The following is a 57,110-nucleotide window of genomic DNA, read 5'->3' on the forward strand; positions in this document are numbered from 1 at the left end:
GCCGGCGGGACCACCGGGTCGCCGCCACTGTCGGTGGTGCCGTCCACATCGATCCCGGCGTCGATCCGCGGGTCCGTCATCAGCGCCGCCAGCGCCGCCGCGCCGCCCGCCGAGTGACCGGCCACGCCGATCCGGCTCGCGTCGATCAGCCGGCCGCCCCGCCACGCCGGGTGGCGTCCGGTCAGCTCGTCGAGGACGAACGACACGTCGGCCGCCCGGCTCCGGTAGAGCCTGCCGAAGAACGTCCGGTCGTTGTCGAGCGCGCACGCCGCGCAACCGGTGATCCGGCCGTCCGGGAAGGTGATCGCGTACGTCTCGTAGGTGTGGTTGATCCCGGCCACCACGTAACCGTGACTGGCCAGGTCCTCGGCCAGCCCGGTGAGCGTGGCGATCGGCTGGGTCCAGCCCGGCGACAGGACGATCAGCGGCAGGCTGCGCGCGCGGCCGGCCGGTTTCGCGTCCACGACGGCGTGCGTGCCGACGGTGCTGAAGATGTCCGGCGGCACACCCTCCAGGTGCTTCCCCTCGATCAGCAGGCGGGACTCCTCGGCCGACAGGTATTCGGTGCGGGTGCCCCGCCGGGTGTCGGTCGGATACCAGAGGGTGACCATCAGTTCCCGGGCGGTCTGCCCGGGCACCCACGGGTCGGGGCGGGAGGTGTCCTTGAGGTACAGCTCGGTGGCGCCGACCGGGTGCCGACCGGTCGGTGCCGACAGTTGCAGCGGCTCGGCCGCCTGCGCCGCGGTCCCGGTGACGACCGGCGTGAGCATGCCGGCGGCGAGGGCGCACACCGTCAGAAAGGCTTTCATGGACGTTCCCCTTCGATCGGAGTCGACCGATGCTAGGAACGGCGGGAGCCTCGAATCGTCTGCCCGTGGACGGACATCCGGCGGCGTCCGTCAGACCGCGGTGCTACATCCCACTGTGGACCCGTACCGTCGCCAGCCCTTCGAGCGCGGGCCGCGGGACGGTTCCGGATTTGATTTCAGGCATCTTTCCGCTCGCTGGCCCGCTCATTGCTGGAAGATCTGCAGAATCGGTTGCCGGACCGCGACCGTGGCCAGGTACTCACCGATGCCGTGGTGATTCCAGCTGTCATTGACGACGGCGAGATCAATGCACCGGCCGGCCGGCGTGAATTCGGGGCGGATGGTGTGGTCGAGTGCGACCAGATCACGGAAATCGGAGGCGTTGCGCCATTGTGCGACCGGCGCCGGAACGTGCAGCGGGCGCACCACGAGATCCTGCACCTCGGTGACGCCGAGCGGCGAGCCGACGGTGACGAACAGCGGCACGTTCAGCCCGGCGAAGGCCGGCTCGCGCAGCACGTCGTAGGCGATGATCGAGCCGAGGCTGTGCCCGAGCACGACGACCGGGCCGTCCAGGCCGGCCAGCGTGGCCCGCATGACCTGGCGCATGGCGTCGCCCCGGCCGCCGAAGAAGTAGGCGTACACATCCTTGAAGGTCCGTCTCACCAGCTCCCGGAAGGCCGCCTGGCGCAGCGGCCGGGGCAGTGGCAGCGCCTCGAACGGTGAGCTCACCGGTGGTGCGAGGTTCTCCCCGTCGACGATGGCGTCACCGGTGTAGACCATGTCGCGCAGCCAGGACTCCAGCTGCCCGTCCTTCTCGCCGGCCTCCAGCAGCACCTCGGCGGTGAAGTCGCCGGGCGGCGCCGACTCGGGCACGGACGACTCCAGCGGCGACACCGGCAGCTGCTGTGCCTGGTCCGCCTCGCCGGTGTGCAGCGGGCTCGGGTGCAGCACCGGCGCCCAGTAGGCCATCCGTGACCGGGTGCCCATGTCCCGTCCGAAGAGCGCCCGGTCCCACTCGCTCCGCAGCGCGTCCGACGCAATCTTGTTGCCGTTACCGTGTACATAGACGATCGTTGGCATACGTATCTCCTGCCCGATTTCCGAATATGATCTCGTGCGCGTTCTCCGCGCTCGGGGCGAGATGAGTATCCACGACCTGTGGCACGGTGGTGCCATCGCTTTTGGCTCGTTCTGCACGTTGTCGGTTTCCCGACAAGAGGAAAGGCCGGGCGATTCGCCCGGCCTCTCGTCGTTTCATTTCTTCTTCTTGCGATCCCGGTCGGACCCGATGTCCTCGGCGTAGGTGGCGCCGCCGTCGGACTCCTTGGTCAACGGCCGTGCGCCGCCCTCCGGCGGGCCCGCCAGCGACTGCTCGCCGGCCGCCAGATGCGGGAACTTCTGGTCGAAGGCCGGGCGCTCGGACCGGATCCGCGGCATGTGGTCGAAGTTGCGCAGCGGCGGCGGGCTGGTGGTCGCCCATTCGAGTGAGTTGCCGTGCCCCCACGGGTCGTCGACGGTGACGACCTTGCCCATCTTGTACGACTTCCACACGTTGTAGACGAACGGCAGGGTGGCGATGCCGAGGATGAACGAGCCGATCGTGGAGAACGTGTTGAGGAAGGTGAAACCGTCGCTCTCCAGATAGTCGGCGTACCGGCGGGGCATGCCCTTGGTGCCGAGCCAGTGCTGCACCAGGAACGTGCCGTGGAAGCCGATCATGGTGAGCCAGAAGTGGATCTTCGCGAGACGTTCGTCGAGCATCCGCCCGTACATCTTGGGGAACCAGAAGTAGACGCCGGCGAAGACGGCGAACACGATCGTGCCGAAGAGCACGTAGTGGAAGTGGGCGATCACGAAGTACGAGTCGGAGACGTGGAAGTCGATCGGCGGGGCGGCCAGCAGCACGCCGGACAGGCCACCGAACAGGAACGTGACCATGAAGCCGACGGCCCACAGCATCGGCGACTCGAAGCTGATCTGGCCACGCCACATGGTGCCGATCCAGACGAAGAACTTCATGCCGGTGGGTACGGCGATCAGGAAGCTGAGGAAGCTGAAGAACGGCAGCAGCACCTGACCGGTGGCGAACATGTGGTGTGCCCACACGCTCATCGACAGCGCGCCGATCAGCAGGGTCGCGGCGACCAGTCCCTTGTAGCCGAAGACCGGCTTGCGGCTGAACACCGGGACGACCTCGGTGATGATGCCGAAGAACGGGAGCGCGATGACGTAGACCTCGGGGTGTCCGAAGAACCAGAAGAGGTGCTGCCACAGCATCGGGCCGCCGGTCTCGACGTCGAAGACCTGCGCGCCGAGCACCCGGTCGGCGGCGAGCGCGAACAGAGCGGCCGCCAGGAACGGGAAGATCAGGATCACCAGGAGGCTGGTGACCAGCATGTTCCAGGTGAGGATCGGCATCCGGAACATGGTCATACCGGGTGCCCGCAGGCACAGGATCGTGGTGATCAGGTTGACCGCGCCGAGGATCGACCCGAGACCACCGATGGCCAGGCCGACCACCCAGCAGTTCCCGCCGATGCCCGGTGAGTGCAGGCTGTCGCTGAGCGGCGTGTAGGCGAACCAGCCGAAGTCCGCCGCCCCGCCCGGCATGATGAAGCCGCTCATCGCCGTCAGCGTGCCGAACAGGTACAGCCAGTAGGCGAATGCGTTGAGCCGCGGGAACGCCACGTCGGGCGCGCCGATCTGGATCGGGATCACGAAGTTGGCGAACGCGAACACGATCGGTGTCGCGAAGAACAGCAGCATCGCCGTGCCGTGCATGGTGAAGAGCTGGTTGAACTGCTCCGGCGACAGGATCTGCATGCCCGGTTTGGCCAGCTCGGCCCGCATCAGCAGGGCCATCAGCCCGCCGACCATGTAGAACACGATCGACGTGATCATGTACATGATCCCGATCTGTTTCGCGTCCGTGGTGCGCAGGATACGGGCCAGCGCCGACCCCTTCACCTGTCGGCGAACCGGATGAGGCCGGACGGGCACCGGCCTCGGCGCGACGGTTGTCATGCAAGAGCTCCTCGGCTGCGGATGCGGATACTTCTGGCCTATACCCGTTATAGGCGCCTACCGCAGCAATCCGCTCTGAATCGGCGTAAGAGCCGCATTCAGTGCATGACTTCGTGTATAGGGGTCAGGCCGCGATGCCGATCCCCGGATCGAGGAGCTCGTCGATGGCCGCGGCGCTCATCGGCCGGGCGAACAGGAAGCCCTGCGCCCGCCGGTAACCCAGCTCGAACAGCCGCCGGGCCTGCTCCGGGGTCTCCACCCCCTCGGCCACCGTGCCCAGATCCATCTTCTCGGCGATGTCGGCGATCGCGCCCGCGATGGCCTCCTGATGCGGTGTCCCGTTGAGGCCGTCGACGAACGACTTGTCGACCTTGATCACGTCGACCGGGCAGGTCCGCAACAGACCGAGCGACGAATGGCCGGTGCCGAAGTCGTCCAGGGCGATGTGCACGCCCAACTCGGAAAGCGCTTGCACCGACGCCAGCGCTCGCCCGCCGCCGAACACGGCGGTCTCGGTGATCTCGACGGTGAGCTGCTCGGCCGGCAGACCGTGCCGGGCCAGCGCCGCCGCGACCATCTCGGGCAGGCCCGGGTCGAGCAGCTGCCGGGCCGACACGTTGACGCCGATCGAGTCGAGGACGTCCGCGCCGTGCCGCCGGCGCCACTGCGCCGCCTGCGCGCACACCGTGTCGACGATCCACTCGCCGAGCTCGACGATCAGGCCGGTCTCCTCGGCCACCGGCACGAACTCGGCCGGCGAGATGGTCCGGCCGTCCGCCCGGGTCCACCGGATCAACGACTCGACCCCGGTGATCAGGCCGTGCGGGAGCGCCACCACCGGCTGGTAGACCATGTGGAACTCGCCGGCGGTCAGCGCCCGGCGCAGGTCGGCGGCGACCGTCGCCCGCTGGTTGAGGTGCCGCTGCAGCGAGACGTCCCAGCGGACCACCCGGGCGTCGGTGTGCGTACCGGCTTCGCGCAGCGCGATCTCGGCCCGCCGGTACATGTCGATGCCGTCGGCGATCCCGATCGACACCTCGACCACCACCTCGTGACCGGCGGCCGACAGCGGCTCGTCGCCGGCCGCGGCCAGCCGGTCGACGGTCGCCGCGGTCTCCTCGGCGGTGCCGGGCAGCAGCAGGCCGAACTCGTCCCCGCCGAGGCGCGCGACCACGGCGTCCCCGCCGGCGATCCGGGTGAGGCGGGCGGCGTACTCGGTGAGCAGGGCGTCCCCGGCGACCGGACCGAGGCTGTCGTTGATCGACCGGAAGTCCTTGAGGTCGATGAGGACCACGGTGTGCGGGCTCTCGGCACCGGCCGCCGCGGTGACGAACGGCCGGCGGCTGTACAGGCCGGTCAGCTCGTCGTGCATCGCCTGACGGGCGACCGTCTCCAGCAGCGTGGCGTTCTCGCCCAGCGCGAACGCCTGCCGGGTCACCACGAGCAGCAGGAGCAGGGTCGTGCCGGCCACCTGGATCGTGGTGAGGTGCCCGGTACGCAGGTAGACCGTCCCCACGAGCAGGCTGGTCAGCCCGGTCGCGACCAGGGGGATCGCCGCACCCCGGCGGTAGACGACCGGGTGCGCGACCCGGGACGACGGAGCTCCGCGACCGGTGTAGGCCCGCTGCTGGGCGTGCCCGGCCAGCACGCCGAACAACCCGACGAAGGCCAGCACCGCGGCGCTGCCGTTGAGGTGCGGCCAGGGGAGGAACGCGGTCATCAGGATCACCGACAGCGGCCCGGCGATCCCGATCGGGGCCAGCCACCACAGGGCGGTGCGGGCGGCCGGGCTCCGGCGCGCCGACATGATCTTGACGACGACGGTCACGCCGGCCACGCCGATCGCCACCATCGCCAGGTTCAGCCACCAGGTCGAGGCGCGGCCGCCGAACTTGCCGACGGCCCAGCCCAGGTATTCCGAGGCGGCCACACCCGCGGTCACGCCGACCACGGCCAGGTCCAGCACGGCGGTGGTGAGCTGGCGCCAGCTGCGCCCGCCGCCGGGCAGCCGCAGCAGCGCGATGATCGCGAGCAGGGTGCCGATCACGTAGCAGAGCAGGGCACGCGAGCCGAGCGGTGGCATCCCGTCGAACGGGACGAACGCGATGTCGGCGGTCTGGCTCACCGCGCCGATGAGGACGGCGCTCATGGCGACCGCCACCCGCTGCCAGAACAGCCTGAGCGGACCGGTGGCGCCCCGGGCGGTGGCGGCGAACGCGGTGACCGCCGTCGCCACGCCGCAGACCGCCGGGATCCACACCAGCAGGCGGTGGAAGCCGATGTGCGTACCGGCCACGATCATGACGACCTCGGCCACCGCCATCAGCGCGGCGAACGGCACGAACCAGGAGCGCCAGCGAGGCAGGGACGCTGTCCGGGTCACGTCCACCTCCCCATCTCCGCTCGGGTTCCGCCGCAGATCGTGAATCGGCACGGCCGATTTTGATCTGAGAATTCCGGTACGGCGTGGGCCCGGGACGTACGACACAGTCCGTCTCCGATATAGCTAACGACGTGGACAACATCGATCGGCCGGGCCGGCGGCGCGAGCCCGGGCCCCAGATCCGCGACGTGGCGGCCGCGGCCGGGGTCTCCTACCAGACCGTGTCGCGGGTGCTGAACAACTCGCCCCGGGTCCGGCCGGAGACCCGCCAGCTGGTGCTCGACGCCATGGAGCGGCTCCGGTACCGGCCCAACCGGGCCGCGCAGACCCTCGGGTCCGGGCGCGCCAACGCGGTCACCGTGGTCACCGCCAACACCACCCTGTACGGCTACGCCGGCGTCCTCCAGGGCGTCGAGGAGGCGGGCCGGCTGCTCGGCCTCGCCGTCGGTGTCCGGGTGGTCGAGTCGGAGTCGGCCGCCGACGTGCGCCAGGCGACCGACTACGTGAGCGACCCGAGCGCCGGCAGTGTGGTGGTGGTCGCCTTCGACCCGGCGGGCGCGGCCGTGGTGCGGGCGCTGCCCGGGGAGGTGCCGGTGGTGGCGGCGACCGAGGCCGGTGGGTTGCCCGGCGCGACCCGGCCGATGCTGTTCCTGGACGAGCGCCGGGCCGCGGCCGAGGCGACCCGGCACCTGCTGGACCTGGGCCATCGCACCGTGCACCACGTGGCGATCCCGTCCGAGGCGCGGGCCAGCGCGCGTCGCAGCGGCTGGCGGGACGCGCTGGCGGAGGCCGGCCGGGAGGTGCCGGAGGTGGTGGCGGCGGGCTGGGACGTGGCGTCGGCGCACCTGGCCGGCCGGGAGCTGGCGGCCGATCCGGCGGTGACCGCGATCCTGTGCGGCAACGACGACACGGCGCTCGCGGTGCGCCGGGCGCTCTACGAGGCGGGTCGGGACGTGCCGGGTGACGTGAGCATCATCGGTTTCGACGACGTGCCGGGCGCGGCCTTCTGGACACCGGCGCTGACCACGGTGCGGATGGATTTCCAGGGGCTGGGCCGGGCGTGTGTGGCGCAACTGGCCGGTGCGCCGATCGTGACGCCGCAGGTGCCGCATCTGGTCGTACGGGAGTCCACCGCCACACCAAGGTAACGAAACTGTAACACGCTCTTCCGGTCGCACCGTGTGACCGGTCACACTAGCCACGTCCTCCACGCGTGTGACCGGTCACATGGATAGCTGTCAACCCCGGACAGAGGAGCCCCATGAGACGAAAGATCGCAGCGGCGGTCGTCGCCACCACGACCGCGAGCCTGCTCACCGCCCTGCCCGCGCAGGCCGTTCCCTCCCAGATCACCTTCGACCTCGCTACCAGTACCGGCCCGCTGCGCTACGGCGCGACCGGGTTCCTCTACGGCCTCGGTGACGAGGGCATCCCCAACGAGACCATGCTCGCCGCGCTCAAGCCCCAGGTCACCGCGCAGAAGGCGCCGGACGGGCTGCAGCACCCCAACGGCGACGCGCTGCGGATCGCGCCGATGTTCAAGCGCGCCGGCGGCCGGGAGATCCAGATCTACATGCAGGACGTCTACGCCCAGTGGCCGTACGAGAACCTCGGCATCAACGACTACCTGGCCAAGGTCGAGACCCAGGTCCGCAAGGTGATCGCCGACCCGTACCGCAGCTCGTACGTCTACGTGCCGTTCAACGAGCCGGACCAGATCTGGTACGGCGGCAACCTGAACGGGCTGCTCGCCGACTGGAAGACCGTCTACCAGCGGATCCGCTCGATCGACCCGTCGGCCCGGATCGCCGGCCCCGGCTTCGCCGCCTACCGGTCGGCTGATCTGCGGACCTTCCTCACCTACGCCCGCGACAACAACGTGCTGCCCGACGTGATGGCCTGGCACGAGCTCGGCGACGACTTCTACTCCAGCTGGCACCTGCACTACGCCGACTACCGGGCCATCGAGACCAGTCTCGGGATCAGCCCGCGGCCGATCACCATCAACGAGTACGCGCGGATCAACGGTGACCTCGGCGTGCCCGGCAACCTGGTGCAGTACGTGGCCAAGTTCGAGAACAGCAAGGTCGACGGCTGCCTCGCCTACTGGACCACCGCGGGCGGGCTCAACGACCTGGTCACCCGCAACAACCAGGCGACCGGCGGCTGGTGGCTCTACAAGTGGTACGGCGACATGACCGGCAACACGGTCGCGGTCACGCCGCCCGCGCCCGGCGGCTCGCTCCAGGGTCTCGGGGCCGTCGACGCGGCCAGGAAGCAGGCACGGATCATCCTCGGCGGCAACAACCCGGCGTCCGGGACCTACGACACCAACGTGGTCGTCCGGGGCGTGCCGAGTTACCTCGGGACGACGGTGCACGCGACGGTCTGGGGTGTCGACACCACCGGCACCAACCCGTCCAGCGGCCCCTACGTCGTCAAGGAGGGGGACTTCAGCGCGACGAACGGGCAGCTCACACTGCCTCTTACCGGATTGAGGGGCGCGTCGGCGTACCACATCATATTGACGCCCGACCAGGACCTGACCGCTGCGGTGACCAACCGCTATGAGGCCGAATATGCCGCCATCGGCGGCACCGCGCGGATCACCTACGGCAGCAACACCGGATATTCCGGGACCTACTTCACCGAGGGGTACGGCGCGAGCAGTACCGCCTCGACGAAATTCGTGGTGACCGCCCCGTCCGACGGCTACTACAACCTGAGCCTCCGCTACAGCGCCGGCCCCTACACCGGCGCGCCCACCGCCCGGTCCATCCGCCTGCGGGTCAACGGCTCTGACCTGACCGACGTGGCCCTGCCCGGCACCGCGAACTGGAACACCTGGAACACCGTCACCACCAAGGTGTACCTGCCCGCCGGAATCAGTCGCGTCGAGTACAACGCCTACGCCTCCGATGACCGTGACGCGGTGAACCTCGACTACCTGGACGTCGCCGCCACGAGCGGCACGGTCACCGGCTACGAGGCGGAGAGCAGCGCCAACACCCGCGGCGGAGCCGCCGTGGTGACCGCCGACAGCGCCGCCTCCGGTGGCAGCCACGTCGGCTGGATCGGTGCCGGCAGCGCCAACACGCTGCGCTTCAACGGGGTGACCGCCCCGGCGGCCGGCCGCTACCGCCTGGTCGTCACCTACGCCAACGCCGAGGTCGTCGGCGACCACGCCTACAACAACAACATCGTCGACCGGTACGCGGAGATCAGCGTCAACGGCGGGACGGCGAAGAAGCACTACTTCCGCAACACGCTGGCCTGGAACACCTACCGCACCACGGTCGTCGACGTGGACCTCGCCGCCGGGGCCAACACGATCACGTTCGGCAACGCCTCCTCCGGCTACGCCCCGAACATCGACCGGATCCAGATCGCCGCCGTACTCGGTTGAGGAGCACATGTGAGCCTGGTCTGGGGACCCATCGTCATCGACACTCCCGCCGACGGGCCGGTCACCGCACGTCTCGCGACCGCCGCCGGCGCCGCGAACCAGCCGATCGTCGAGGTGCTCACCGCCGGCAGCGGCCGCGGGCACGTCTCGGCACGGTTATCGCAGACCGTGATCGGCCGGCGGTTCCGTCTCGCCCACAGCTACTCCGGCACGGAGGAGCTACGGCTGCGGCTGCACGACGCGGAGAGCGGACTGACCGCGGAGGTCGTGCTCAGCTCGGGCCTCCAGGCCAGGACCACCATCATCAACGACGGGCCGGGGCCGGTGCTGCTGCTCGGCGTGACGACGTTCGCCCTCGGGCTCGGGCCGGTCGACGACCTCGACCTGGTCTCCGGCGACGGCGAATGGCTGGGCGAGGGCCGCTGGACCCGGCGGCCGTTGCGTGACGTGGTGCCCGACCTCAACCTGCGGATCCACGGGCAGGACGGCCGCGGACGGCACGCGGTGACCAGCACCGGAACCTGGTCGACCGGCGCACACCAGCCGACCGGGGTGCTCGCCGACCGGGCCACCGGGCTCGCCGTGGCCTGGCAGGTCGAGCACAACGGGCCGTGGCGGTGGGAGACCGGTGAGCAGCTCGGCGGCACCTACCTGGCGTTGACCGGTCCCAACGACATCGACCACCAGTGGCAGCAGCCGCTGCGGCCGGGGGAGTCGTTCACCACGGTGCCCGCCTCGATCGCCGTCGGCGAGGGACTGCACGGGGCGGTCGCCGCCCTCACCGCCCAGCGGCGGTCCCTGCGGCGGCCCGGCCCGGCGCTACCGGTGATCTTCAATGACTACATGAACACGCTGATGGGCGACCCGACCACGGCCAAGCTGCTGCCGCTCATCGACGCGGCGGCGCTCGCCGGGGCCGAGATCTTCTGCATCGACGCCGGCTGGTACGACAACGACACCACCTGGTGGGACAGCGTGGGGGAGTGGCAGCCGTCGACCACCCGTTTCCCGGCCGGCCTGGAGGAGGTCGTCGAGCGGATCCGCCTCCGCGGCATGGTTCCCGGCCTGTGGCTGGAGCCCGAGGTGATCGGGGTGCGCAGCCCGATGGCCGACAAACTGCCGGTCGAGGCGTTCCTGCAGCGTGGCGGCGTCCGGCTGGTCGAACACGGCCGCTATCACCTCGACCTGCGGCATCCGGCGGCCGTCGCACACCTCGACGAGGTCGTCGACCGGCTCGTCGAACAGTTCGGGGCCGGGTACTTCAAACTCGACTACAACATCGACCCGGGGGCGGGGACCGACCTCGACGCCCCCGGGCCCGGTGCGGGGCTGCTCGACCACAACCGGGCACACCTCGCCTGGCTCGACGGGGTGCTCGACCGGCACCCCGGGCTGATCCTGGAGAACTGCGCGTCCGGCGGGATGCGTGCCGACTACGGGCTGCTCAGCCGTATGCACCTGCAGTCCACAAGTGACCAGCAGGACTTCCGCCGTTACCCACCGATCGCCGTGTCCGCGCCGTTGTCGATCCTGCCCGAACAGGCGGCCAGCTGGGCCTATCCGCAGCCGGACATGACCGACGCGGAGATCGCCTTCACCATGTGCACCGGGCTGCTCGGGCGGCTCTACCTGTCCGGCCGGCTCGACGCGATGAGCCCTGAGCAGCACCGGCTCGTCCGGGACGGGGTGGACGCGTTCCGGGAGATCCGGGCCGACCTGGCCACGGCGGTTCCGGTGTGGCCGCTCGGGCTGCCCGGCTGGGACGACACCTGGCTGGCTCTCGCCCTGCACACCGGCGACACCACCTACCTGGGCCTCTGGCGGCGTCCCGGCGCCGTCGCCGATCTGACCGTGGACCTCGATCATCTCCGTGGGCGGCCGGCCGGCGTCGACATCCTCTACCCGGACCGGGCCGCGGTCTGGGCCTGCCACTGGATCCCCGAGACCGGCTCACTCACTGTCACCGCCGACCCGGACGAGCCGTATGCCGCCCGCATCGTGCGAATCCGCTCCATCGCTCCCTCCCTCACCTAAGGATCATGATGAAACGCTGGATAGCCCTCGGCGCGGCCCTCACCCTGGGGCTGGCCGCCTGCTCCGACCCGTCCGCCGCGCCCGAGACCGACGGCGGGGCCGTCACCTGGGCCGACCCCACCGCCGAGCTGGACGGGGTGAAGCTCACCATCTGGGCGGCGCAGAACAGCAACACCGTCCCCAAGGCCGTCGTCGACGCGTTCCAGAAGGCGACCGGGGCGACCGTCGAGGTCGTCACCGTGCCGGACCCCTACGAGCAGAGCGTGCAGACCAAGGTCGCCACCGGGGACAAGCCGGACCTGGCGTTCTGGCAGCCGACGGCGTCGATGCTGACCGCGATCAACGCACGGACCAACCTGCAGCCGCTGACCGGTGCGCCCTGGCTGCCCTCACTGGACCCGGCGCTGAAGGACATCACCGGACTGCTCGACGGCACCCGGTACGCGGCGCTGGTCACCAGCCCCGCGGTCGAGGGCGTCTACTACAACAAGGAGGTCTTCGCGGCACAGGGCGTCACCGCGACGCCGAAGACCTTCGACGAGATGATCACCCTGGCCAGGACGCTGAAGGGCAAGGGTGTCACGCCGTTCCACGAGATGGGCGCGGACCGCTGGGCCACCCAGTGGTGGGTGCAGGTGCAGCTCGCCGACGCCGCGAAGGCCGGCCTCTGGGACCGGATCAACTCCGGCCAGGCCGAGTTCACCGACCCGGACGTGGTCAAGACCATCGAGACCTACGACAAGCTGATCAAGGAGGGACTGTTCAACAGCGACATCAAGACCGCAAAATTCGAGGACCAGGGTACGGCCCTGCTCGACGGCAAGGCGGCCATGGTGGTGCAGGTGAACTCGTTCTTCGGACAGCTCCAGGCCAAGGCCGACACCGCCACTCTGGACAAGAGGATCGGTTTCTTCCCGATCTCGCCGTCCGGCAACGTCGGCACGTTCATCCCGGACCAGTCGAACGCCCTGGTCGCGTTCAAGACCGGCGACGCCAAGCGTGAGGCAGCGGCACGCCAGCTGCTCGCCTACTGGATGGGACCGGGCTACCAGGCCTTCGTGACCGACCGCAACACCGTCTCGCTGGAGCCCGCCGTGCCCAGCCCGGCCGGTGTGCCGAAGGCGCTGCTCGACGTGCACGCCTCCCTGCCCACGTCGGTCGGCTCGATGCAGGCCCTGGCGGTGGCCAACCCGGACCTTTACATCAACCTGGCCGACATGATCGCCGGGACGATGACCCCGGAACAGGTCGCCACCGCGACCCAGGACCAGTTCGTCCAGCTCGCGAAGGCTGCTGGTTACTTGAAGTGACGACCTTGTCAGCGGGTGCGCCGGGATCCATCACCCGGCGCACCCACCCTCTCTGGTTCCTCGTCCCGGCGTACCTGCTGCTGCTCGTCTTCTTCTTCCTGCCGACCGTCTTCAACTTCGTCTACGCGTTCACCGACTGGTCCGGGTTCAAGGCCGCGATCAACCCGGTCGGGTTCGACAACTTCGTGCAGCTCACCTCGGACGGCACCCTGTTCCGGTCGCTGCGGATCACGATCGTCTACGCGGTACTCGTCGCGCTCTTCCAGAACCTGTTCGGCTTCGGCCTGGCCGTCCTGCTCGAACGCGACACCACCGTCAACCGGATCGCCCGCACGTTCTTCCTGGTGCCGGTGCTGATGTCGGCGCTCGCTGTCGGCTACATCTTCCAGGCGCTGTTCAAGGGCACCGAACTGCTCGCCGACACCACCTGGACGATCGTCGTCGTCGCGCTGATCCACGCGTGGAAGTGGATGGGCCTGTCGATGCTGATCTACCTGGCCGGGCTCAAGACGATCCCGCTCGACGTGACCGAGGCCGCGCACATCGACGGCGCCTCGCGGTGGCGGACCTTCTGGTCGGTGCGTGTCCCGTTCCTGGCGCCGGCCGTCACGTTCAACGTGGCGACGGCACTGCTCGGCTCGATGAACGGCTTCGACATCGTGCAGGCCACCACGGGGGGCGGGCCGGCCCGGACCACCGAGATCCTCAACATCTTCATCTACCGGACCTTCGGGCAGGGGCTGTTCGCCCAGGCCACCACGATGAGCCTGGTGCTGTTCCTGCTGGTCGCGCTGATGGCGTTCCCGGTCATCCACGTGCTCCGCCGACGGGAGGAGATCCTGTGACCCGCCGCCTGCAACCGGTGGCCGCGCTGCTGCTGGTCGCCGTGGTGATCGGGGTACCACTGTGGCTGGTCGTCGCGACCGCCGGCAAGTCACAGGGCGAGGCCGTCGACCCCGACCTCACCCCGCCGTCGTCGTGGCACCTGTGGGAGAACCTGCGACAGGTGTGGGTGGACGCCGACATCCCGGCCGCGTTCCTCGGCAGCATGATCATCGTCGTCCCGACCGTGGCGATCGTGCTGATCATCGGCTCGATGGCGGCGTGGGTACTGGCCCGGCGGACGTCCCGGCTGACGGCGACCCTCTACGCGCTCGGCATCAGCGGGATCATCCTGCCGCCGGCTGTCGTCACGGTCGTCCTGCTGCTGCGCCGGCTCGGCCTGGCCGGCACGGTCACCGGCATGATCGGGGTGTACGTCGGGATCTACCTGTCGACCGTCATCTTCTTCGTGACCGGCTTCGTCCGTACCATCCCGGAATCCCTGGAGGAGGCCGCGCAGATCGACGGCGCCGGACCGGTCGCGGTCTTCCGGCGCGTCGTGCTGCCGCTGCTGCGCCCGGTGCTGGCCACCGCGACCATCCTGATCTGCCTGTACGTCTGGAACGACGTGTTCTACGCGTTCTTCGTGATCGGCGGGCGCGTCGACACCCTGCCGCTCAACCTTTTCCAGGTGGCGAGCGCCGGTCTCTACCTGAACAACTGGCATCTGATCTTCGCCTACGTGATCCTGATGAGCCTGCCGCTCGTCGTCACGTTCGCCCTGGCCCAGCGGAAGATCATCGCCGGCATCACGAGCGGGGCGGTGAAGTGACGCCGGTAGGGTGTGGCCGTGGGGGTGGGGCGGAAGGTTACAGCCGCGGTGGTGACGATCCTCGCGGTTGTCGGCGCGGTCCGGCTCGTCGGTCCGGCGACGTCTCAGGATCAAGAACCTTCGGGGGTACGGCTACAACTCGCGTTCCTACGGGAGAGGCTGGAGGGTGGCGCCGACACGGAGGCGCAGGCGCTCTTTCCCGAGGGCTACTTCTTCCTCAACGTCCTCTACGGCCTGACCTGGACGGAGCTGGGCAGACGTGGCGTGGAACCGGCCCGTGCCGCCGAAGAGGCCGCCTGGGCGCTGGCGCGGGTGGAGTCCCCGGCCGGGCGGGCGCCGTTCGACGCGTCGGCGATCCCCGCCTACGGTGTCTTCTACGCGGGCTGGACCAACTGGCTGCGCGGCGGCCTGCTGACGCTCCGCGACGACCCCGCCGAGCGTGCCCGTCTCGACGCCGATTCGCAGGCGCTGGCCGCCGCCTTCGACGCGTCGCCGACGCCGTTCCTCACCGCCTATCCGGGACAGGCCTGGCCGTGTGACTCGACGGTGGCGATCGCGTCGTTGCGGCTGGCCGGGGCGACCCGGTTCGCGCCGACGGTGGACCGCTGGGTGTCACGGGCCCGCGGGCTGCTCGACCCGGCGACCGGGCTGCTCCCGCACCATGTCGACCCGACGACCGGGGCCCTGGTCGACGGTGCGCGCGGCACCTCGCAGGCGATCATCCAGCGGTTTCTGGTCGATGTGGATCCGGTGTTCGCCCGTGAGCAGTATCTGCTGTTCCGGGAGGGGTTCCTGGACCGCCCGCTGTGGCTCGGCCCGGCGATCCGTGAGTACCCGCACGGGGTGGACGGTGACGGTGATGTCGACTCGGGTCCGCTGATCCACGGCATCAGCCTGTCCACGACGGTCGTCGCCATCGGTGCGGCCCAGGCGCAGGGTGACCATTCGCTGGCCGCGGCCCTGGCGAACTTCGGTGAGTTCGCGGGTGTCCCGATTACCACGTTCAGCACCAAGCGGTATGCGTTCGGGCTGGTCCCGATCGGTGACGCGTTCCTGGCCTGGTCGAAGACGGCCCGCCCGTGGACCACCGCGCTACCGGCCCCGCCTGATGCTGTGATCAGCGGCGGGTGGCGCGTACCCCTGCTGCTGATCTTGCTCTTGATCGGTCTGTCGCCGTGGATTCCGGGGATCCGCCGCCGGTGGAAGGCCTCGGAACGGTGAGCTTCCGGCTGGCCGCCTACGCGGTGTGCGTCGTCGACGATCGGGTGCTGCTGGCCCGGTGGGTTTCGCGGCACGGCGCCACCCACTGGACGCTGCCGGGCGGTGGCGTCGATCTGTACGAGGACCCGTTCGACGCGGTGATCCGTGAGGTGGCGGAGGAGACCGGCTACCAGGCCGTGGTAGAGCGCCTGCTCGGTGTCGACTCCCGGGTGATCCCGGCCGCCGAGCGCCTCGAACGCACCGCCGACCACCAGAACGTCGGTGTCTTCTACCAGGTCCGGATCACCGGGGGCACGTTGCGGCCGGAGCCGAACGGTGACACCGCCGAGCCCTGCTGGACCCCGTTGTCCGAGGTCCGGCACCGCCCGCGGTCGTCCCTGGTGGACATCGGCATCACGCTGGCGCTGACGCTTCCGCCGACCGGTCACGTTCCGCCGATTCCGGTCGGTGGCCTTCTACGGCACTGAGCCGGCCGCTAGGAACGCAGCGCGGTCAGGACCGCGGTGATCTCCGGCCGCGGGGTCGGCGGGCGCCGGGTGGCGGCGATGATGCGCCTGGTCACCGGCGGGTTCAACGGCCGGGTCGTCACCCGGTAGCGTGGGTCGACGGCCAGGCTCGGCAGGAGCGTGATCGAGCGGCCCTTCTCCACGTGGCCCAGCGCCAGCATGTAGTTGTTGAAGCGGCAGACCACCATCGGTTCGAAACCGGCCTCCCGGCACAGGCGGGTGGCCAGCTCGGACATGTAGGCGCCGGCCGCCTCGAAGGTCCACCGCTGATCGGCGCACGCCTGCACGGGCACCGACTCGTGCGCGGCCAGCGGATGCTCCGGCGGCAGGACCAGCACGATCTCGTCGGTGGCGATCGGCACCAGGTCGATCGACGGGTCGAGTTCGGCGCCCGCGAAGTCGGTGGTGGTGATGATGACGTCCACGTCGCCGCGGCGCAGGGCCGGCATGCTGTCGTGCGGCTCCAACTCGTGCAGCACGACGGTCACGTCCGGGTGCAGGGCGGCCAGCCGGGTCACCGCCGGTTCGGCCAGGGTGTGCACGGCGCTCTGGAACGCCGCCAGCGTGACCGTGCCGGCCGGCTCGTCGGCCAGGCCCCGCAATTCGGCCTCGGCCGCGTCCATCAGCGCCAGGATCTCCCGGGCGCGGCCGGCCAGCAGCACCCCGGCGGCCGTCAGCCGGACCCGGCGGCCGGTACGTTCCAGCAGCGTGGTGCGGGTCTCCCGCTCCAGGGTGGCGAGCTGCTGGGACACCGCCGACGGGCTGAGGCTGCCGCGCTGCGCGACCGCCCGGACCGTGCCGTAGGTGGCGAGGTCGGCCAGCAGCCGCAGCCGCCACGGATTGAGGGTCACGACCCGGACTGTACGGCTCCGCTTAACAGCAGCGGCAGAAATGTGAGATGGACGTGACGCTCGGTGGTTCCTAGCGTCGGGGTATGTCTGCATCCTTCTGGTCCGACGCCGAGCGTCACCTGGTCCGCTACATCGGGGCGAGCAGCTTCGTACCGGAGATCATCGAGCGGGCCGAGGGGAGTTTCGTCTGGACGGCCGACGGGCGCAAGCTGCTCGACTTCACGTCCGGGCAGATGAGCGCGATCCTCGGGCACTCGCACCCGGCCGTCGTCGCGACGATCCAGCGGCAGGCCGCCACCCTCGACCACCTGTTCAGCGGCATGCTCAGCCGCCCGGTCGTCGACCTGGCCCGGCGCCTGGCCGAGTCGCTGCCCGAGCCGCTGAGCAAGGTGCTGCTGCTGACCACCGGCGCCGAGTCCAACGAGGCGGCGATCCGGATGGCCAAACTCGTCACCGGCAACCACGAGATCATCTCGTTCGCCCGGTCGTGGCACGGCATGACGCAGGCGGCGGCGAGCGCCACCTACAGCTCCGGGCGCAAGGGGTACGGCCCGGCCGCCCCCGGCAACTTCGCGATCCCGACGCCCAACGCATACCGGCCGGACTTCACCACCGCCGGCGGGGAACTCGACTGGCGCCGGCAGCTGGACTTCTCGTTCGAGATCTTCGACGCGCAGTCGGTGGGCAGTCTCGCGGCCTGCATCGTCGAGCCGATCCTCAGCTCCGGCGGGGTGATCGACCTGCCACCCGGCTATCTCGCGGAGCTGCGCGACCGGGTCCACGCGCGGGGTGGGCTGCTGATCCTCGACGAGGCACAGACCGGGCTGTGCCGGACCGGGGACTGGTACGCGTTCCAGCGCGACGGCGTGACTCCGGACATCCTCACCCTCTCCAAGACGCTCGGAGCCGGGCTGCCGCTGGCCGCCGTGGTGACCAGCCCGGAGATCGAGCAGGCCGCCCACGACCGGGGCTTCCTGTTCTTCACCACACACGTGTCGGACCCGCTGGTCGCCGCGGTCGGCAACACCGTGCTCGACGTGCTGACGGCCGAGAAGCTCGATGTGCGGGCGGCCGAGCTCGGGTCGTACCTCGGCAAGGGTCTGTGGGATCTGGCCACCCGGCACCGGGTGATCGGTGACGTGCGTGGCCGCGGCCTGCTCATCGGTCTCGAACTCGTCGAGGACGGCGGCCGCAAGGCCGACGAGATCGGTGCCGCCGTGACGCGGCGCTGCCTGGAGCTGGGGCTGCACATGAACGTGGTGCAGCTGCCGGGGATGGGTGGGGTGTTCCGGATCGCGCCGGCGCTCACCTCCACCACCGGCGAGCTCGACCTCGGCCTGGAGATCCTGGATCAGGCGATCGGCGAGGTCACCGCCTCATAGCCGATCGTCGGGCTCACAGCCGATCGTCGGGCAGGGCCAGGGGGTGCCGCTCGGCGTCACGGGCCGCGAGCCGGGCCTGTTCCGCCTGGTACTGCCGCTTGTCGATCTCACCGGTGAGCAACCGCTGGATGAGGGTGCCCTCCGGGGTCGACGGCTTGACCGGCTGCCCGGGCTCGTCCGGCTCGGGCCACAGCGCGGCACACGTGACCAGCAGGACCATCCCGACAACGATGAGCGCGACCAACACCCGAGACCACCTCCGTCGACGCACAGCTTCGTCGGAGGTGGCCTCGGTGTGCAGGGCCGAAAGTCCCGTCAGGCGTTGGTGCGGTGCAGGACGTGGATCTCCTCCGGCTCGTCCGGCACGTCGGTGACGCCGGCCGCGACCGCCTGCTCGTGCCGTTTGTGCGCGCCCGGCAGCAGCAGCGCGGCGACGATCGCGAGCACCGCGACACCGGTGCAGACCCAGAAGCCGTCGGTGAACGCGGCGTCGGTCGGCAGGCCCTGCGGCGTGGTGTTCGAGGTGATCACCGCGGCGACCACGGCGGTGCCGATGCTGCTGCCGATGGTCCGTGCGATCGAGTTGACGCTGGTCGCCTCCCCGGTCTGGGACGGTGGGACGCTCTCGATGATCGCGTTGGACATGGCGGCGAACGCGAAACCGATGCCGGCGCCGGTCAGCAGGCCGGACGCCAGGACCTGCCAGATCTCGCCGTGCCCGAGCGCGGGGATCGCGAACGCTGCCACCACCAGCACCGAGCCGAGGAACATCGGGACCTTCGGGCCGAACCGGCGGTTGAGCAGGCCGGCGATCGGGCCGAACACCACCATCATGACGACCGTCGGCAGCAGGAACAGACCCGCCTCGGAGACCGACTTCCCGAACCCGTAACCGGTCGCCTCGGGCAGCTGGAGCAGGGTCGGGACCAGCAGGAACGTGCCGAACATGGCGAAGCCGAGGATCAGCGCGACCAGGTCGGTGGCCCACACGCCGCGGATCCGCATCAGCTTCATGTCGATCAGCGGCTCCTTGACCCGCAGCTCGACCAGCACGAACAGGACCAGGCCGACGACACCGGCGGCGAGCAGGCCGATCGTCTCCGGGTCGGTCCAGCCCCACGACTGGCCCTTGCTGATCGCCAGCAGCAGGCCGACCAGCGACAGCGACAGGATCGTCGCGCCGAGCACGTCCAGCTTGCCGGGGGTGCGGACCGGCGACTCCTTCATCCCGAAGATCGCGCCGGCCAGGGCGATCGCGACCAGGACCAGCGGCAGCCAGAACAGCCAGTGCCAGGACAGGTGCTCGACGATCGGCCCGGCCGCCACGATGCCGATGCCGGCGCCGACGCCGAAGATCGCCGAGATCATGCCGACCGTGGTGGCGACCCGCTCGCGGGGCAGCTCGTCGCGGACCATGCCGATCGACAGCGGCATCATCGCGCCGCCGGCGCCCTGCAGGATCCGGCCCAGGATCAGCACGGTGAGGTTGGTGGCGAGCGCCGACACGACGGTGCCGACGGCCAGGATGGACAGCACCACGATCAGGATCTTGCGCTTGCCGACCATGTCGCCGAGGCGACCGAGGATCGGCGTGAGAACCGAGGCCGACAGCAGGTATGCGGTGACGATCCAGCTGACGTCGCTGGTCGACACGTTCAGCTCGTGGCCGATGGTGGACAGCGCGGGCGAGACCAGGGACTGCAGGCACGCGAACGCCAGACCGCCCAGGGCCAGGTAGAGCACCAGCAGGCCGCCGCCCTTGCCGGAGGTTTCGTTGGTTGGGGTCATGGCCGTCCTCGGCTCTAGTAGTAAACGATCGCTGACTTATTATCGGCCGGGCCGTCCCGAAGTAAACGGTTGCTTACATCACAATCGGGGCCGAGGTCCCTACCGGCCAGGACCCTCCGCCGACGACGCTGAACGCGAAGGGAGCAGCGATGATCAGATCCTTCGCACCGCCGTCGCACCGGGTGCTCGCCGACTGTGTCCGCGCCGCCACCGCCGCGCCGTCACTGCACAACAGCCAGCCGTGGATGTTCCGGATCACCGGCCCGGCCGTCGAGGTCCACACCGACCCGGCCCGGCGGCTCCCGGCGGCCGACCCCGACGGCCGCGAGCAGCACCTCAGCGTCGGGGCGGCGATCCTCAACCTGCGTCTCGCGGTGGCCCGGTCCGGCTACGAGGCGCACCTCGAACTCCTGCCGGCCACCGGTGACCCCACCCTCGTCGCCCGGGTCACCGCCGCCCGCCCGGTGGCGGCCGACGACCTCACCGTCTCCCTCGCCGCCGCCATCCCGTACCGGCACACCAACCGGGACCCGTTCGCCCGGGTGCCGGTGCCGGCCGTCGCCGTCGCCCGGCTGCGCGACGCCGCCGCCCGGGAGGACGCCGTCCTGGCCGTCGCCGACCAGGCCGCCGTCGCCGAACTGGCCCGCTCCGCCGACCGCTGGCTCCGGTCGCAGGACGACTACCTGCGTGAACTCGCCCGCTGGACCGGGCCGGACACGCGGCACGACGGCGTACCGGCGTGGGCGGCCGGATCGGCGTCGCTCTTCGGCCCGCAGACCACCATCGCCGTCCTCGCCACCCGCGGCGACAGCCGCCTCGACTGGCTGCGCGCGGGACAGGCGCTGCAACGGGTGCTGCTGACCGCCACCCTGCTCGGCCTGGCCACGACACCGATCAGTCAGCCGGTCGAGGTCCCGGCGGTCCGGCGGGCGCTGACCGGCCCGGCCGCCGATGTCCGCGCCCAGATGGTGCTACGTGTCGGTTACGGCCGGGTCGCCGGCCGAAGCCCGCGCCGCCCTCTCGACGAGGTGCTGCTCCCCTAGGTGACGGGTCGGACCCGGTCCTCGTCGTCGACCCGGTAGACGGCGGGCATCGTCAGGCCGGGTCGCGAAGAGCTCTGGTGTCCAGGCCGGAGGGGCCGCCGTCGCGCCGGAGTGACGTAGCCAGGCCGTCTCGCCGGGCTCGGACATGAGCGCAGATCATCGGAGACGCAGGCGCGCGCCGGTCAGCGTGAGATACCACTGCGAGTCCGTGAAGTCCGGCCCGGTCTCCTCGCCGATGTAGGCGTCCAGATGCCGGGGCCCGCCCAGCCCGGGCGTGAACTCGTCGGTGATCGTCCAGGCGGCGTCGCGCAGGGCCGCGCACACCTGGCGCGGGGCGGCCGAACCGTCCTCCTGGCTGCCGCAGGAGTCGATGGTGAACCGGGTGCCGCGGGGCAGCACGTCCGGGTCGGTGGCCGCTGACACGAACGGCACGAGGGAGCCGCCGTCGCTGGTGCGGGGCGCCGAGTCGAGCCAGAACCCGGTGTCGTACGACCAGTTGAGGTACCTGCCGGACGCGGTGCGCCCGGTGCCCTCGTCGCGGACCGCGTCGACGAAGTCGGCCGGATAGGTGCCCAGGTCGTCGTCGCCGTCCGAGCAGTCCAGCTTCGGACATCCGGTCACCGGCGTCGGGTCACCGTCGTGGAACTCCTCGACGGCCGTGTAGTAGACGGTGATCTCCCACCCGGCGCTGGTCCGGACGGTCGAGTTCTTCGGCGATGCGGTCGGTGAAGCAGGGGAGAGAGAGGGCGAGACGGACGCGGACGGCGATGGGGACAGCGAGGGGAACGGGGATGGAGCGAGGGAGGACGACGCGGACGGGGACGACGGGGACGGAGGCGATGGTCCGGCTGACGGTACGGGCGGCGCCGTGCCGCAGCCGGCCATGGCGAGAGCCAGCCCGGCGGCCCACACGTGCCGTGCGGCCATCGGTTAGACGGCCACCGGTAGCGCCGGCACGGCCGGGGCCTCCAGTTCGGGCACGTCGTCCAGCGCGCGGACCCACACGTGCTGGGGCGGCAGGATGACGGTGGCGCGGCGGTCCAGAACGCTGGCTTCCGGGAAGGCGATCATCTTGAACTTCGGCATGGTGCCTGGCATCGGCATGACCGCAGGGTCCCTTGAGCCTTTCTTGAGCTTTCAGCCGTTCGGAGGATCAGACCCGGGAATGTCATGATTCGTCCGGCCCGGCCGACCGATGGGCCCGGCCCACGGGGGCGAGCATCATCGTGCGGTGCAACGGGCGACATGGTTACCGGTCGTGTTCCTGACGGCCGCGGGCCTGCAGGTGGCGACGATCTACTACGACCACCCCGTCGTGCCGTACTCCGGGACGCTCGCGATGGTCGCGCTCCTCGCCCTGGCCTGCTCCGCACCGAAACGGGCGTCCGTCCGCCCGTGGTCGCGCCGGGCCGCTCTCACCGGTCTGACCCTGCTGACCGCGGTGGCGCTGCTTGCGGACGGACGTGAGGACGGTTACGGCTGGCCGATGGCGGTCGCCGACGACTCGGACACCGTCGCGCTCCTGACCGAGGTGCTCCTGTCGACCGCGGGTGCCGGTGCGCTGGCCCTGGCGGTGCTGGGCCGTGCGACGCGCCTGTTCCAGCGGCGGAACCTGCCCGGGGTGGTGGCCGGCCTCGCCGTGCTCGCGACGGCCGCCTACATCGCGAAGCATCCGGAGACCCCTTACGACGGCATGATCCCGGCCGACATCGGCCTCCGCCTGAACGTCCTGATGCCGGTGGCGGCCGTGGGCGCCGCGCTGTGCCTGGCCGCGAACGCCGCCTGGACATCGGCCGCCGCACTCCGCCCGGCCGCCGCCGGTCTGCTCGCCGCCGGGGTGCTGTCGTGGGCCGGCTTCACCGGCCTGAGCGAGAACGACGCGCTCCAGGCACAGTGGCCGCCAGGCCCGCAGATCCGGACCGAGCCGTACACCGGCCCGCTCTGGTCGGACGTCTCCGCCCTCACCGTGTCGCCAGGGCTGTCCCGAGCCGACGTCCTGTCGCTGATCGGAAACGCCCCGCCGCCTCCACCCGCCGAGGAGGACTGGTGGCAGGCCGCCCTCACCGACTGGGAGGCGGACATCAGGCACAACGAGAACCCGCTGCTGTCGTTCGAGGGCTACCACGACCCGAGGGACTCGGCGGCCGCGCTCGAGGCCACCGTCATCGCCGTCGGGCTGGCCTTCCTGGTCCTGGCGCTGTTCCCGCCCCGGCGACCGGGCCCCTACCTGCGGGGATCCGGCTGGACCACCTGGGGCTGGACCGCCTAGGGCTGGACCATCGGGAACGCGGCGCGGAACTCGTCGAGGACACCGAAGGCGGCGGCCGCCCGCATCCGGCCGGTCGGCGCGGACCCGCCCCACTTCCGGGCCAGCCGTTCGTCGTGCTCACGCCGGTTCTTCCGGGCGATGCGGGTCAGCTCCTCCGCCCCGGCCCGCAGCGTCGCCTCCCACGGGAACTCCGCCTCCGGCGCCCGGGGCCAGCAGGTGATCCCAGATCAGCCCTACAAGGACGGCCTGACGTCCCGGCACTCCGGCATGGCGCACGGTCAGCGTTCCGTCCGGATTCCGCAGCAGGTGTACGGCACTCGCGCGGCCGTCCGGGAGCGCCGTCAGCGGCTCCGGGAAGATCGGGCGGTCCGCGGGCGTCCACTCCCAGGTCAGCGTGCCCGCGCCGGCGGACGGCCGGAGCCGGATCGCCAGGTCACCCGCCGGGACCGTGGCCGGCAACCGCACCGGGCCGGGCACGGTGCGGACCACGGTGACCCGCACCCCGTCGTCCGGAACCCGCCGCCGTGCCTCGTCGAGCAGGCGCAGCACGGCCCACGCGGCCGCCCTGTCCGGCCGGGACGTCCACGCCGGCCCCCAACCGTCGGACCAGAGCGTCACCGGGGCGGTCTCCTCGGCGACCGGCCACACGTGGACCTCGTGCTGCTCAGCGGGATCGGTGGGCTCGCGGATGCTTTCGTGGATCCGGTTGCGCGCGGTCACCCGTACCCTGATCAGGGATTTTGCCGGCGCCGGGAGATCGGTGAGCGGACCGTCGGCCTCGCCCATCAACCCCTCGATCGTGATCCTGCCGTCCGGGCACCAGAGCGTCGTCTCGGACGCGGTGTCCCAGTCGTCGTCCGGCGGCGGCTCGGAAGCGTGGACGACCACCCGCGTGTCGACCTCCCCGGTGTGCACGCCGGTGAAACCGGTGCAGCCGTCCGGGCCGCCTACGTGCAGCAGCTCGTCACCGACCGTGTAGATGTCGAGCAGGTCGTCACCCTCCGACGTGCGGATCCGATACTGCGAGTAGCTGACGAACTGCGACACGAACCCCGTCATCCACTGAACTCTATGCGTCGCGCGCCCCGGGGTGGCCGGAGTGTCCGGCGGGTGGGGTGGCGGCGGATCAGCCATTCGGCTACGGCGGCGTTGATCAGCCAGGCGGCGGCCATCGTCGCGGTCCGGGTGGTGGGCGTCAGCGGGCCGGTCGTGACCAGCCACGCCGTCTGGGTGAGGAACTGGGTGCCGGCGCCCATCCCGATGGCGTAGCCACGGATCATCCAGGCGCGATGGGCGGTGAAGTCGCGGCGCAGAGCGGCGGTGAAGCCCAGCACCAGCGACGTCATCATCCACGCCACGACTCCGATCCGGATTCCGGCCAGGACGGGACTGTCGACGGCGGCGGCCGGCAGGAACACCGTGAGCCACAGGCCGCTGACCGCGGCGATCAGGCCGGCCGGCACCAGGATCCGTCCGGCGATGCGGTGCCATCGGCGGAAGCGGCGGCGTACGCCCGGCGCGAACTGGAACGCGCCGAGCACCCCGAACACCGTGACGCTGACGATGTGCGCGACGAGAGCGACCGGGGACTGGGTGACCCGCTCGCCGTCGGGGATCACCGCGGCGCCGCCGGCCATCTCGGACAGCCGCAGCGCCCCCGCGACCACCGGCACGAACGTGAGCGCCAGCAGGCCGGCCGGGACGAGCCAGTTCGATGAGGACTTCATGCCCCGATGGTGGCGGTGCGGCGGGACGGTGTTCATCGGAGCGCGGGCCGGGATCGCACCGGCCGAAAGTGGGGGACGACGGCCGTACTTCAGGCCAATCCGGGGATCGTGCTCCGTGCGTACCATCGGCTCGTGGTCGAACCGCTCCGGGCGCTCCTGGCCGAGCCCCGCCCGCCGGACCCGCCGGCCCGGGGCCGCCGTGACTGGCTGCTGGTCGCCGTGCTTACGGTGGCCGTGCCGGCCGAAGGCCTGCTGAGGCCGGACGTTCCGGCCCGTGCCGCGACGCTGGTGATGACGCTGGCGCTGGTGCCGACGCTGCTGTGGCGCCGGGAGCGGCCGCTGCTGATGGTGGCGATCGTCTTCGGGGTCAGCTGGGTGGTGCCGTTGTTCACCGGGCACCAGCCGGAGCTGGTGTCCGGCGCGTTCGTGTTGTTGCTGGCGTTCGCGCTGGTCCGCTGGGGTTCGGGCCGGGAGATCGTGGCGGGTGCGGCGCTGATCCTGGTGAAGATCGCGGTGACCGCCACCGGGACCGACCGGGTGGCCGGGTTCCTGGTGATGTCGGTGATGTTCGCGCTGGCGGTGGCAGCCCGCTACCGCTCGCGGTTCCGGGCGCGGGAGCTTGACCAGGTGAAACTGCTGGAGCGGGAACGACTGGCCCGGGATCTGCACGACACCGTGGCCCATCATGTGTCGGCGATGGCGATCCGGGCGCAGGCGGGCATCGCCGTGTCGCGGACCTCGCCGGAGGGGGCGGTGGACGCGTTGCGGGTGATCGAGGCGGAGGCGGTGCGGGCGCTGGGCGAGATGCGGACGCTGGTGCGCGCGCTGCGGGACGGCGATCCGGCGGAGCTGGCGCCGTGCCCGGCGGTGGCCGATCTGACGGGCCTGGCCGGGCCGGCGCCGGAGGGCCCGGAGGTCGATGTCGAGATCGCCGGTGACCTGGGTGATCTGCCGCCGGCGGTGGGTACGGCGATCTACCGCCTGGCGCAGGAGTCGGTGACGAACGCCCGCCGCCACGCCCGGCGCGCGACCCGGATCACGGTGCGGGTGTGGGCCGACGCCGGCACGGTCCGGCTGTCGGTGACCGACGACGGTGACGGTGGTACGGCTCGCGGTGGCGGGTTCGGGCTGGCCGGGATGCGGGAGCGGGCGGCACTGCTGGGTGGTGTCTGCGAGGCCGGACCGGACGCCGGGCGGGGCTGGACCGTCACGGCCGTACTGCCGAGGGGTCTGGGATGAGCGTGCGGGTGGTGGTCGCCGACGACCAGGAGATCGTCCGGACCGGACTGACGATGATCCTCGACGCGGAGCCGGACATCGAGGTGATCGGGCAGGCCGCGGACGGGTTGCGGGCGGTCGAGCTGGCCCGGCGGCTGCGGCCGGACGTGTGCCTGTTCGACATCCGGATGCCCGGCGTGGACGGCATCGAGGCGACCCGCAGGCTGGCGGGACCCGAGGTCGCCGATCCGCTCGCGGTGGTCGTCATCACGACCTTCGACCTCGATGAGTACGTGTACGCGGCGCTGCGTGCGGGGGCGCGGGGATTCCTGCTCAAGGACGCCGGTTCGGCGCTGCTGGCACAGGCGGTGCACGCGGCGGCCGCCGGGGACGCGCTGATCGCGCCCAGCGTGACGACGCGGCTGTTGACGGCGTTCGCCGGGGCGGGTCCGTCCGGGCCGCCGCCGCAGCCGGTCGACGCGCTGACCGACCGGGAGGAGGAGGTGCTGGGGGCGGTCGCCCGCGGGCGCACGAACACCGAGATCGCCACCGAGTTCCACATCAGCCTGAGCACGGTCAAGACGCACGTGGCGAGCCTGATGGCGAAACTCGGTGCGCGGAACCGGGTGGAGATCGCGATGTGGGCCTACGAGACCGGGCGGGCCGGGCACCGGCGTTAGTTGTCAGCGTTGGCCCTCGCGAAGCCGTAGAGCACCGCCGCCACGATCAGAACGAGCAACGCGACGAACTTGACCAGCGCGAACGTGGCGGTGCGTGACTTCTTCCGCGCGCCGGGCAGGTCGGTCTTCGCCTTCTTCATGCCCCCGCGGGCGCCCTTGCGCGCGTCGACCAGGCGGGCCAGCCGCATCCCGACGAAGAGCGCGACGACCACGCCGAGGATGAACCCACCCAACCCTGCCTCCTCGGAGTCCGTGACCAGCCTTCCGGCGGTACAGCGACATGTCAATGCGCCGATGCGTCCGTCTGCCGGCGGGGGCGACCCCCGCCGACCGGCTGGACTCTCTACCGGATTCGTGCCCGGGCGGGTTCTTTTCACAGGGTTTTCACAGGCTGTCGCGTGGGATGCCGGTGCACGGCCGGAGCTGCTCCGGCCACATCGAGGGGGGAACGGATGACTGACGCGCAGAACCGTCGTCGTCGATCGCGCTGGCCGGTGGTCGGCGTAGCGGCAGGCGCGCTCGTACTCGCCGGAGGCGGGGTCGGCGTGGCGGAGGCGGCCGCGACGCCGCCCGCGCTGAACTTCGTCGCCGCGACCGGCACGGTGACGGCGGAGCGGTACGCCTACGACGGCGAGGTGTACGTCTCCCTGGACCTGGGCCTGCACGTGATCGCCGGCAAGGACCCGTTCGAGGTCCGGGCGAAGCGGGCCGGCTACGACAAGCCGATCGTGGCGTACCGGACGGTCCGCAAGAACGGGAAGAACACCCAGGTCAAGCTCCCGGCCGGGACGGTCAAGGACTTCACCGGCCTGGCCGACTTCACCACGATCACCATCAAGGACAAGAGCGGGAAGGTCGTCGCGAACTACAAGACGGCGTTCTGCGGCAACTCGTACAGCTCGGCGCGGACCCGGCGGGACGCTCCGGCGACCAACCCGTATCCGACCCGGTGCGGTGGCGAGAACCCGTTCACGCTCGGCTCGGTCTGGGGTGTCCAGGCGGGCTGGAACGCGCAGGTGGCGGACCAGCCGGCCGAGCAGGGGACGTTCGCCAAGCTGGTCGCCGGCAGGTACACGGCCGAGGCTTCGGTGAACCCGAAGTACCGCAAGGCGTTCGGGATCCCGGCGAAGAACGCGACCGCCAAGGTCACCGTGAACGTCGTCGACGTCAAGACCGACGAGCAGGGTGTGGCCGCGGCGCGGGCGCTCGACGCGCGGGAGGAGCCTGCCCTGGCCCAGGCGGTGACCGCCGCCGGTCACGACCGGCACACCGCCGAGGGCGACGCGAGCCGTCAGGTGTCGTCGTTCCGGCCCGAGTTCCGGGCGGCCGCGAGCCGTCCGGCGACGCTCGCCGCGGCCCCGAAGTCCGGCCCCAAGCCGGACCTGCGGTCGCTGCCGGCGTGGGGCATCTCGCTGTCGCGGGAGAACGGGAAGACGTACGTCAACTTCGGCGCCACCGTCTGGAACGCGGGCACGTCACCCCTGGTGGTCGACGGGTTCCGCCGGACCGGCACCGAGGTGATGGACGCCTACCAGTACTACTTCGACGCCAAGGGCAAGCAGGTCGGGTCCCGGCCCGCGGGCACCATGCAGTGGGACGCGCGTGAGGGTCATCTGCACTGGCACTTCACCGACTTCGCGCAGTACAACCTGCTGAAGGCGGACAAGAAGTTCGCGGTGCGCAGCGGCAAGGAGGCGTTCTGCCTCGCCAACACCGACGCCGTCGACTACACCATCAAGAGCGCGAAGTGGCGGCCGGACAACACCGACCTGTCCACCTCGTGCGGCGCCAACACCGTCGTCGCGGTCCGTGAGGTCCTCGACATCGGCAACGGCGACACCTACAGCCAGGACCGTCCGGGCCAGTCGTTCGACGTGACGAACCTGCCCAACGGCACCTACTACATCCAGGTCGTCGCCAACCCGGCGAAGCGGCTGGGCGAGCTGAACACCGCCAACAACACGGCACTGCGCAAGATCATCCTGGGTGGTACGTCCGAGAGGCGCACCCTTTCGGTGCCGAAGGTCCACGGCATCATCGGCTGACCCGGTCCAGTGGCGGGGATGTTCCCGCCGGTCGGCGGAGTGGCCGGGCGGCGGGAACGCTCTAGGGTGCCTACCGGCATTCGATCTCGTGGGCAGGGCGGCGGTTTAGTTGATCCGGGTGGTGGTCGTCGACGACGAGGCGCTGGTGAGGTCGGGGTTCCGGCTGATCCTGAACGCGGCGCCGGACATCGAGGTCGTCGCGGCCACGAGCGGTGCCGGTGCCTTCGGGGCCGTCCAGGAGCACCGGCCGGACGTGGTGCTCGTCGACATCCGCATGCCGGACGTGGACGGCCTGACCATCCTGGGCCGGATCCGGGACATGCCGGAGCCCCCGGTCGTGGCGATGCTGACCACCTTCGACGCCGACGAGTACGTGCTCAAGGCCCTGCACCTGGGCGCGGCCGGGTTCCTGCTCAAGGACACCGAGCCGGAACACCTGGCCCAGCTGGTGCGGACCCTGGCGATGGGCGGGGTGGTGATGTCGCCGAAGGCGTCCCGCACCCTGCTGCGCAGCCTGCCCCGGGCCGAGGAGGCCGTCGCGGACCGGGCCGACACCCGTGTCGAACGGCTCACCGAGCGGGAACGCGACGTGCTCGTGCTGCTCGCCGAAGGCCTGTCCAACGCCGAGATCGGGGTCCGCCTGCACCTCGGCACCGGGACCGTGAAGGACCACGTCAGCGCGCTGCTCACCAAACTGCGCGTGTCCGGCCGGGTGCAGGCGGCACTGCTCGCCCAGCGGGCCGGGCTGCTGGACACCCGCCGATGAGAGCCCGCCTGGTCCCGATCCTGATCGAGATCGGCCTGATCGCCGCGTCCGCCGCCGACATCTGGGTCGACCTGTGGAGCGACCACCCGGTGGCCGTCGCGTCCGGGGTGGTGGCGTGCGCCGCCCTCATGCTGCGCCGGCGGTTCCCGCTGGCCGTCGTGCTGCTCACCATTCCGGCCGCGCTGCTGGAGGCCGCCCTGGTCGCGCCGTGCGTGGCCCTCTACACGCTGGCCGAACGCTCCCGGAACCGGGTGCTGCTGACGGTGTGCGTTGTGCTGGCGGCGATCGCGTCGGCCGCGCCGTCACCGCTGGAATCCGACGCCGCCCCGATCGACGACAGCGTCGTCTACTTCGTCTACGCCCTGGCCACGGTCGTGCTGCCGGTGCTGCTCGGTCAACTGGTGCTGACCCGGCACGACCTGTCGCAGCGCCTCGACGAGATCGAGGAGGTCAAGGAGCACGAGCGGGTGCTGCACGCGCAGGCCATCCTCGCCCAGGAGCGCGCACAGCTGGCCCGGGAGATGCACGACGTCGTGTCGCACCAGGTGAGCCTGATCGCCGTACAGGCCGGGGCCCTGCAGGTCTCGGCGGACACCCCGGCGACCCGGGAGGCGGCCCGGACCATCCGGTCGCTGAGCGTCGGCACGCTCGACGAACTGCGCACCATGGTCACCCTGCTGCGGGCCTCCGGCGACGACATCACCCAGCTCACCCCGCAGCCGACCCTCGCCGACCTGTGCACGCTGATCGCCAACAGCGGCATCGAGGTGGACCTGACCGGCGATCTCACCATGACGGTCGGCACACCACGGCAGAGGGCGATCTATCGTACGGTCCAGGAAGCCCTCACCAACGTGCGCAAACACGCCCCGGGCGCCGCCGCGACGGTGGATCTGTGGCGCGACGGCAAGTTCGTCGGCGTTACCGTCACCAACGGCCCGCCGTCGCGCCCGTCGCTGCCGCTGCCCGGCGCCCACCAGGGGCTGATCGGCCTGCAGGAGCGCGCCGACCTGCTGTCCGGCACCCTGGAGTCCGGCCCGACCGGCGACGGCGGCTACCGCGTCCGGATGCGCCTGCCCGTCGACACCGACTGAGCGCGGCGGAACATCGTGCCCATCGGCGGGCCGCCGGCCAGGCAGCACAGCGCGATCACCGGGTCGCAGATGTTCTGGCCACGGGCTATCGGAGGCGGGGGAGTGCGTCGCGGGCCGCGTGGCTGAGCAGGCGCAGGTCCTCGGCGAAGCGGTCCAGGTGCTCCGGCGGCAGCGGCGCGACGAAGTGCCGGCGGATGTTCGCCACGTGCACCTGCGCCGCCCGTACCGCCGTGTCCTCGCCCTTGGTTGTGAGCCGCACCAGGGTGCCGCGCCGGTCGGCCGGATCGCCGGACCGCTCGACCAGGCCGGCCGCCTCCATCCGGTCCACCAGGCGGGTCGCGCCACCGGTCGTCAGCACCTGCTCCTGCGCGATCGAGCGCATCGGCAGCCCGGCGTCGCCGGCCCGGCCGAGGATCAGCAGCACCTCGAACATCAGGTGACTGATCCCGCACTCCTCCTCCAGCGCGCGCCCGAGAAGGTACTCCAGCCGGTTCGCCGCCCCCTGGAGCCGCCCGAACGCCAGGACCAGCTCGTGGTTCGCCGCGCCTCCGGCCGTCGTGATCTCCGCCTGCTCGTCCATCCTCGCCCCTCCCGTGCCGGGATCATCATGCCGGGCCGCCTCGGCCGGCTCCTCTACCGGCCTTTCCGATCGGCGGGCAGCAAGATTTTGCAACGACGTTCGGCGCTGTTTTCCCGCGCGTTTCGCGGTACGTGAATTCCGTCGAGATGTTTATATTTATTTCATCATCCCAGTTCAGAGCCCATCTTGATGGCATGGAATCGTTCCCATTCGCATTTATCGTGTTCTTCGCCATTGACCCGGTGGCGATGTCAGGCCAACCTCCTCCTCGTATCTAGATGATGGTTCTTGCAATGTAAGCAAGATCTTGCTGAGTATCGGAGGGCCGAGATGGGACCGCGTCGACGCACGATCGCGCTGCTGACCGCGATGACGTGCGCGTTCGTGCCGGTGGTGGTCGTGACGGGGCCGGTGTCCGCGGCGCCGGTCATCGCCGACGACGGCCTGCGGGAGGGGCAGACCTACCGGTCGTTCATCGTGACGCCACGACCGGGGTCGGCGACGTCGGTGACCGGCGCGCGCACGCTCGCCACCGGTGGCCGGGTGGTCCGGGCCGGAACGCCACTGGACGCCGACGGGGCCCGGGCGTTCATGGCGGAGCTGGCCGCCGTACCGGGAGTCGCCGCCGTCGAGCCGGACCTGCCGGTCACCCGCACGTCCACGCCCGGCGACCCCCGGTACGGCGAACAGTGGCCGCTCTGGCAGGTGTACCCGCAGACAGACAGCGCGTTCCGTGTCGACGAGGCCTGGGACACCGGCGCCGACGGCAGCGGCGTGACCGTGGCCGTCCTCGACACCGGCATCCGTCCGCACGCCGACCTCACGCCCAACCTGGTCGCCGGCTACGACTTCATCGCCGACCCGGCCAACACCGCCGACGGCGACGGGCGCGACGGCGACGCCCTCGACCCCGGCGACTGGAACGACGAGGGCGACTGCGGCGCGACCGCGTTCTCGCCCAGCAGCTGGCACGGCACGCACATCGCCGGGATCATCGCCGCCGTCCGCGACAACGGGATCGGTGTCGCGGGGATCGCACCGGCCGCCCGGGTGCAGCCGGTCCGCGTCCTCGGCACGTGCGGTGGACTGGACTCCGACATCGCCGACGCGATCGTGTGGTCGTCCGGGGCTCCGGTGCCCGGCACACCGGTCAACCGCACCCCGGCCCAGGTGATCAACATGAGCCTCGGCGGCTACGGTCCGTGCGGTCCGACCCTGCAGGCCGCCGTCGACAAGGCCCTCTCCCGTGGGGCGAGCGTGGTCGTGTCGGCCGGCAACGCGGCCGCGGACGCCGCCGACTACCACCCGGCCAACTGCGACGGTGTCCTCACCGTCGGGGCCACCGGCGACGACGGCTATCTCGCGTCCTACTCCAACCACGGCGACAGTGTCGAGGTGGCCGCACCGGGTGGCTGGGGATACTGGCGCAACAACGACCCCGCCCACCGGGTCCTGTCGACGGTCGACGCCGGCGCGCGCGAACCGGCCGGCGACTCCTACGGCGCGATGCGGGGTACGAGCCAGGCGGCCGCCCACGTCTCCGGTGCCGTGGCACTCCTGCTCTCCGCGCGGCCCGGCCTGACCCCGGCGCAGGTCGGCGACCACCTGATCGGTGCCGCCCGGGAACTGCCGCTGGGCGGCGGCTGGTACAACAGCCCGTACCCGATCGGCGCCGGCCTGATCGACGTGACCCGTACCCTGCACGACGCCACCGGCACCCCCGGTGGCGACTGCACGGTCTGCGCCGGCTCCGCCGCGATCATCGACGTGACGGTCCCGGCGGACACCCCCGGAACCGTCCATCTCGCCGGCGACCTGTCCCGCCTGGGCACCGGCCGCCCCGACTGGGATCCGGCGGCGACGAAGGCCATGCCGTACCTGCGAACCTACTGGGACGGCACGACCACACCGGCCTGGCGGATCCAGCTGTCCGGGACCACACCGGGAGTCACCGTCGCCTACAAACTCACGCTCGGCAGCTGGCCCACCGTCGAAAAGGCCCGCGACTGCGCCGAAACCCCGAACCGCACGCTGACCCTCCCCGCCGACGGCACGTCATGGGAGCACGCGACAGTGGAGAACTGGAACGGCACAGACCTCTGCGGCGGTACCTGACGGGGTACTTCGGGCCTGGGTGGTGGGGCGGACGGCCCTCTGCGGGAGGGCGGAATCGGCGAACACTCGGAGGCGTCGGGAGGTTACCGCCAGTCCTGGGAGGCCGTGATGAGCGTCGAGAGCAGCGTGCAGCAACGGGTGATCCTGGAGGACGGTGTGCGGGCCGCCACCCTCGCGCCCTCGCTGCACAACAGCCAGCCCTGGCGGTTCCGCATCGGCGACGGGGTGGTCGACGTGTTCGCCGACCCGGGGCGGCGGCTCGACGTGCTGGACCCGGGTGGCCGCGAGCTGATGATCAGTGTCGGTGCCGCCCTGTTCAACCTGCGCCTGCGGTTGCGGGCGTCCGGCCGGCTGCCCGCGCCGGCCTACTTCCCGGACGCGCAGCAGCCCGACCTCATCGCCCGGGTGTCCGTCGGCGAACCCGTCGAGGCGCCCGAGGACGTGCTCCGGCTGGCGGCCGCGATCGAGCACCGGCACACCAACCGGCAGCCGTTCGCCCGGGCCGCCATCCCGGCCGGCGTGCTCGACAGCCTGACCGCGGCGGCCGCCGCCGAGGACGCGGTCCTCACCGTGGCGAACCCGGTCAGCCGCAACGCGATCATCGCCCTGTCCCAGGTGGCCGACCGCCGGCTACGTGCCACCGGCGGCTACCGGGCGGAGCTGGCCCGCTGGACGACCCACCGCCTCCCGCACCGCGACGGTGTCCCGCAGACCGCCGCCGGCCCGTGGGACGCCCTGGAGACGATGCCGATCCGCGACTTCGGGCTGCTGCAACCGGGTGTCGGCCGGCCCACGGAGGCGTTCGAGCCGTACCCCAGCATCATGGTCCTGGCCACGACGGGCGACGACCGGACCGCCTGGGTCCGCGCCGGGCAGGCGCTGCAGCGCGTGCTGCTGACCGCGACCTGGCACAACCTGGCCACCACCCCGATCAGCCAGCCGGTGGAGATCCCGGCGATCCGCGAGCAGCTGACCGACACCCGTGAGGGCGTCTGGGCGCAGATGGTGCTGCGCGCCGGCTACGGCCGCCCGTCCGTGTCGACGCCGCGGCGGCCGCTGGGCGATGTGATCGACGGCTGACTCAGCGGTACGGGCGGGGTGCCGATAGGGAGTTGGTGAGTTCCACCGGCACCACCGGGCGTACCGATCTCGGCGATCTCCTCCGTGAGGACGCGCTGCACTGCGTCTACCAGCCGTTCGTCGACGTGGACAGCGGGACGGTGCCGGCCTTCGAGGCGTTGCTGCGCCCGCCCGCGGACTCCGGCTGGCGGTCGCCGGTGGAACTGCTGGACGCGGCCCGGGCGGCCGGCCGGCTCGCCGACCTGGAACGGGTGTCGCTACGGGCCTCGCTGACGGATGCGGCCCGGCTGTCGCACGGCCGGCCGGTGACGCTGTTCGTCAACCTGGAGCCGACCACGCTGACCCGGCGGCGCGACGTCGTCCTGGAGGCGATCGCGAGCCGCGCGGCTCACGTGCAGGTGGTCGTGGAGATCACCGAACGGGCGCTGGCCGAGGATCTCGCGGGCGTGCTGGCCGGGGCCGAGGAACTGCGGGCGGCGGGGTGCGCGGTCGCGCTGGACGACGTCGGCGCGCTGCCGGAGTCGCTCGCGTTCATTCCGCTGCTGCGGCCGGAGGTGGTCAAGCTCGACCTCAAGCTGCTGCGTACGGTCAAGGACCCGGCGACCGTTTCGGTGGCCGGTGCGGTTCGCGCCTACGCGGAACAGGCCGGCGCCGAGGTGGTCGCCGAGGGGATCGAGACGCCCGACGACCTGATCCGGGCGCAGGTGCTCGGCGCCACGCTGGGCCAGGGCTGGCTGTGGGGCCGAGGGGAGCGGGCGTTCACGCCGTCGGAGTTCCAGCCGGAACGGTTCGCGGCCCGGCCGATCGGTGCCGCGCTGGCGGCCACCCCGTACGAGCTGATCGGTGCCGGCCGCCGGATCCGGTACGCGCCGAAGCATCTGCTGGTGCCGGTGTCGAAGACGCTGGAGCTGATGGCCCTGGAGGCCAGCGTGCCGCCGGTGGTCCTGGCCGCCTTCGAGGACGTGCGGTTCTTCCGGCCGTCGACGTCCCGGCGGTTCACCGAGCTCGCCGAACGGTTGCCGTTCGTCGCGGCGCTCGGGGTCGGCATGCCGCCGTCGCCGGTGCCGGGTGTCCGCGGCGGGGCGCTGTCGCCCGGCGACCCACTGGCGGAGGAGTGGACCGTGGTGGTGCTCGGTGCACACACGTCGGCCGCCCTGATGGCCCGTGACCTGGGCGACACCGGTGTGGACGGGGACCGGCAGTTCGCGTTCGTGGTCACCTACGACCGGGGGCTGGTCACGGCGGCCGCGCACTCACTGGTGGGGCGGCTCACCTCCGGATGACCGGGTGCAACCGTTCCGCACTTCCATCGGGCCGCAATAGCACCTCCCGCCGCGCACAGTCGGATGTTCAACGCCGACTGAAGCCTGAGGAGCGTACGCCCGGTGAAGAAGCGCAACCGAGCCATCCGTCTCGTCGCCGCCGCGGCCATGACCGTCGCGAGCGTCGCGCCCGTGACCGCCGTGCCGGGACCGGCCCAGGCCGCGGTGCCCGACGTCGCGAAATCCTATGCCGGACTGATGTACCGCAGCCTGACCGCCGACGCGACGATGGCGCAGCTGCGTACCACCCTGGCCACGCAGCAGGCCGACCTGAAGAGACGCAACACCGACGCGGCCAAGGCGCAGCGGGCGAGTGTCGCCGCGCAGAAGAGGCTGGCCACCGCGACCACCGCTCACGCTGCGGTGTTCGAGAAGCTGAAGTCGGCCGAGCGGGCGCTGACCGACGCGAAGAACGCGCTGGCCCGGCAGTCGAAGCAGAAGCCCCGCAACAACGCCGCGATCGCCCGGGCGAAACGGGCGGTGACCGCGGCGACGACCGTGCGCGACACCCGCCGGACCCGGTTGCACCAGGCGGCCGCCGAGCTGCGCGCCGCGAAGAAGGTCGCGGGCACCACCACCACGGCCGTGATCAACGCGCTGGCCGCGGCCGGGAAGACCGAGGCGGCCATCGAGCAGACCGAGAAGCGGATCGCCACGGCCGGCACGGCGGCCGGCTACGCGGCCCAGGCCGCCGCGATCAGCGCGAGCGTCGTCGACCAGGTCCGGCCGGTCTTCACCGTCGCCGACACCACCACGGTGTACGGCATCACCGTGCACAAGAACGTCGCCTTCGCCTTCAAGCGCCTCATCGACGACGCGAAGGCGGACGGCATCGCCCTGTCGGGTGGTGGTTTCCGCACCAAGGAACGGCAGATCGAGCTGCGGACCATCAACGGCTGCCCGGACGTCTGGACCGCGCCCGCGTCGTCCTGCCGGGTGCCGACGGCGATCCCGGGCCGGTCGCTGCACGAGATCGGCCTGGCTGTGGACGTGACCTCGGGCGGGAAGACGCTGACCCGCAAGAGCAAGGCGTTCACCTGGATGACCGCGCACGCCGCCGAGTACGGCTTCGTGAACCTGCCCTCCGAGGCGTGGCACTGGAGCATCACCGGCGGCTGATCGGCCGTCCACTCAGGATGATCACCTGTGGCGAGCGGTCGACCGGTTCTGGGCGGCGGTCAACCGGGTGGCGGTGTTCGCCGGTCCGGCCACCGGTCCGGGAGCGTGTCCCGGCGGCGGGGCTGGCTGACCGCGATCCGGGCTCGCTGAGCCGACTCATTCAAAGGCATTTCTCAGGCCGCATACAGGTTTGCGTGACGGTGTCCCGGGATACCGCGTGTGACGGATTTCCCTAACCCTGACCGTTGCCGTTCCTGCTCGTTAGCCTGAGTGGAGTGAATGCCGGAATGCCTGTTCCTGACCGCCGTGTCCTCCGCAGTGTCGCCGTGCTGGCCACCTGTGGCCTGATAGCCGGGCTCGTGGTCGCCGCGGCGTCCTTCCCGGCCGTCGCGATGTCCGGGCTGGCGGCCAAGGCCGGCGCCGAGGAGCTCGGCGAGCTGCCACCGGCCCTCGTCGAGCAGTCGTCACCCCAGGTCTCCCGGGTGTATGCGTCGGACGGCAAGACGCAGATCGCGTTGATGTATGACGAGTTCCGCAGCGACGTGCCGCTGACGCAGATGGCCAAGAGCATGCAGGACGCGATCGTCGCCGCCGAGGACCACAAGTTCTACGAGCACAACGGCGTCGACCTGAAAGGTGTGGCCCGCGCTTTCGTCAACAACAACCAGGGCGGCGGAAAGCAGGGCGCGTCCACCCTGACCATGCAGTACGTGCGGATGGCGCTGGCCTATTCGACGACTGATCCGCAGGAGGTGGTGAACGCTACGAAGGACACCGCCCAGCGGAAACTGAACGAGATGAAGTATGCGATCCAGGTCGAGAAAGAGCTGTCCAAGCAGCAGATTCTGGAGCGCTATCTGAACATGGCTCCGTTCGGTAACGGCGCCTACGGGGTGAACGCGGCGAGCCAGGTCTACTACGGCAGGAAGCCGGCCGACCTGACCATCGGCCAGGCCGCGATGCTGGCCGGCATGGTGAAGGCGCCGACCGCGTTCGACCCGACGACCGAGAGCGGCTATCCGCAGGCGGTCGCCCGCCGCGACTACATCATCGACAACATGGTGGAGCTCGGTCAGATCACCGCCGCCCAGGGCGCCGAGGCGAAGAAGGAGAAGGTCGCCCGGACCGCGAAACGGCCCAGCCGGGGTTGCGTGTCGGTCGCCAAGAACCACTGGGGCTTCTTCTGCGACTATTTCTACCGGTGGTGGCTGGACCAGGAGGCCTTCGGCGAGACGACGTACGACAGGGAGCGCCTGCTGAAGAGCGGCGGCTACCGGATCGTCACCACGCTCGACCTGGACGCCCAGTCCGCGGCCCGCAAGCGGGTCACCGAGCACATCGCCGACACCAGCCAGAACGCGTTGATGCTGGCCGCCGTCCAGCCCGGGACCGGTGAGGTGCGGGCGCTCGCCGCGAACCGCAAGTTCAAGATCGACGACGCGGACAACCCGCAGAACCGGATCTCGTCGAACCCGGATCAGGCCCGTGAGGGCATCCGCGGCACCTATCCGAACACCACGAACCCGATCATCACCGGCAGCACCGGCGTCCCCGGCTATCAGGCCGGTTCGGTGTTCAAGATGTTCACCATGGTCGCGGCCCTGGAGAAGGGCATGGGCCTGGACACGACGATCTACTCGCCGCAGCGCTACAAGTCCCGCTACCTCGACTCGGCGGCCCCGGCCGGCTGCGGTGGGTACTACTGCCCGAGCAACGCGTCGGCCAGCGAGTCCGGCAACTTCAACATGTGGACCGGGTTCGGCCGCTCGGTGAACACGTACTTCATCCCGCTGCAGGAGCGGGCCGGCGCGGAGAACGTGGTCGCCGTGGCCAAGCGGTTCGGTGTGCAGTTCCGGTCGGCCGACGACGCGAGGATGGCCGACGACCCGGAGCAGGCGCACGAGTGGGGCGCCTTCAGCCTCGGCGTCTCGGCGTCCACTCCGCTGGACATCGCGAACGCGTACGCGACGCTGGCCGCCGACGGGATGTACTGCGCGCCCACTCCGATCCAGCAGATCACCACGGCCGCCGGCCAGAAGATCGACACCGGCAAGTCGAACTGCACCCGTGCCACCACCAAGGACGTCGCCCGCAAGGCCCTCGACGCGGCCCGCTGCCCGGTCGGTGACCGTGCCCAGCTCGGCAACTGCGCCGGCTCCACCGCGCCGCAGGTCCGCAGCGTGGTCGGGCACCCGGTGTTCGGCAAGACCGGCACCACCGACAGCGACAAGACGGCCGCGCTGGTCGTCGGCACCCGTGACCTGGTGGTGGCGGGTTACCTGGCCAACCCCGACTGGGCGGCGCACACCGACCACATGTCGCACGGCATCGTGAACCCGGCCGTCTACGAGACCCTCGCCGATTACATGAAGGACCGGCCGGAGGAGGAGTTCCCCACCCCCTGAGCGGCCTCCAGGACCTGCTTGATCTCCTCGATGCCCCGGGACACCCGGGCTTCGACGGCGGCGGCCATCGGGTGCGGCAGCACGTCGGTGGTCCACACCAGGCGGCTGCCGCCGGGCTCGGGGAAGACCTGGAACGACGCGTGGTGGTAGGTCAGCGGCAGCCGCTGGCCCTCCACCACGGCGTAGGCCAGGCGGCGCTGATCATGGTCGACGGCGACGATCAGCTCCCGCACCTCCCACCCGTCGGGCATGGTCAGCACACGGGTGTCACCGTCCATCCGGACCGCCGCGACCCGGCCGGGCAGCAGACGCTCGTGGACAGCGCCGACGTCAGCCACCGCCTCCCAGACGGCATGATCGGGAACGGACAGGACGGTTTCGACACGGACGGTGGCCACCGGACGACGATAACGCCGGCGTCGATGCTCGGCATGGTCCGGTCTCAGCGCCGGGTGGCCTCGCGCACGTTGACCAGCAGCACCAGCAGTGCGGCGGCCGAGCAGACGAAGGTCACCACGTAACGGCCCTCCAGCCACAGCACCGCGAGGGCCAGCACCACCACGAACGCGAGCAGGATCCGCAGCACCACGGCCAGGAACTTGCCGCGGACGAACCCCTCCACCCCGAGCAGCACCAGCAGCAGCACCAGGGCGGTCTGCTGCCCGGAGACCGGCGGCGGCGCCACCACCGCGCCGATCGCCAGCAGGATCAGCGGGGTGCTGATCACCGCCCACCATGACCGGGCCCGGCCCAGGAAACCGGCGGACGGCTCCATCGGCAGACGCCGGTGCAGCAGATGGGCATGCGGAAGCTGGGCGACCGGCTCGGCCGTGGTGGCGCGCCGCAACTCGTCGGCGAGCCGGGTCCGCTCCATCCGCAGGCTGAGCAGCCGCTGCTCCCGGGCGGCGAGATCCCGGATCTCCGGCGACGCGGCGGGCAGGCCCGCCGCGGCCACCGTCAACTCGTGCCGCATGGCGTCCACCTCGTCGTCCAGCTCGGCGAGACGATCAAGATCACGCTGGGTACGGATGGCGACGAGCCGCCGCTCCTCGGCCTGATCGGGCACCACCTTCGCCAGCCCGGCCCACCCGACCGGGTCCGCCCAGGCCGGCCGCACCGTGCCGTCGCGCCCGTAGCGGGGACCGGCCGGCCCGCGCTCACCACCGAGCCGGTCCCGGGTGTCCCGCCCCCACAGCCCGCGGAAGTCACGCACCCAGCCGGTCTCGTCGTCGATCTCCACCGGGTGCCAGGCCTCGGGCTGGCCGGGGCCGACCGCACGTCCGTCGCCGCGCGCGTAGTCCACGTACGGAATCCCGAGGCTGCTCTGATCCTCCGGTGACCAGGGGGCCAGGAGCCGCGCCGACCACCGCAACGCGCCGACCAGCCCGCGCAGCCGTGGCGGCCGCACCGTGATCAGGTAGTCGCCGGGAAGATACGCGCCGGAGTGCGAGCCCGCCCCGACGAAGACCACCGGATGCCGCCCGCCGACGGTCGTGAGGTCCGGGTCGTCCCACCGGCGCCGCAGATCGTCGCCGACCTCGTCGTGCGCGGAGAACACCACCCACGCCGGGGTCGGCAGCCCGTCCGGCCCGGCCTCGGCGGCCGCGTCGACGAAGACGGTCACCTGCTCCCAGTCGGCCTCGTGCTCGTTGACCCCGCCGAACGCCGACCGCCAGTTGTTGAAGTTGTAGAAGAACCAGTACTGGCAGACGATCCACGACCCGTCGCGCACCACCCGCCCGTAGTAGGTGGGTTCCGTGACGTCGAGATGGTCGCGCTGCAGCAGGAACGACCGGGCAGCCGAACCACCCGGGACACTGCCCCGGAACAGCAGCGAGAACCTGTTGAGCGTGTCGACGAGCCGCCCGGTCAGCCCGACGGCGCCGAGACGGCTGGACCGGGACAGGTGCGGCGGGCGGTCCCGCAGCGGGATGTGCGTCAGATGCTTGTCGCCGGTGCCGATGCCGGACAGCGCGTAACCGAGGCCCTGCTCGGCGCCGCCGGCCGCGGCCAGCCCGTCGAGGGTCAGCCCGCCCGGCGCGACGATCGGGATCGGCCCCTGCCCGGGCTCGTGCCGCCACAGGCTGGCCCGGCTGACGTAGCGCTCGACCGAGACGGGGAAGAAGTATTCACCCTCGGTGAACCTGGCCACCGGCTCGTAGGCGCGTAACAGCCGAAGGTCGTCCCCGTTCGCCAAGACCCCATGGCTCCTTCCCGCGTGCGTCCGCGTGCCGAGGTTATCGCCCGGTCACACGTAACCCCGATCACCACCGGCTTCCGGCGGGTCCGTCCGGCGGATCGAGGAGGTGGTCGAGACCGACCACCCGCAGCACCCGGTCGACGATGCCCTGTGCCCCGCAGAGCCGTAGAGTGACCCCGGCCCGTTCGGCGGCGAGGTAGCCCTCGATCAGTGCGTTGATCGCCTCCGAGTCGATGAAGGTCACCTGCCGCAGGTCGACCAGGATGCGCTGGCCGGGGTCGTCGGCGACCAGGTCGAGCAGCGCCTTGCGCAGGTCGTCGCGGGTGCCGATGTCGAATGCGCCCGCGAGCAGGACCCGCGCCGTCGCGCTCCCGCCCGCCGGTTCCAGCGCGATGGTGTAGTAGTCGTCCGCCACGAAGTAGTTGTCTACCAGCAAATAAACACGGTCTTGTCACAAAGGGGCCATTGGACGCCGTCTGACGAACGTTTTACGCTGGTGGAGTGGGGTACGAATGGCTGACCGAGGCTCTGGCGCGTCTGCGTGACATCGAGTCGCAGGAGGTCACCCAGGTTCTCTCGGCCGAGCGGCGCCTGCCGCTGGCCGCGGAGAGCGCCGGGGTGCACTTCCTGACGATCAGCGGGCGCACCGGGACCGGCCGGCCCCTCGTCGTCGCCGTGCGGCTGCTCGGCGGGCACCGGCAGCAGATCATCGGCGCCCGCGAGATGACCCCCGACGAGTTGGTGCGGTTCAAGGCCTGGGAGGCGGACGCGTCATGAGTCAGCAGCACAGCGACGAGCAGATCTCGGCGGCCGCGGCGGCGTTCGCCGCCGGGGACGTCACGTATCACGAGGGGACGCTGGTGCAGCTGCCCCCGAAGCCGGAGGCCGAGCCGATGGTGCCGCTCGGCATCCGGGTCCCGCCGGCCCTCGCCGAGCGGGTGCGGGCCGCGGCCGACCAGGCCGGTATCCCCTACTCCCAGCTGGTCCGTGAGTGGATCGAGCTGGGTCTCACCGACATGGCCGGCGACATCACCGTCTCGGTGGCGGTCCTGCGTCGGGCCATAGCCCACGCCGCCCAGACCGGTCACGCCGCCTGACCTGGCCCCCGGCCGAGGGCGATCCGGATGCGGACGTGAATCGATACTGCGGCGTCGCGATCAAGGAGTAGCCCTGCCATCCTTGCGGGCATGATTGTCGATCGCCGGGTGCTGGCCCTCGTCACGGTGCTGATGCTGGCGGGCTGCGGTGAGCCGGCACCTCGGACCGTTCCGCCGCCCTCACCGGCGCCGGTGCGATCGCCGATCGTCGAGGCAGAGCCCGTCGCGGTTCCGGGTGCGGCCCGGGCGGGGTCCGTGCCCGCGGTGGTGCAGCACGGGAGCCGCGACGTCAAGCGTGTGGCGCTGACGTTCGACGCGGACATGACCGACGCGATGACGGCGCGGCTGCGGCGGGGCGAGGTGAAGTCGTACGCGAATCTGCGCCTGCTCGGCATCCTGGAGAAACGGCGGATCCCGGCCACGTTCTTCGTCACGGGGCAGTGGGCCGAGCAGTACCCCGACGTCACGCGCAGGATCGTGGGGAACCCGCTGTTCGAGGTGGCGAACCACAGCTACGAGCACGCGGCATTCACCGGGGACTGCTACAACCTGCCCCGGGTGAAGCCGGCCGACATGACCGAGGACGTGGCCAAGACGTTCCGCGTGCTGGAGCCGTTCGGCGGGCGGCAGACCCGGTACTTCCGGTTCCCGGGCCTGTGCCATGACCGGGCGGCCCTGACGGCGCTGGCACCGCTCGGTGTCACCGTCGTCGACGGCGACGTGGTGAGCGGCGATCCGTTCGCACGCGGGCCGGAGCCGGTGGTGGATGCGGTGTTGTCGCAGGTGAAGCCGGGTTCGATCGTGATCATGCACGTGACCGAGGCGAACGCCCTCTACACCGACGACGCGCTGCCGGCCATCCTCGCCGGGCTCCGCCGTCGCGGCCTGGAGCCCGTCACGCTGTCGGAGTTGCTGGCCGGCCGGCGCGCCGATGTCAGCCCGCTTCCGGGTGCTCCGTGACGTTCTGGAGATAGAGCGCCTCGCCGAGCTTCTCGATGAGGGCCATCTGGGTCTCCAGGTAGTCGACGTGGTGTTCCTCGTCGGCCAGGATGTCCTCGAAGATCCGGGCGGACGTGACGTCGCCGATGGAGCGCATGTACTCCAGGCCGCGGCGCAGCCGGTCGACCGCCTCCACCTCGATCTTCATGTCGCACTCGAACTGCTCCTTGACCGTCTCGCCGATCCGCACCGCGAACAGCTTCTGGTAGTTGGGCAGTCCCTCGAGGAAGAGGATGCGGTCGGTGAGGACCTCGGCGTGCCGCATCTCGTCGATGGATTCGTGCTTGGTGTGCTTCGCCAGCACGGTGTAACCCCAGTTCTCCTGCATCTTGGCGTGCAGGAAGTACTGGTTGATCGCGGTCAGTTCCGCGGTGAGCTGCTCGTTGAGAAACTCGATGACACGGGCGTCGCCTTGCATGCCAAATACCCCCAGTTATGGCCAAACTGGGGTTGAGCGTAACGGATCGGTGACGCTATGCGACTTTTGATAGGCGCGTGTCGGTGGTCTCCTCTTCGATCAGGTCGCAGATCCGGTCGAGGCAGCTGCCGCAACCCGTCCCCGCGCCGCAGGCGTCGCCCACGGCTTCCTCGGTGCGCGCGCCCAGGCGGATGACGGCGCGGACCTCGCGTTCGCGGACGTGGTGGCATATGCAGACGTACATGGAACCCGGATCCTCTTGTTTTGCTTAGCCTTACCTTCGTTAGGCTGCCCTAAAAGCCCTGGTCACGCAAGCCCTACGGGGTGCGAGGCCAAGATCACCGGGCAGATCGGTGAAATCCACTGTGCGGGCACTGTGCATCCACTAGGAATGACGTAAGGGAGTGCCGGAGTTCGTTGACTGTTTCCGTTCGGCTTTCCTACGGTCGTCTCAACGAAATTCCGGCTGTTTCTCGGAGAGTTCCCATGTCTGTTGCGGTCCGCCAGGACATCCAATTGCTCGGCCTCCGTCTGCCGATGCCGCAGTGGCTCGCCGAGGAGGCCGCTGAGCTGCGGGAAGACGACGAGTACGAGTACGACGACCTGGATGAGGACGACGTCGACGACCATTTCCCGCGCTCGTGAATTCCTTCGGGCCCGCTGTGCCCGGTCTATGAATCACCGGTGACCGCGGTTTCCTGGATCCGTGCCTTTACTGTGATGGTCTTCGATTTCGTGCCGTTCTCGCCGATCGCCGTGAGCGTATACGTGTGTGACGCCTCACCGCCGGGCTCGCCACTGCACGGGAAGGCCAGTTCGGCCGAGTCGGTCGTCCCGTAGGTCGCGTAGACGCCGGGGCCGTCGACGGCGAGGGTGGTCCTGTCGGCGCCGGTGACCTTCCATTCGAGCCGGACCGGCTGGCCCTCGTACCGCACCTGGTCGGTGCCGGATGGGCAGACCGGCTTGGACGCGACAGCGAAGCGGGCGATGGCCGGGCCGGTGGCCCCGTGTTCGGTGCTCGCCGGGGAAGCCTGCTCGGCCGGCGGCTCCTTCGGGGCTCTGGTGGCGAGCTTCTCCGCGGGCGCGGAGGCTGTGGGCTCCTCCGCGACCGCGCTCGACGGCTCGGATGGGGTCAGGTCGGTCAGCGCCTGGCCGGGTCCGGTGCCGGCGTCGGCGTCCCGGATCCGCGACAGGGTGACCCCGGCGGCCACCGCCAGGCTCACCATCGCCACCAGGGCCGCGACGAACCAGCGGCGACCTCTCGCTGATGATGGCTCGTAGTCTTCCGACACCGTGTCCTCCCTGGTGAGCGCCTTTCGCGGCACTCTAGGGCCACCTTGATCACCGAGGGTGCGGGGCAGTGCAGGCGTGGCACGAAGCCGGTACGGTCTGTCGCCCTCCGTGAGCCCAATTCCGGCAAATAGGAAACGTTACTCACGATTAACCAGCCGAACGGACGATGCGGCATCGTCCGAAAGTTTGGTGATCGTGATCTGCATCACCTGCAAACATTGCGGCCGGTGGACGCATGATCACCCTCCGGAGGCCCCAATGGTGGACAGGCGATACGGAACAGGAACCCCCGACCGGTACCACACCCCGCCGAGCCCACCGCAGGCCTGGCCGGTCCCGGCCCGGCACGCCGCGCCACCCCGTCAGTTCCGCACGTTGCGGGGCTTCTTCCGCCGGCCGGACTCCGACCCGCGCCACTGGCTGCTGCTCGTGCCGATCGCCGTACCCCTCATGCCGTTCCTCTACAACCGGGTCGAGCCGACCCTCCTGGGCATCCCGTTCTTCTACTGGAGCCAGCTCGGCTTCGCGTTCCTGGCCAGCGTGGTCATCGCCTACGTGCACACCAGGACACGATGACGATGGGCGATCAGAAGGTTCAGCTGATCGTCTTCACACTGATCTTCGGCGTCGTCGCGATCATGGGGTTCGCGGCGTCGCGGTGGCGCAAGCCCGACTCGATCCACACCCTGGAGGAGTGGGGGCTGGGCGGCCGGGCGTTCGGTAACTGGGTCACGTTCTTCCTGCTCAGCGGGGATGTCTACACGGCGTACACCTTCGTCGCCGTGCCCACCCTGGTGTTCGGCATCGGCGCCGCCGGGTTCTTCCCCGTGCCGTTCCTGGTGATCGTCTACCCGATGCTGTTCGTGGTGCTCGCCCGCTTCTGGTCGGTCTGTCACGTGCACGGGTTCGTCACACCGGCGGAGTTCGTCCGCGCCCGGTTCGGCTCCAAAGGGCTGGGCACCGGGATCGCCGTGCTCGGGATCGTCGCCACCATGCCGTACATCGCGCTGCAGTTGATCGGCATCGAAGCGGTCTTCGAGGTGATGGGCCTGCCCAAAGGCTGGCCGCTGACGATCGCGTTCCTGGTGCTGGCGCTCTACACGTTCAACTCGGGGCTGCGCGGGCCGGCGCTCGTCTCGATCGTCAAGGACACGCTGGTCCTGTGGTCGGTGCTGTCGGTCATCATGATCGCCTCGATGATGCCGGGCGGCTGGGACCCGGTGTTCCGGCTGGCCGAGGCGAAGTACGCGGCCTCGCCCCGGGTCGACGACGGGCTACTGCTCGCGCCGCAGAGCCAGCTCAACTACGTCACCCTGGCGCTCGGGTCGGCGCTCGCGCTCTTCCTCTACCCGCACACCCTCACCGGTGTGCTGGCCTCCCGCAACCGTGGCACGCTGCGACGGAACCTGGCCGTGCTGCCGCTCTACACGCTCACCCTCGGCGTGCTGATGCTGGTCGGCTTCGCGGCGATCTACAGCGGCACCGAGGCGGTGGGCGGGAACGCGAACACCGTCGTACCCCAGTGGTTCAACGAGAACGCGCCCGCCTGGACCGCCGGCATGGTCTTCGCCGCCATCGGCGTCGGCGCCATGGTTCCGGCGGCGATCATGTCGATCGCCGCGGCGAACCTCTTCACCCGCGACATCTACCGCGTCTACCTCCGGCCGGACGCCACCGCCAAGGAGGAGACGTACGTCAGCAAGACCGTCTCGCTGACCGTCAAATTCGGTGCGTTGCTGGTGATACTGCTGCTCAACACCCAGTTCGCCATCGACCTCCAGCTGATCGGCGGCGTGGTGATCATGCAGACGCTGCCCGCCGTGGCGCTCGGCCTCTACACCAACTGGTTCCACCGGTCGGCCCTCGCCTGCGGGATCGGGTCGGGGCTACTGGTCGGCATCGTCATGCTCTATCAGATTCCCAAGACCAACGGCACCACGGTGGTACGGGAGCACTTCGGCGGTTCGGCCTGGCCCCTCGACACCATCGGGATCGACAGCGACGCCAGCATCTACGTGGGAGTCGTCGCGCTCGCGGTCAACCTGATCGTCACGTTCGCGCTCACACCGGTGTTCCGGGGTTCGGGAGTGCCGGACGGGCCGGACCACACCCGCGACCACGACTACGTGGCCGACGAGGGTGACCCCACGATCCGGCGGATGACCGAGATCATCGACGGCGAGACCGCACCCGAGCCGGTGTCCGTGCCCACCCTCGGCGCGCGGTTCACCCCGATCGGCCAGCGGTCACGCCCTACCGCTGGGCAACGTCCTCGATGGTGAGCTCGTAGTCGTAACCGCAGGCCAGCGGGAAGTCCCAGCTCCTGAACCAGAAGAAGCGGTTCTCCCGCAGATCCAGCACCTCGACGCCGAGAACGGCCGGACCGTTCTCGGCGCCGGGACTGGTGGGCGCGGGTGGGCTGAACCACGAGCTGTGGTTTCCGGGACCGGTGAAGGTGCCGGACGAGAAGATCAGAGGGCCGCGAACGTACGCCTGGTAGTCGGCGTAGTCGCTCTTCTCACCGGAGACCAGCATGGCGGTCAGTCCGTGCGTGCCGGTGTAGGTCGCCTTGATGGTGGCGTGCCCCGCCCGGCACAGGGCGTCCGCGTCGGCGCTGCGCCGCTGCGTGGCGACCCAGGTGATCTCGCCGGGCTCGGCGGCCCGGACCGGCTGAGCGGCCGCCGGCGCCGGAAGGAGCGCGAGAGTCAGGCCCGCCATCACGCTGACCGCTTTCGACATGATCGGCCTCCCCGGGTCGTCGCTGGTGACGTACCAGACCACCATGCGGTCCCGGGCCGGGGGCGGGATCAGCCGAAACCTGGCTGTTCGGCTGATCCCCGGGCCGGGTCAGATACGCGGGATCAGGGTCTTCGCGACGGCCTTCGCGTCGGCCAGGTTCCGCGAGTCCGAGGCGCCCCGCGAGTAGACGTCGATCTGGACCGTGCCGTAGAGGACATACAGGTGACCCGAGTGCGTGTAGGCGTACTGGCCCACCCCGTCGACCCACTCCGCCTCGGCCACCGTGATCTCGAAGTCCTCGGCGGTGGTGCGGCTCAGGAAGACGGCGAGCTGACCCCCGGACTGCTGCCACTGGCAGTACCGGGTGACATCACCGGCGGAGCCGCCGTCCTCGTCGATCTGGGTGATCTCACGGCCGGTGAGGTCGACGACCTCGGCCTCGGACAGCAGCGTGCACGGGTCCGGGATGTCACCGCTGTCCTTGACCGAGTGCTTCTCCGGGGTGGGCTTGACCGTGCCGGCCGGGGTCGGCTCGGCGGAGCCCTTGGTGGAGCCCTTGGTGGAGCCCTTGCCGGCGGTGGAGGTGGAGGTGACGTCGGGTGCGCCGGAGGCCGCGCTGCCGAGCACGCCGCATCCGCCGGTGAACGCGACGGCTACGACGGCGGTCAGGGCGACGAGGCGGTGCTTCATGGGTTTCTCCTGAGGAAGAAGTGTGCGGCGATCGCCGTTGCCGAGAACGATCGGCCCTTCCGCCAAAGAAACCCCAAAGGCTCACTTGAGCAGGGCGTTCACTACATCCGAAAGAGTCAGGGCGTCCGCCTCCCGGTAGATGGCGGCGCGTTCGGCCGTACCCAGTCCGGCTCGTGCCGTCGCCTCGGCCGACTCCTTGTCGGCGATCTCGTCGGGGGTGAAACTGGGGGCGCCGAGGGCGGCGCGCTCGCGCTCGGCGAGGGCCAGCAGGCGCAGGCCACCGGCCGCGTCGCCGGCGGCAATGTCCAGCTGCGCGAGACCCTCGACCGCGTCGAGCTGACCCTCGGTGATGCCCAGGTCGGTGTAGATGCGCAGCGCGGCCAGCATCGCCTCCCGCGCCGGGGCATGCCGTCCGCGGCGCCGGTCGGTGGTCGACAGGTTCGACAGGGCGGCCGCCTCGCCGCGCCGGTCACCGAGCTCCCGGAAGCCGTCGAGCGCCCGGGTGAACAGCGGCTCGGCCTCGTCCAGACGTCCCATGCAGCGCAGCGTCCCGGCCGTGTTGTTCGAGGCGGCGGCGGTCATCCGCTTGTCGCCGGCCTCCTCGGCGGCCCGGATCGCCTCCCGTCCGAACTCCAGCGACGCCGGATAGTCCTCCTGCGCCTGCGCGGTGATCAGCAGGTTGTTGAGGGCGGCGAGCACACCCGTCCGGTCGTCGACCGCACGGAACGTCGCCAGACACTGCTCGCCCAGCGTGCGCGCCTGGGCGAGATCGCCGGAGTTGCGGGCCAGCGCGGCCGCCGCCCGCAGCGCCCGCCCGCGCAGTGCCGGTGCCGCCGACGGTGCGGCGTCCAGGGCGCGGCCGAGCCATTCGCGGCCTTCGAGCATGCGCCCGGCGATCCACCAGTACCACCACATTCCGGACGCGATGGTCAGTCCGCGTTCCGGGTCGCCGTCACGCAGCGACCAGTCGATCGTCGCCACGATCGTGTCATGATCAGCGGCGATGCCGCTCAGCCAGGCGGTGTGCTGCGGTCCGTCCGACGGCGGCGGCGCCGCGAGACGACTCTCCCAGAGACCCACCAGCCCGCGGTACGCCCGGACGCGCTCCTCCCCGGCGAGACGCTCCCGCGCGTACGCCCGGATGGTCTCGATCAACCGGTAACGCCCGTCGCGCCACTCCACCATCGACCGGTCCACGAGCTGTGTCAGCGGATCCAGCGGATCGTCGCCGTAGACGGCCTCCGCGGCGGCCAGGTCGAAGCCGCCGGCGAACGCCCCCAACAGTCGCAACAGCTCCTGCTGGGGCAGGTCGAGCAGGTCGTAGCCCCAGTCGATGGCCGCCCGCATCGTCTGGTGCCTGGCCACCGGCGACGTGCCCTTCAGCAGGTCGAGGCGCCGGTCCAGCCGCGACATGATCTCGGCGAGCGGCAGCGCCCGCAGCCGGGCCGCGGCCAGCTCGATCGCCAGCGGCAGCCCGTCCAGCCGCCGGACCAGCTCCGCCGCGACCTCCAGCTCGGCCGATGAGAGCCCGGTCCCGCCCCGCGCCGCCGCGACCCGGTCGGCCAGCAGTCGCACGGCGTCGGCCCGCGGATCGGCCACTCCCGGTGACGGAATGGCCAGCCCGCCGAGCGTGAAGATCACCTCACCCGGCAGCCCGAGCTGTTCCCGGCTGGTCGCCACCAGCCGCAGTCCCGGGCAGGCCGCGAGCAGGGCGTGCGCGAGGTCGGCGGCCTCGGCCCGCACGTGCTCACAGTTGTCCAGGACCATCAGCACCCGCCCGGTCGGATTTCCCGGCCCGTCCGCCGTTTCCGGCTCTTGCGGCGCGGGGCCCATCATCCGACCGCTGAGCTGCGCGATCACGGTGTCCAGCACGGGAATGCCGGGCTCCTCACGGATCCCCGCGGCCGCCGCGACCCGCAGCGCGAGCGGCCCGTCACGATGCTCGGCCAGCTCGACGATGTGCACGGTGTCGTACTCGCCGGCGATCTCCCGGGCCACCTCGAGGCTGATCCGCGTCTTTCCGGCACCGCCCGGACCCACCACGGTGAGTAACCGCGTCTCGCCGAGCAGGCCGAGGAGCCGGTCGAGCTCGGCGCGACGCCCGATGAACCGGTTGCGCTGGGCGGGCAGCCCCGGCGCGGGCCGGTCCAGCGTCGGATCCTGCCGCCGCACGGCCGCCGCGAGCGCCTCCAGCTCACTGCCGGGCCGGGCTCCCAGATCCTGCAGAGCCTTCACGGTACGGCCGAACGCGCCCAGTGCCTCCCCGGCGCGTCCCGACCGGTACAGGGCCAGCAGGAGCAGCCGGGCCAGGCTCTCGTCGGTGGGTTGCTCAGCCGCCCAGCCGGCCAGCTCCGTCGCGGCCGCGGCGTGCCGCCCCTGGTCGAGGGCCTGCTCGGCCCAGCGCAGCCGGGCCGCCAGCCGTTTCTCGGTCAGCCGTGCCGCGTCCGCCGCCACCGACGGCCCCGCGGCCACCCCGTCGTAGGCGTCCCCACGCCACAATCCCAGGTCACCGCCGTCCTCGAACTCGGCGGCGTCGAACCCGGCCCCGTCCAGATCGAGCTGGTAGCCACCCGGCGCCGTCCGGACCCGGTCACCGGCCACCTTGCGCAGGGCCGACACGTGCATCTGCAGGGTCGCGCTGGCCGTCGACGGCGCCCCGTCCGGCCAGAGCTCGCCGAGCAGCCGCTCCACGGTGACCGGCCGGCCCCGCGCGGCGAGCAGGACCGCCAGCAGGGCACGCGGTTTGGGCGGCAGTGTCAGCTCACCGGAGTCCGCACACACCCGCACCGGCCCCAGCACCTCGAACCGCAGCACCCGCCCGATGTTACGGCCCGGCCGCTCCCGATCGGGTCGCCCGGACGGGTGTCGGCACCACCGCGATCAGAGGACGGTCACCGGGTAGAGGTCGGTGCGGGCCACCGTCACGTCGCGCTGGGCGGACAGGGCGGCGCGGCGTGGGTCGGCGAGGAAACCGTGGTAGCCGGCCATGCCGGCGAACTCGATCAGCTGGGTCTCGTCGGGTGCGTCCTCCGGGCCACCGGGCAGGGTGCGGGCCCGCTGGAGCAACCGGCCGTCATGCTCGGCCAGCAGCGCCAGGACGGTGTCCTCATAGGCGGCCATCGCGTCGGCCTGCCCGGGACGGGCCCACAACAGCACGCACAACTGGATCCTCACCCGCCCGACTCTAGAACGCCTCCGGCGGATCAGGCGCGGGCCCTCGCACCTGATGCTCGGTGATGCGGACGGTCACCGCTCCGGCCCGGTCCTCGTAGGGGTCGGCCGCCAGCAGGTAGGTACCGGCCGCCGGTGCGGTGAAGGAGATCTTCGTGCCCTCCGTGTCGGCGACGGCGTCGTACGAGTAGCGGTCGAGTTCGTCACCGTCCGGGGCGATCAGTGCGAGGTCGCCGGTCTCCCCGGTCGCCTTCTCGGGGCGGACCACGAGGTCGAGCCACTGGCCGGCGGCCGCGTCGAAGCGGACGAACGCCCGGCCGCCGGGAGTGGGCGTGCGGGCGGTGACCGCCGGGCCGCCCACCTTCGCGGCGACCGTCGACGATCCGGCCACCCGGACCGTGTAGCGGCCGGTGGGCAGGGAGTCGGTCAGCGCGCCGCCGGGAATGATCTCGATGGTCTGGGCCCCGGCCGTCCGGGTGGTGAACGCGGCGTCCCCGTAGTCGGCGCGGACCCCGGCGCCCAGCGACGCCGAGCCGATCACGCTGCGGTACGGCGATCGGATGACGACGTCGGTGTGCTCGCCCGCCGGTTCGACGTCCGCGCTGGTGATCAGGGCGGTCAGGTGCTCGCCGGCCCCCGTGGTGACGACGACGGTCCCGGTCCGGCCGGGCCGGTCGAGGTTCAGCTCCACGGCGGGGCCGCCGGCCTTCGCGGTGACGGTGACCGGCTGGAGCACGGCGACGTCGACCCGGCCGGTGGACCATCCCTCCGGGTCCACGGTGATCAGGTGGGTCCCGGTCCGGTGCGCGAGGAAGCCGACGGCGGTCCACGACTGCCGGCCTTCCGCGCCCTGGAGCGACTCGGGAGAGCCACCCGGACCCTGGACGCCGAGGCGGAGGAGCCGGACGTCGGCCATCCCCGCGGCGCGGGCGACCACGGTCAGTCGCTGCCCGGCGGTCGCCGGAACCGCGAGCAGCGCCCGCTCGCCCGGCTTCGTCAACGTCAGCTGCGCATCCGGGCCGTTCACGGTGACCGATTTCGGTTCCGCCGGCGACGTCACGAAGACGGTCACCGCACCGACGGTGTCGTCACTGCCGGTGAGCTCCATCGAGTACGTGCCGGTCGCCGCCGCGGTGAGGTCCCGCGACGACGCGCTCGATTCGAGGTCGGGTTCCTCGAGGGTGCCGAGATCGTGGCCACCCGGGTCGCGGACGGTCAGGTCCAGGTCCCACTCGGCGACCTGATCCTCGGAGCGGGCGGCCACGGTGAACGACCGGCCGGCGGTCACCGGGAACGTGACGTAGGCGCGCTCGCCCGGCTTCGTGACACGCAGGGTGATCGGGGTTCCGTTCACCGTCGTGGTCCGGCGGGTCGAGCCGACCAGCTGGAGCGTGCCGGTGCCGCTGCCCGGCGACACCACCTCGGCGCTCCACGTGCCACTGGTCCAGACGTTGAAGGTGGCCACGGCCAGGGTCTCCGACCACGGTGATCGGGCCGCCTCGGTGCCGTCGGGGGTGCGGACCACCACTTCTGGGCGGGTGTCTGCGGGGATGGTTCCCCGGCGCAGGACCACGGCCAGGCGATCACCCTCGGTCACTTCGAAGATGGCACGGTTCGTGCTGACCGCCTCCGCGCCGAGGGTCAGGCGCCTGGTGTCGTACCCCGGGAAAGGGTGTGACGCCGCGCCGGACAGCGAGACGATGACCACCGCCGCCGTGAGAGCCGCCGAGAGGCGGCGAAGGATCCGCACGTCAGGAACGTTATTCGGTTTCCTCCCGGTTTGTCGGTGGATGCGGCACGCCCGACGCGAGGGTACGGATGAAGCACCCTCCGTGGCATTGACAGGTCGTTCGACTATCCTGCCCGGGCGTAACGAACCACAGTGGCCGAGCTCGATGGGTGGCAGCGCCGTGACGATGACTCCGCTGCGCGCCGGCGATCCGACCTCCCTCGGGCGGTACGAGCTGCTCGGACGCCTCGGCGCCGGAGGTATGGGCACGGTGTTCCTCGGCACCGACCCGGACGGTGTGCGCGTCGCGGTGAAGGTCATCCGGCCGGAGTGGTCGGCCGATCCGGCGTTCCGGGCACGGTTCCGCAGTGAGGTGCGACGCGCCCGGCAGGTGCCCCCGTTCTGTACCGCGGCCGTCCTCGACGCCGACACCGACCACGAGCCGCCCTACCTCGTCGTCGAGTACGTGGACGGCCCGAGCCTGGCCGCCGTGGTCCGGGAGCGCGGCCCGCTGCCGGCCTCCGAGGTGTACGCGCTGGCTGTCGGCGTGGCCACCGCGCTCCTCGCCATCCACGGCGCCGGCGTGGTGCACCGCGACCTGAAACCGGCTAACGTGCTGCTCGCCGTCGGACTACCCAAGGTGATCGACTTCGGGATCGCCCGCGGTGTCGAGCTGACCGCCGAGCTGACCGCTCCTGATCAGGTGATGGGCACCGTCGGCTACGTCGCGCCGGAGAGCCTCGACGTGTCCGGCGCCGACCGCACCGGGCCGGCCGCCGACGTCTTCGCCTGGGGTGTCCTGGTCGCCTACGCGGCCACCGGCAAGACACCGTTCGCCGGCGAGTCGGCGATGGCGACGATCGGGCGGATCCTCACCCAGCCACCCGATCTGAGCGGACTGCCCGCCGCGCTGCGCACCCTGGTCGGTGCCGCGCTGATGAAGGACCCGGCCCGCCGCCCGGCCGCCCGCGAACTGCTGGACGCCCTGCTCAACCGGGACGCGACGGTCGTACCCGCGGTCACGCCGGAGCTGCGTGAGGTGGCGCTCGCGGCGCAGGCCGGCACCCGTCCACCCCGGCGCTGGCCCCGGCGGGTGCTGGCCGCCGCCACCGTCGCCGCGCTGCTGGCCGGCACCGGACTGGCCGCCGCCCAGTCCCGCGCCGACGCCGAACGTCAGGCGGCCCGGGCCGAGCGGCAGAGCCGGATGCTGGTGCAGCAGAACCTGCTGGCCCGCTCGTCGGCCGCGCTCGGCGGCGATCCGGGGCTGGCCCTGCGGCTGGCGGTCAGCGCCTACGGGCTCGACCACTCGGCCCGCGGCCGCGCCGCCATGACCGCCGCCCTGGCCACCGGTTACGCCGGGGAGCTGACCGCCCGGTCACCGGTGACCAGTGTGGCGTTCCGGCCGGACGGGAAGGCCGCCGTCACCGGTGGCACCGCCGCGGCCGAGGTGTGGACCCTAGACGGCAACCGGTTCCGTCTCGCGTCGGTGGTGGCGTCCGGCGGCGGCGAGGTCAACGACGCCGTGTTCAGCCCCGACGGGCGGATGCTGGCCGTCGCCGGCGGGCAGCTGCGGCTCTGGGACGTCACCGACCCGGTGGTCCCGCGGCTGCTGCTCACCCGCGCCACCAGCGCGCCCGGCGGCTGGGAGAGCGCGCAGTTCAGTGCGGACGGGAAGAAGCTGCTGACGGTCACCGACCGGACCGCGCTGTGGGACATCACCGACCGCGAGCACCCGGACGTGGTGTGGGGCGAGCCGATCGAGGACGCGCCGACACCACTGGCGCGGATGACACCGGACGGGCGGATCGTCGCCGCCACCGACCAGTACGGCCGCGTCACCGTGTGGCGGGCCAACTCGTCCGGCATCCCGCGCCGGGTCGCGACCCTGGACGAGACCGTCGACGACCTCACCGACATCGCCCTCAGCGCCGACGGCCAGCGGCTGGCCCTCGCGCGGGCGGAGAACGGGGTGCGGTTCTACGACCTGACCGACCCGCGCAGCCCACGGCGCCGCGGGCAGATCGACACCCGGTCGTCGGCGCTCACGGTGACCTTCGACAGCACCGGTGAACTCGCGGCGATCGGGAACGACGACGGCGCCACCGAGCTGTGGAACGTCGCCGACCTGACCGAGCCGCTGCTGCTGAAGGAGATGAGCCGGACCGGCGGGCGGATCGTGTCGGTGGCGTTCTCCCCGGACGGGACGCGGCTGCTCACCGGCGGGCCGCACGCCTCGCAGTCGGCGGTGCTGTGGGAGCCGATCGCGTTCAGTCCACGGGAGCTGTCGGTGCTCGGGAGTGCGGGGGCGGACGAGTTCCGTACCGTCGGAATGTCCGCTCAGGATCTGGTCGCGGCCACCTCCGCCGGGTCCGTCGAGATGTGGGACGCCGCCGACCCGCAGCGTCCGCAGCCCGTCGCCACCTTCGGGACCCCGGCCTCCGGCGCCGGATCCGGTGCCGTCCGGCTGCTGCCGTCGAAGATCCTCTTCTCCGGGGGCAGCCTGCTCGACCTCTCCGGCGACAAGCCACGCCAGGTGATGCCCGGGCTGAAGGCCAAGAAGGAGTGGATCCTCGACGTCGACCCGGACCGCGGTCTGATCGCCGTGTTCGAACGCGGCGACGGCGGGCAGGGCCGGGTCCGGATCCACCGCCTGGCCGGCGACCAGCCGCCACCGGAGGTCGGGTCGATCGCGGCGACGATGGTCTACAGCGCCCGTTTCGGCCCCGGTGGGACCCTGGCGGTCGCCGACGCCACGTCGGTCACCACCAGCACCGTCACCGTGTGGAACCTGACCGATCCGGCTCATCCGATGGTGGCCGGCGCCATCCCGGTCGAATCGGTCGGGGAGCTGCGGATGGCCGGTGGGCCGGGCACCACCGCCTGGGTCGAGCAGGACCTGACCGTCTGGAACAACCGCAACGGCAGCGACCGGGTGGTACG

The 57,110-nt window shown here is 71.0% G+C and carries 52 protein-coding genes (1 of these 52 only partly in view); 28 read left to right on the top strand and 24 right to left on the bottom strand.

What is annotated here, in order from left to right; all coding sequences use genetic code 11:
- From ACFO0C_RS34190 to ACFO0C_RS34205, 4 genes are all read right to left on the bottom strand, one after another.
- On the bottom strand, window positions 1-809 hold an 809-nt coding region (locus ACFO0C_RS34190; protein WP_449191468.1), incomplete at its 3' end, for a poly(ethylene terephthalate) hydrolase family protein.
- 204 nt (window positions 810-1,013) lie between these two features.
- Entirely contained in the window at window positions 1,014-1,892 is an 879-nt protein-coding gene (locus ACFO0C_RS34195) for a hypothetical protein (RefSeq protein ID WP_378070900.1), read from the bottom strand.
- A gap of 174 nt (window positions 1,893-2,066) precedes the next feature.
- Window positions 2,067-3,836, bottom strand: a complete 1,770-nt coding sequence (gene ctaD / locus ACFO0C_RS34200; RefSeq protein ID WP_378070901.1) for an aa3-type cytochrome oxidase subunit I — start codon at window positions 3,834-3,836, stop codon at window positions 2,067-2,069.
- Between the two features lie 124 nt (window positions 3,837-3,960).
- Window positions 3,961-6,219, bottom strand: a complete 2,259-nt coding sequence (locus ACFO0C_RS34205) for a putative bifunctional diguanylate cyclase/phosphodiesterase (protein WP_378070902.1) — start codon at window positions 6,217-6,219, stop codon at window positions 3,961-3,963.
- A 131-nt stretch (window positions 6,220-6,350) separates the two neighbouring features.
- Here ACFO0C_RS34205 and ACFO0C_RS34210 point away from each other — a divergent pair, with 131 nt between their 5' ends.
- The 8 genes from ACFO0C_RS34210 (at window position 6,351) to ACFO0C_RS34245 (ending at window position 16,311) form a co-directional block, all read left to right on the top strand.
- Complete coding sequence (locus ACFO0C_RS34210; protein ID WP_378070903.1) at window positions 6,351-7,367, top strand: LacI family DNA-binding transcriptional regulator; 1,017 nt, start codon at window positions 6,351-6,353, stop codon at window positions 7,365-7,367.
- Window positions 7,368-7,480: 113 nt separating this feature from the next.
- Entirely contained in the window at window positions 7,481-9,625 is a 2,145-nt protein-coding gene (locus ACFO0C_RS34215) for a carbohydrate-binding protein (RefSeq protein ID WP_378070904.1), read from the top strand.
- 9 nt (window positions 9,626-9,634) lie between these two features.
- Window positions 9,635-11,659 carry an alpha-galactosidase gene (locus tag ACFO0C_RS34220; protein WP_378070905.1) on the top strand — a complete coding sequence of 675 codons (2,025 nt, stop codon included), beginning with the start codon at window positions 9,635-9,637 and terminating at the stop codon, window positions 11,657-11,659.
- 8 nt (window positions 11,660-11,667) lie between these two features.
- Window positions 11,668-12,969: an ABC transporter substrate-binding protein gene (locus ACFO0C_RS34225; protein ID WP_378070906.1), complete on the top strand. Its 1,302-nt coding sequence runs from the start codon at window positions 11,668-11,670 to the stop codon at window positions 12,967-12,969.
- Entirely contained in the window at window positions 12,966-13,814 is an 849-nt protein-coding gene (locus tag ACFO0C_RS34230) for a carbohydrate ABC transporter permease (RefSeq protein WP_378070907.1), read from the top strand. Before ACFO0C_RS34225 ends, ACFO0C_RS34230 begins: the two co-directional genes overlap by 4 nt.
- On the top strand, window positions 13,811-14,623 hold the full coding sequence (locus tag ACFO0C_RS34235; RefSeq protein ID WP_378070908.1) for a carbohydrate ABC transporter permease: 813 nt from the start codon (window positions 13,811-13,813) through the stop codon (window positions 14,621-14,623). The genes ACFO0C_RS34230 and ACFO0C_RS34235 overlap by 4 nt, the downstream gene beginning before the upstream one ends.
- 51 nt (window positions 14,624-14,674) lie before the next feature.
- Window positions 14,675-15,844 (top strand): hypothetical protein, encoded by a 1,170-nt coding sequence (locus ACFO0C_RS34240; RefSeq protein ID WP_378070909.1) that lies wholly within the window; start codon window positions 14,675-14,677, stop codon window positions 15,842-15,844.
- Window positions 15,841-16,311, top strand: coding sequence for an NUDIX hydrolase (locus ACFO0C_RS34245; protein WP_378070910.1), 471 nt, complete (start codon window positions 15,841-15,843; stop codon window positions 16,309-16,311). The genes ACFO0C_RS34240 and ACFO0C_RS34245 overlap by 4 nt, the downstream gene beginning before the upstream one ends.
- 8 nt (window positions 16,312-16,319) lie before the next feature.
- Here ACFO0C_RS34245 and ACFO0C_RS34250 read toward each other — a convergent pair whose 3' ends face one another.
- Window positions 16,320-17,201, bottom strand: a complete 882-nt coding sequence (locus tag ACFO0C_RS34250) for a LysR family transcriptional regulator (protein WP_378070911.1) — start codon at window positions 17,199-17,201, stop codon at window positions 16,320-16,322.
- A gap of 83 nt (window positions 17,202-17,284) precedes the next feature.
- Here ACFO0C_RS34250 and ACFO0C_RS34255 point away from each other — a divergent pair, with 83 nt between their 5' ends.
- Window positions 17,285-18,583, top strand: a complete 1,299-nt coding sequence (locus tag ACFO0C_RS34255; protein WP_378070912.1) for an aspartate aminotransferase family protein — start codon at window positions 17,285-17,287, stop codon at window positions 18,581-18,583.
- Between the two features lie 13 nt (window positions 18,584-18,596).
- On the opposite strand, the gene ACFO0C_RS34260 is transcribed toward ACFO0C_RS34255, so the two are convergent.
- Both ACFO0C_RS34260 and ACFO0C_RS34265 read right to left on the bottom strand, forming a co-directional pair.
- Window positions 18,597-18,830, bottom strand: a complete 234-nt coding sequence (locus ACFO0C_RS34260) for a hypothetical protein (protein WP_378070913.1) — start codon at window positions 18,828-18,830, stop codon at window positions 18,597-18,599.
- 68 nt (window positions 18,831-18,898) lie between these two features.
- Window positions 18,899-20,371: an MFS transporter gene (locus ACFO0C_RS34265; RefSeq protein WP_378070914.1), complete on the bottom strand. Its 1,473-nt coding sequence runs from the start codon at window positions 20,369-20,371 to the stop codon at window positions 18,899-18,901.
- A gap of 149 nt (window positions 20,372-20,520) precedes the next feature.
- Between ACFO0C_RS34265 and ACFO0C_RS34270 the strand changes: the two genes are divergently transcribed.
- Complete coding sequence (locus ACFO0C_RS34270) at window positions 20,521-21,414, top strand: nitroreductase family protein (protein ID WP_378070915.1); 894 nt, start codon at window positions 20,521-20,523, stop codon at window positions 21,412-21,414.
- Window positions 21,415-21,570: 156 nt separating this feature from the next.
- Here the strand turns inward: ACFO0C_RS34270 and ACFO0C_RS34275 are convergent, their stop codons facing one another.
- Both ACFO0C_RS34275 and ACFO0C_RS34280 read right to left on the bottom strand, forming a co-directional pair.
- The gene (locus ACFO0C_RS34275; protein ID WP_378070916.1) at window positions 21,571-22,341 is read right to left on the bottom strand and encodes a hypothetical protein; all 771 of its coding nucleotides are present in this window, start codon (window positions 22,339-22,341) and stop codon (window positions 21,571-21,573) included.
- 3 nt (window positions 22,342-22,344) lie between these two features.
- Complete coding sequence (locus ACFO0C_RS34280; protein ID WP_378070917.1) at window positions 22,345-22,518, bottom strand: hypothetical protein; 174 nt, start codon at window positions 22,516-22,518, stop codon at window positions 22,345-22,347.
- Between the two features lie 127 nt (window positions 22,519-22,645).
- On the opposite strand from ACFO0C_RS34280, the gene ACFO0C_RS34285 reads away from it, so the two are divergent.
- The gene (locus ACFO0C_RS34285) at window positions 22,646-23,683 is read left to right on the top strand and encodes a hypothetical protein (protein ID WP_378070918.1); all 1,038 of its coding nucleotides are present in this window, start codon (window positions 22,646-22,648) and stop codon (window positions 23,681-23,683) included.
- Window positions 23,684-23,800: 117 nt separating this feature from the next.
- On the opposite strand, the gene ACFO0C_RS34290 is transcribed toward ACFO0C_RS34285, so the two are convergent.
- Window positions 23,801-24,742 (bottom strand): hypothetical protein, encoded by a 942-nt coding sequence (locus ACFO0C_RS34290; RefSeq protein ID WP_378070919.1) that lies wholly within the window; start codon window positions 24,740-24,742, stop codon window positions 23,801-23,803.
- Window positions 24,739-25,410 (bottom strand): DUF2306 domain-containing protein, encoded by a 672-nt coding sequence (locus ACFO0C_RS34295; RefSeq protein ID WP_378070920.1) that lies wholly within the window; start codon window positions 25,408-25,410, stop codon window positions 24,739-24,741. Before ACFO0C_RS34295 ends, ACFO0C_RS34290 begins: the two co-directional genes overlap by 4 nt.
- 132 nt (window positions 25,411-25,542) lie before the next feature.
- Here ACFO0C_RS34295 and ACFO0C_RS34300 point away from each other — a divergent pair, with 132 nt between their 5' ends.
- Both ACFO0C_RS34300 and ACFO0C_RS34305 read left to right on the top strand, forming a co-directional pair.
- Window positions 25,543-26,649 carry a sensor histidine kinase gene (locus ACFO0C_RS34300; protein WP_378070921.1) on the top strand — a complete coding sequence of 369 codons (1,107 nt, stop codon included), beginning with the start codon at window positions 25,543-25,545 and terminating at the stop codon, window positions 26,647-26,649.
- Window positions 26,646-27,308 (top strand): response regulator transcription factor, encoded by a 663-nt coding sequence (locus ACFO0C_RS34305; RefSeq protein WP_378070922.1) that lies wholly within the window; start codon window positions 26,646-26,648, stop codon window positions 27,306-27,308. The genes ACFO0C_RS34300 and ACFO0C_RS34305 overlap by 4 nt, the downstream gene beginning before the upstream one ends.
- Here ACFO0C_RS34305 and ACFO0C_RS34310 read toward each other — a convergent pair.
- On the bottom strand, window positions 27,305-27,541 hold the full coding sequence (locus tag ACFO0C_RS34310) for a hypothetical protein (RefSeq protein WP_378070923.1): 237 nt from the start codon (window positions 27,539-27,541) through the stop codon (window positions 27,305-27,307). The two genes, ACFO0C_RS34305 and ACFO0C_RS34310, sit on opposite strands and share 4 nt — an antisense overlap.
- A gap of 219 nt (window positions 27,542-27,760) precedes the next feature.
- On the opposite strand from ACFO0C_RS34310, the gene ACFO0C_RS34315 reads away from it, so the two are divergent.
- The 3 genes from ACFO0C_RS34315 (at window position 27,761) to ACFO0C_RS34325 (ending at window position 31,213) form a co-directional block, all read left to right on the top strand.
- A complete protein-coding gene (locus ACFO0C_RS34315; protein ID WP_378070924.1) occupies window positions 27,761-29,353 on the top strand; it encodes a lysyl oxidase family protein in 1,593 nt (530 codons plus the stop codon).
- Window positions 29,354-29,471: 118 nt separating this feature from the next.
- Window positions 29,472-30,119 (top strand): response regulator, encoded by a 648-nt coding sequence (locus ACFO0C_RS34320; protein WP_378070925.1) that lies wholly within the window; start codon window positions 29,472-29,474, stop codon window positions 30,117-30,119.
- Complete coding sequence (locus tag ACFO0C_RS34325) at window positions 30,116-31,213, top strand: sensor histidine kinase (protein ID WP_378070926.1); 1,098 nt, start codon at window positions 30,116-30,118, stop codon at window positions 31,211-31,213. Before ACFO0C_RS34320 ends, ACFO0C_RS34325 begins: the two co-directional genes overlap by 4 nt.
- 85 nt (window positions 31,214-31,298) lie before the next feature.
- On the opposite strand, the gene ACFO0C_RS34330 is transcribed toward ACFO0C_RS34325, so the two are convergent.
- Entirely contained in the window at window positions 31,299-31,793 is a 495-nt protein-coding gene (locus ACFO0C_RS34330) for a MarR family winged helix-turn-helix transcriptional regulator (protein ID WP_378070927.1), read from the bottom strand.
- Window positions 31,794-32,123: 330 nt separating this feature from the next.
- Here ACFO0C_RS34330 and ACFO0C_RS34335 point away from each other — a divergent pair, with 330 nt between their 5' ends.
- The 5 genes from ACFO0C_RS34335 to ACFO0C_RS34355 all read left to right on the top strand — a co-directional run bounded on the left by ACFO0C_RS34335 (window position 32,124) and on the right by ACFO0C_RS34355 (window position 39,834).
- Window positions 32,124-33,908, top strand: coding sequence for a S8 family serine peptidase (locus tag ACFO0C_RS34335; protein WP_378070928.1), 1,785 nt, complete (start codon window positions 32,124-32,126; stop codon window positions 33,906-33,908).
- A 108-nt stretch (window positions 33,909-34,016) separates the two neighbouring features.
- Window positions 34,017-34,988 carry an Acg family FMN-binding oxidoreductase gene (locus tag ACFO0C_RS34340; protein ID WP_378070929.1) on the top strand — a complete coding sequence of 324 codons (972 nt, stop codon included), beginning with the start codon at window positions 34,017-34,019 and terminating at the stop codon, window positions 34,986-34,988.
- Between the two features lie 35 nt (window positions 34,989-35,023).
- Window positions 35,024-36,271: a sensor domain-containing phosphodiesterase gene (locus ACFO0C_RS34345; protein WP_378070930.1), complete on the top strand. Its 1,248-nt coding sequence runs from the start codon at window positions 35,024-35,026 to the stop codon at window positions 36,269-36,271.
- Between the two features lie 102 nt (window positions 36,272-36,373).
- A complete protein-coding gene (locus ACFO0C_RS34350) occupies window positions 36,374-37,429 on the top strand; it encodes a D-alanyl-D-alanine carboxypeptidase family protein (RefSeq protein WP_378070931.1) in 1,056 nt (351 codons plus the stop codon).
- A 287-nt stretch (window positions 37,430-37,716) separates the two neighbouring features.
- Window positions 37,717-39,834 carry a transglycosylase domain-containing protein gene (locus ACFO0C_RS34355; RefSeq protein ID WP_378070932.1) on the top strand — a complete coding sequence of 706 codons (2,118 nt, stop codon included), beginning with the start codon at window positions 37,717-37,719 and terminating at the stop codon, window positions 39,832-39,834.
- Here the strand turns inward: ACFO0C_RS34355 and ACFO0C_RS34360 are convergent.
- The 3 genes from ACFO0C_RS34360 to ACFO0C_RS34370 form a co-directional block, all read right to left on the bottom strand.
- Complete coding sequence (locus tag ACFO0C_RS34360; RefSeq protein ID WP_378070933.1) at window positions 39,792-40,232, bottom strand: SRPBCC family protein; 441 nt, start codon at window positions 40,230-40,232, stop codon at window positions 39,792-39,794. The genes ACFO0C_RS34355 and ACFO0C_RS34360 overlap by 43 nt on opposite strands.
- A 44-nt stretch (window positions 40,233-40,276) precedes the next feature.
- Window positions 40,277-42,031 (bottom strand): hypothetical protein, encoded by a 1,755-nt coding sequence (locus tag ACFO0C_RS34365; RefSeq protein WP_378070934.1) that lies wholly within the window; start codon window positions 42,029-42,031, stop codon window positions 40,277-40,279.
- Window positions 42,032-42,098: 67 nt separating this feature from the next.
- Window positions 42,099-42,470: an STAS domain-containing protein gene (locus ACFO0C_RS34370; protein ID WP_378070935.1), complete on the bottom strand. Its 372-nt coding sequence runs from the start codon at window positions 42,468-42,470 to the stop codon at window positions 42,099-42,101.
- A 65-nt stretch (window positions 42,471-42,535) separates the two neighbouring features.
- Here ACFO0C_RS34370 and ACFO0C_RS34375 point away from each other — a divergent pair, with 65 nt between their 5' ends.
- The 3 genes from ACFO0C_RS34375 (at window position 42,536) to ACFO0C_RS34385 (ending at window position 44,091) form a co-directional block, all read left to right on the top strand.
- Window positions 42,536-42,811 (top strand): hypothetical protein, encoded by a 276-nt coding sequence (locus ACFO0C_RS34375; RefSeq protein WP_378070936.1) that lies wholly within the window; start codon window positions 42,536-42,538, stop codon window positions 42,809-42,811.
- A complete protein-coding gene (locus tag ACFO0C_RS34380) occupies window positions 42,808-43,131 on the top strand; it encodes a hypothetical protein (protein ID WP_378070937.1) in 324 nt (107 codons plus the stop codon). Before ACFO0C_RS34375 ends, ACFO0C_RS34380 begins: the two co-directional genes overlap by 4 nt.
- A 90-nt stretch (window positions 43,132-43,221) precedes the next feature.
- Window positions 43,222-44,091: a polysaccharide deacetylase family protein gene (locus ACFO0C_RS34385; RefSeq protein WP_378070938.1), complete on the top strand. Its 870-nt coding sequence runs from the start codon at window positions 43,222-43,224 to the stop codon at window positions 44,089-44,091.
- Here ACFO0C_RS34385 and bfr read toward each other — a convergent pair.
- Both bfr and ACFO0C_RS34395 read right to left on the bottom strand, forming a co-directional pair.
- Window positions 44,066-44,548 (bottom strand): bacterioferritin, encoded by a 483-nt coding sequence (gene bfr, locus ACFO0C_RS34390; protein WP_378070939.1) that lies wholly within the window; start codon window positions 44,546-44,548, stop codon window positions 44,066-44,068. The two genes, ACFO0C_RS34385 and bfr, sit on opposite strands and share 26 nt — an antisense overlap.
- A gap of 55 nt (window positions 44,549-44,603) precedes the next feature.
- Window positions 44,604-44,792 (bottom strand): (2Fe-2S)-binding protein, encoded by a 189-nt coding sequence (locus tag ACFO0C_RS34395; RefSeq protein ID WP_317796459.1) that lies wholly within the window; start codon window positions 44,790-44,792, stop codon window positions 44,604-44,606.
- A 242-nt stretch (window positions 44,793-45,034) separates the two neighbouring features.
- Between ACFO0C_RS34395 and ACFO0C_RS34400 the strand changes: the two genes are divergently transcribed.
- Window positions 45,035-45,193 carry a hypothetical protein gene (locus ACFO0C_RS34400; RefSeq protein ID WP_378070940.1) on the top strand — a complete coding sequence of 53 codons (159 nt, stop codon included), beginning with the start codon at window positions 45,035-45,037 and terminating at the stop codon, window positions 45,191-45,193.
- 26 nt (window positions 45,194-45,219) lie between these two features.
- Here ACFO0C_RS34400 and ACFO0C_RS34405 read toward each other — a convergent pair whose 3' ends face one another.
- The gene (locus tag ACFO0C_RS34405) at window positions 45,220-45,840 is read right to left on the bottom strand and encodes a hypothetical protein (RefSeq protein WP_378070941.1); all 621 of its coding nucleotides are present in this window, start codon (window positions 45,838-45,840) and stop codon (window positions 45,220-45,222) included.
- A gap of 259 nt (window positions 45,841-46,099) precedes the next feature.
- Between ACFO0C_RS34405 and ACFO0C_RS34410 the strand changes: the two genes are divergently transcribed.
- Window positions 46,100-46,417: a DUF3311 domain-containing protein gene (locus tag ACFO0C_RS34410; RefSeq protein ID WP_378070942.1), complete on the top strand. Its 318-nt coding sequence runs from the start codon at window positions 46,100-46,102 to the stop codon at window positions 46,415-46,417.
- On the top strand, window positions 46,414-48,123 hold the full coding sequence (locus ACFO0C_RS34415; RefSeq protein ID WP_378070943.1) for a sodium:solute symporter family protein: 1,710 nt from the start codon (window positions 46,414-46,416) through the stop codon (window positions 48,121-48,123). The genes ACFO0C_RS34410 and ACFO0C_RS34415 overlap by 4 nt, the downstream gene beginning before the upstream one ends.
- Here the strand turns inward: ACFO0C_RS34415 and ACFO0C_RS34420 are convergent.
- The 5 genes from ACFO0C_RS34420 to ACFO0C_RS34440 all read right to left on the bottom strand — a co-directional run bounded on the left by ACFO0C_RS34420 (window position 48,095) and on the right by ACFO0C_RS34440 (window position 54,191).
- Window positions 48,095-48,580 (bottom strand): hypothetical protein, encoded by a 486-nt coding sequence (locus ACFO0C_RS34420; protein ID WP_378070944.1) that lies wholly within the window; start codon window positions 48,578-48,580, stop codon window positions 48,095-48,097. The genes ACFO0C_RS34415 and ACFO0C_RS34420 overlap by 29 nt on opposite strands.
- A 108-nt stretch (window positions 48,581-48,688) precedes the next feature.
- Complete coding sequence (locus tag ACFO0C_RS34425) at window positions 48,689-49,270, bottom strand: hypothetical protein (protein WP_378070945.1); 582 nt, start codon at window positions 49,268-49,270, stop codon at window positions 48,689-48,691.
- Between the two features lie 81 nt (window positions 49,271-49,351).
- Entirely contained in the window at window positions 49,352-52,084 is a 2,733-nt protein-coding gene (locus ACFO0C_RS34430; RefSeq protein WP_378070946.1) for a BTAD domain-containing putative transcriptional regulator, read from the bottom strand.
- Window positions 52,085-52,150: 66 nt separating this feature from the next.
- A complete protein-coding gene (locus tag ACFO0C_RS34435) occupies window positions 52,151-52,444 on the bottom strand; it encodes a hypothetical protein (RefSeq protein ID WP_378070947.1) in 294 nt (97 codons plus the stop codon).
- Between the two features lie 10 nt (window positions 52,445-52,454).
- Window positions 52,455-54,191, bottom strand: a complete 1,737-nt coding sequence (locus ACFO0C_RS34440) for a PPC domain-containing protein (protein ID WP_378070948.1) — start codon at window positions 54,189-54,191, stop codon at window positions 52,455-52,457.
- A gap of 166 nt (window positions 54,192-54,357) precedes the next feature.
- On the opposite strand from ACFO0C_RS34440, the gene ACFO0C_RS34445 reads away from it, so the two are divergent.
- Window positions 54,358-57,110 carry the 5' portion of a WD40 repeat domain-containing serine/threonine protein kinase gene (locus ACFO0C_RS34445; RefSeq protein WP_378071508.1) on the top strand. It continues 355 nt past the right edge of the window, so only the first 2,753 of its 3,108 coding nucleotides appear in the window; the start codon lies at window positions 54,358-54,360; its stop codon lies off the right edge, out of view.

The sequence above is a fragment of the Actinoplanes subglobosus genome (assembly GCF_042650585.1).
In the GTDB taxonomy this organism is placed as follows: Bacteria; Actinomycetota; Actinomycetes; order Mycobacteriales; family Micromonosporaceae; genus Actinoplanes; species Actinoplanes subglobosus.

Excerpts from the sequence above, each read along its gene's own strand:
- ACFO0C_RS34195 (WP_378070900.1), bottom strand. The coding sequence starts at position 1,892 with ATGCCAACGATCGTCTATGTACACGGTAACGGCAACAAGATTGCGTCG.
- ctaD (WP_378070901.1), bottom strand. The coding sequence starts at position 3,836 with ATGACAACCGTCGCGCCGAGGCCGGTGCCCGTCCGGCCTCATCCGGTT.
- ACFO0C_RS34215 (WP_378070904.1), top strand. The coding sequence starts at position 7,481 with ATGAGACGAAAGATCGCAGCGGCGGTCGTCGCCACCACGACCGCGAGC.
- ACFO0C_RS34225 (WP_378070906.1), top strand. The coding sequence starts at position 11,668 with ATGAAACGCTGGATAGCCCTCGGCGCGGCCCTCACCCTGGGGCTGGCC.
- ACFO0C_RS34255 (WP_378070912.1), top strand. The coding sequence starts at position 17,285 with ATGTCTGCATCCTTCTGGTCCGACGCCGAGCGTCACCTGGTCCGCTAC.
- ACFO0C_RS34265 (WP_378070914.1), bottom strand. The coding sequence starts at position 20,371 with ATGACCCCAACCAACGAAACCTCCGGCAAGGGCGGCGGCCTGCTGGTG.
- ACFO0C_RS34270 (WP_378070915.1), top strand. The coding sequence starts at position 20,521 with ATGATCAGATCCTTCGCACCGCCGTCGCACCGGGTGCTCGCCGACTGT.
- ACFO0C_RS34275 (WP_378070916.1), bottom strand. The coding sequence starts at position 22,341 with ATGGCCGCACGGCACGTGTGGGCCGCCGGGCTGGCTCTCGCCATGGCC.
- ACFO0C_RS34280 (WP_378070917.1), bottom strand. The coding sequence starts at position 22,518 with ATGCCGATGCCAGGCACCATGCCGAAGTTCAAGATGATCGCCTTCCCG.
- ACFO0C_RS34290 (WP_378070919.1), bottom strand. The coding sequence starts at position 24,742 with ATGACGGGGTTCGTGTCGCAGTTCGTCAGCTACTCGCAGTATCGGATC.
- ACFO0C_RS34295 (WP_378070920.1), bottom strand. The coding sequence starts at position 25,410 with ATGAAGTCCTCATCGAACTGGCTCGTCCCGGCCGGCCTGCTGGCGCTC.
- ACFO0C_RS34305 (WP_378070922.1), top strand. The coding sequence starts at position 26,646 with ATGAGCGTGCGGGTGGTGGTCGCCGACGACCAGGAGATCGTCCGGACC.
- ACFO0C_RS34315 (WP_378070924.1), top strand. The coding sequence starts at position 27,761 with ATGACTGACGCGCAGAACCGTCGTCGTCGATCGCGCTGGCCGGTGGTC.
- ACFO0C_RS34325 (WP_378070926.1), top strand. The coding sequence starts at position 30,116 with ATGAGAGCCCGCCTGGTCCCGATCCTGATCGAGATCGGCCTGATCGCC.
- ACFO0C_RS34330 (WP_378070927.1), bottom strand. The coding sequence starts at position 31,793 with ATGGACGAGCAGGCGGAGATCACGACGGCCGGAGGCGCGGCGAACCAC.
- ACFO0C_RS34335 (WP_378070928.1), top strand. The coding sequence starts at position 32,124 with ATGGGACCGCGTCGACGCACGATCGCGCTGCTGACCGCGATGACGTGC.
- ACFO0C_RS34340 (WP_378070929.1), top strand. The coding sequence starts at position 34,017 with ATGAGCGTCGAGAGCAGCGTGCAGCAACGGGTGATCCTGGAGGACGGT.
- ACFO0C_RS34355 (WP_378070932.1), top strand. The coding sequence starts at position 37,717 with ATGCCTGTTCCTGACCGCCGTGTCCTCCGCAGTGTCGCCGTGCTGGCC.
- ACFO0C_RS34380 (WP_378070937.1), top strand. The coding sequence starts at position 42,808 with ATGAGTCAGCAGCACAGCGACGAGCAGATCTCGGCGGCCGCGGCGGCG.
- ACFO0C_RS34385 (WP_378070938.1), top strand. The coding sequence starts at position 43,222 with ATGATTGTCGATCGCCGGGTGCTGGCCCTCGTCACGGTGCTGATGCTG.
- bfr (WP_378070939.1), bottom strand. The coding sequence starts at position 44,548 with ATGCAAGGCGACGCCCGTGTCATCGAGTTTCTCAACGAGCAGCTCACC.
- ACFO0C_RS34395 (WP_317796459.1), bottom strand. The coding sequence starts at position 44,792 with ATGTACGTCTGCATATGCCACCACGTCCGCGAACGCGAGGTCCGCGCC.
- ACFO0C_RS34400 (WP_378070940.1), top strand. The coding sequence starts at position 45,035 with ATGTCTGTTGCGGTCCGCCAGGACATCCAATTGCTCGGCCTCCGTCTG.
- ACFO0C_RS34410 (WP_378070942.1), top strand. The coding sequence starts at position 46,100 with ATGGTGGACAGGCGATACGGAACAGGAACCCCCGACCGGTACCACACC.
- ACFO0C_RS34415 (WP_378070943.1), top strand. The coding sequence starts at position 46,414 with ATGACGATGGGCGATCAGAAGGTTCAGCTGATCGTCTTCACACTGATC.
- ACFO0C_RS34420 (WP_378070944.1), bottom strand. The coding sequence starts at position 48,580 with ATGTCGAAAGCGGTCAGCGTGATGGCGGGCCTGACTCTCGCGCTCCTT.
- ACFO0C_RS34425 (WP_378070945.1), bottom strand. The coding sequence starts at position 49,270 with ATGAAGCACCGCCTCGTCGCCCTGACCGCCGTCGTAGCCGTCGCGTTC.